At 55.8% G+C, this 53885-nt stretch carries 67 protein-coding genes and 1 tRNA gene (2 of these 68 cut by a window edge); 29 read left to right on the top strand and 39 right to left on the bottom strand.

Features of this window, described 5'->3' with window-relative positions; genetic code table 11:
* The 3 genes from cadA to WFN61_RS03275 form a co-directional block, all read right to left on the bottom strand.
* Positions 1-1264, bottom strand: partial view of a lysine decarboxylase gene (gene cadA / locus WFN61_RS03285; protein WP_144812692.1) — the 5' portion only. It extends 878 nt beyond the left edge of the window; 1264 of the gene's 2142 nt are visible here — the first part of the coding sequence; it begins with the start codon at positions 1262-1264; its stop codon lies beyond the left edge, outside the window.
* A gap of 10 nt (positions 1265-1274) precedes the next feature.
* Complete coding sequence (gene potE / locus WFN61_RS03280; RefSeq protein WP_257757175.1) at positions 1275-2594, bottom strand: putrescine-ornithine antiporter; 1320 nt, start codon at positions 2592-2594, stop codon at positions 1275-1277.
* 133 nt (positions 2595-2727) lie between these two features.
* Positions 2728-2967 (bottom strand): helix-turn-helix domain-containing protein, encoded by a 240-nt coding sequence (locus WFN61_RS03275; protein ID WP_144812699.1) that lies wholly within the window; start codon positions 2965-2967, stop codon positions 2728-2730.
* 119 nt (positions 2968-3086) lie between these two features.
* On the opposite strand from WFN61_RS03275, the gene WFN61_RS03270 reads away from it, so the two are divergent.
* The 4 genes from WFN61_RS03270 (at position 3087) to WFN61_RS03255 (ending at position 6620) form a co-directional block, all read left to right on the top strand.
* Positions 3087-3680, top strand: a complete 594-nt coding sequence (locus tag WFN61_RS03270; RefSeq protein WP_144812702.1) for a helix-turn-helix domain-containing protein — start codon at positions 3087-3089, stop codon at positions 3678-3680.
* A gap of 147 nt (positions 3681-3827) precedes the next feature.
* Positions 3828-5342: a lysine--tRNA ligase gene (gene lysS, locus WFN61_RS03265; RefSeq protein WP_337037627.1), complete on the top strand. Its 1515-nt coding sequence runs from the start codon at positions 3828-3830 to the stop codon at positions 5340-5342.
* A gap of 434 nt (positions 5343-5776) precedes the next feature.
* Positions 5777-6373, top strand: coding sequence for an NAD(P)H:quinone oxidoreductase (wrbA, locus tag WFN61_RS03260; protein ID WP_257757170.1), 597 nt, complete (start codon positions 5777-5779; stop codon positions 6371-6373).
* A gap of 19 nt (positions 6374-6392) precedes the next feature.
* A complete protein-coding gene (locus WFN61_RS03255; RefSeq protein WP_144812711.1) occupies positions 6393-6620 on the top strand; it encodes a YccJ family protein in 228 nt (75 codons plus the stop codon).
* 44 nt (positions 6621-6664) lie between these two features.
* Here the strand turns inward: WFN61_RS03255 and WFN61_RS03250 are convergent, their stop codons facing one another.
* A complete protein-coding gene (locus WFN61_RS03250) occupies positions 6665-7192 on the bottom strand; it encodes a hypothetical protein (RefSeq protein WP_337037623.1) in 528 nt (175 codons plus the stop codon).
* A 155-nt stretch (positions 7193-7347) separates the two neighbouring features.
* On the opposite strand from WFN61_RS03250, the gene WFN61_RS03245 reads away from it, so the two are divergent.
* The 8 genes from WFN61_RS03245 to WFN61_RS03210 all read left to right on the top strand — a co-directional run bounded on the left by WFN61_RS03245 (position 7348) and on the right by WFN61_RS03210 (position 13166).
* Positions 7348-7587 (top strand): DinI family protein, encoded by a 240-nt coding sequence (locus WFN61_RS03245; protein WP_042392580.1) that lies wholly within the window; start codon positions 7348-7350, stop codon positions 7585-7587.
* Positions 7588-7725: 138 nt separating this feature from the next.
* A complete protein-coding gene (locus WFN61_RS03240; protein WP_144812716.1) occupies positions 7726-8055 on the top strand; it encodes a lysozyme inhibitor LprI family protein in 330 nt (109 codons plus the stop codon).
* A gap of 185 nt (positions 8056-8240) precedes the next feature.
* Entirely contained in the window at positions 8241-8492 is a 252-nt protein-coding gene (locus WFN61_RS03235; protein ID WP_144812719.1) for a late histone H1, read from the top strand.
* Between the two features lie 63 nt (positions 8493-8555).
* The gene (locus tag WFN61_RS03230; RefSeq protein ID WP_257757168.1) at positions 8556-8816 is read left to right on the top strand and encodes a PerC family transcriptional regulator; all 261 of its coding nucleotides are present in this window, start codon (positions 8556-8558) and stop codon (positions 8814-8816) included.
* A 171-nt stretch (positions 8817-8987) separates the two neighbouring features.
* Complete coding sequence (locus WFN61_RS03225; RefSeq protein WP_337037619.1) at positions 8988-9929, top strand: D-ribose ABC transporter substrate-binding protein; 942 nt, start codon at positions 8988-8990, stop codon at positions 9927-9929.
* Positions 9930-9941: 12 nt separating this feature from the next.
* A complete protein-coding gene (locus tag WFN61_RS03220; RefSeq protein WP_257757167.1) occupies positions 9942-10550 on the top strand; it encodes a DUF2291 family protein in 609 nt (202 codons plus the stop codon).
* Positions 10550-12076, top strand: coding sequence for a sugar ABC transporter ATP-binding protein (locus WFN61_RS03215; protein WP_186370503.1), 1527 nt, complete (start codon positions 10550-10552; stop codon positions 12074-12076). Before WFN61_RS03220 ends, WFN61_RS03215 begins: the two co-directional genes overlap by 1 nt.
* A 1-nt stretch (position 12077) precedes the next feature.
* Positions 12078-13166, top strand: a complete 1089-nt coding sequence (locus WFN61_RS03210) for an ABC transporter permease (RefSeq protein WP_042392568.1) — start codon at positions 12078-12080, stop codon at positions 13164-13166.
* 43 nt (positions 13167-13209) lie between these two features.
* Here the strand turns inward: WFN61_RS03210 and WFN61_RS03205 are convergent, their stop codons facing one another.
* Positions 13210-14160 (bottom strand): sugar-binding transcriptional regulator, encoded by a 951-nt coding sequence (locus tag WFN61_RS03205; protein ID WP_144812730.1) that lies wholly within the window; start codon positions 14158-14160, stop codon positions 13210-13212.
* Between the two features lie 220 nt (positions 14161-14380).
* Here WFN61_RS03205 and WFN61_RS03200 point away from each other — a divergent pair, with 220 nt between their 5' ends.
* Positions 14381-15799, top strand: a complete 1419-nt coding sequence (locus WFN61_RS03200) for an L-fucose/L-arabinose isomerase family protein (protein ID WP_144812733.1) — start codon at positions 14381-14383, stop codon at positions 15797-15799.
* A gap of 46 nt (positions 15800-15845) precedes the next feature.
* Here the strand turns inward: WFN61_RS03200 and zigA are convergent, their stop codons facing one another.
* Entirely contained in the window at positions 15846-17087 is a 1242-nt protein-coding gene (gene zigA / locus WFN61_RS03195; RefSeq protein ID WP_337037615.1) for a zinc metallochaperone GTPase ZigA, read from the bottom strand.
* 166 nt (positions 17088-17253) lie between these two features.
* On the opposite strand from zigA, the gene WFN61_RS03190 reads away from it, so the two are divergent.
* On the top strand, positions 17254-17736 hold the full coding sequence (locus tag WFN61_RS03190; RefSeq protein ID WP_337037613.1) for a MarR family winged helix-turn-helix transcriptional regulator: 483 nt from the start codon (positions 17254-17256) through the stop codon (positions 17734-17736).
* A 21-nt stretch (positions 17737-17757) separates the two neighbouring features.
* Positions 17758-17961, top strand: a complete 204-nt coding sequence (locus WFN61_RS03185; protein ID WP_337037611.1) for a hypothetical protein — start codon at positions 17758-17760, stop codon at positions 17959-17961.
* A gap of 55 nt (positions 17962-18016) precedes the next feature.
* Here WFN61_RS03185 and WFN61_RS03180 read toward each other — a convergent pair whose 3' ends face one another.
* From WFN61_RS03180 to lysC, 17 genes are all read right to left on the bottom strand, one after another.
* On the bottom strand, positions 18017-18367 hold the full coding sequence (locus tag WFN61_RS03180) for a hypothetical protein (protein ID WP_337037607.1): 351 nt from the start codon (positions 18365-18367) through the stop codon (positions 18017-18019).
* A gap of 224 nt (positions 18368-18591) precedes the next feature.
* Positions 18592-19011, bottom strand: coding sequence for a tail fiber assembly protein (locus WFN61_RS03175; protein WP_144812749.1), 420 nt, complete (start codon positions 19009-19011; stop codon positions 18592-18594).
* Positions 19012-19013: 2 nt separating this feature from the next.
* Positions 19014-19646, bottom strand: coding sequence for a gp53-like domain-containing protein (locus WFN61_RS03170; protein ID WP_337037604.1), 633 nt, complete (start codon positions 19644-19646; stop codon positions 19014-19016).
* A complete protein-coding gene (locus WFN61_RS03165; RefSeq protein WP_312235135.1) occupies positions 19646-20326 on the bottom strand; it encodes a DUF2612 domain-containing protein in 681 nt (226 codons plus the stop codon). The genes WFN61_RS03170 and WFN61_RS03165 overlap by 1 nt, the downstream gene beginning before the upstream one ends.
* Positions 20323-21522 (bottom strand): baseplate J/gp47 family protein, encoded by a 1200-nt coding sequence (locus WFN61_RS03160; protein WP_337037601.1) that lies wholly within the window; start codon positions 21520-21522, stop codon positions 20323-20325. Before WFN61_RS03160 ends, WFN61_RS03165 begins: the two co-directional genes overlap by 4 nt.
* Positions 21522-21875 (bottom strand): hypothetical protein, encoded by a 354-nt coding sequence (locus tag WFN61_RS03155; protein WP_337037599.1) that lies wholly within the window; start codon positions 21873-21875, stop codon positions 21522-21524. Before WFN61_RS03155 ends, WFN61_RS03160 begins: the two co-directional genes overlap by 1 nt.
* On the bottom strand, positions 21875-22630 hold the full coding sequence (locus WFN61_RS03150) for a Gp138 family membrane-puncturing spike protein (protein WP_312235134.1): 756 nt from the start codon (positions 22628-22630) through the stop codon (positions 21875-21877). Before WFN61_RS03150 ends, WFN61_RS03155 begins: the two co-directional genes overlap by 1 nt.
* Before the next feature lie 65 nt (positions 22631-22695).
* Positions 22696-23655, bottom strand: coding sequence for a baseplate hub protein (locus WFN61_RS03145; protein ID WP_337037595.1), 960 nt, complete (start codon positions 23653-23655; stop codon positions 22696-22698).
* Between the two features lie 5 nt (positions 23656-23660).
* Complete coding sequence (locus WFN61_RS03140) at positions 23661-23963, bottom strand: phage baseplate plug family protein (protein WP_144814603.1); 303 nt, start codon at positions 23961-23963, stop codon at positions 23661-23663.
* Positions 23963-24523: a phage baseplate protein gene (locus tag WFN61_RS03135; RefSeq protein ID WP_337037592.1), complete on the bottom strand. Its 561-nt coding sequence runs from the start codon at positions 24521-24523 to the stop codon at positions 23963-23965. Before WFN61_RS03135 ends, WFN61_RS03140 begins: the two co-directional genes overlap by 1 nt.
* Positions 24523-26178, bottom strand: coding sequence for a lytic transglycosylase (locus WFN61_RS03130; RefSeq protein ID WP_337037589.1), 1656 nt, complete (start codon positions 26176-26178; stop codon positions 24523-24525). Before WFN61_RS03130 ends, WFN61_RS03135 begins: the two co-directional genes overlap by 1 nt.
* Positions 26168-26344: a DUF6889 family protein gene (locus WFN61_RS03125; protein ID WP_072015259.1), complete on the bottom strand. Its 177-nt coding sequence runs from the start codon at positions 26342-26344 to the stop codon at positions 26168-26170. Before WFN61_RS03125 ends, WFN61_RS03130 begins: the two co-directional genes overlap by 11 nt.
* Before the next feature lie 11 nt (positions 26345-26355).
* The gene (locus WFN61_RS03120) at positions 26356-26808 is read right to left on the bottom strand and encodes a phage tail assembly chaperone (RefSeq protein WP_144812778.1); all 453 of its coding nucleotides are present in this window, start codon (positions 26806-26808) and stop codon (positions 26356-26358) included.
* Positions 26809-26811: 3 nt separating this feature from the next.
* Positions 26812-27252 carry a DUF3277 family protein gene (locus WFN61_RS03115; protein WP_144812781.1) on the bottom strand — a complete coding sequence of 147 codons (441 nt, stop codon included), beginning with the start codon at positions 27250-27252 and terminating at the stop codon, positions 26812-26814.
* A gap of 11 nt (positions 27253-27263) precedes the next feature.
* Positions 27264-28409, bottom strand: coding sequence for a DUF3383 family protein (locus WFN61_RS03110; protein ID WP_312235130.1), 1146 nt, complete (start codon positions 28407-28409; stop codon positions 27264-27266).
* Positions 28410-28412: 3 nt separating this feature from the next.
* On the bottom strand, positions 28413-28958 hold the full coding sequence (locus WFN61_RS03105; RefSeq protein ID WP_313572839.1) for a phage neck terminator protein: 546 nt from the start codon (positions 28956-28958) through the stop codon (positions 28413-28415).
* 10 nt (positions 28959-28968) lie between these two features.
* A complete protein-coding gene (gene lysC, locus WFN61_RS20925) occupies positions 28969-29295 on the bottom strand; it encodes an Rz1-like lysis system protein LysC (protein WP_186370504.1) in 327 nt (108 codons plus the stop codon).
* Here lysC and WFN61_RS20920 point away from each other — a divergent pair.
* Positions 29294-29467, top strand: a complete 174-nt coding sequence (locus WFN61_RS20920) for a hypothetical protein (RefSeq protein ID WP_186370505.1) — start codon at positions 29294-29296, stop codon at positions 29465-29467. The genes lysC and WFN61_RS20920 overlap by 2 nt on opposite strands.
* Positions 29468-29499: 32 nt before the next feature.
* On the opposite strand, the gene WFN61_RS03095 is transcribed toward WFN61_RS20920, so the two are convergent.
* From WFN61_RS03095 to WFN61_RS03065, 7 genes are all read right to left on the bottom strand, one after another.
* A complete protein-coding gene (locus WFN61_RS03095) occupies positions 29500-30027 on the bottom strand; it encodes a lysozyme (RefSeq protein ID WP_257757151.1) in 528 nt (175 codons plus the stop codon).
* Positions 30011-30325, bottom strand: a complete 315-nt coding sequence (locus WFN61_RS03090) for a hypothetical protein (protein ID WP_257758263.1) — start codon at positions 30323-30325, stop codon at positions 30011-30013. Before WFN61_RS03090 ends, WFN61_RS03095 begins: the two co-directional genes overlap by 17 nt.
* Positions 30326-30544: 219 nt before the next feature.
* Positions 30545-31123, bottom strand: coding sequence for a DUF1133 family protein (locus WFN61_RS03085; RefSeq protein ID WP_257757149.1), 579 nt, complete (start codon positions 31121-31123; stop codon positions 30545-30547).
* Positions 31124-31333: 210 nt separating this feature from the next.
* Positions 31334-31525, bottom strand: a complete 192-nt coding sequence (locus WFN61_RS03080; RefSeq protein WP_144812803.1) for a hypothetical protein — start codon at positions 31523-31525, stop codon at positions 31334-31336.
* Positions 31526-31760: 235 nt separating this feature from the next.
* A complete protein-coding gene (locus tag WFN61_RS03075) occupies positions 31761-32246 on the bottom strand; it encodes a hypothetical protein (RefSeq protein WP_312177895.1) in 486 nt (161 codons plus the stop codon).
* Positions 32247-32285: 39 nt separating this feature from the next.
* Entirely contained in the window at positions 32286-33674 is a 1389-nt protein-coding gene (locus WFN61_RS03070) for a replicative DNA helicase (protein ID WP_337037576.1), read from the bottom strand.
* Positions 33671-34339 (bottom strand): helix-turn-helix domain-containing protein, encoded by a 669-nt coding sequence (locus tag WFN61_RS03065; RefSeq protein WP_337037574.1) that lies wholly within the window; start codon positions 34337-34339, stop codon positions 33671-33673. Before WFN61_RS03065 ends, WFN61_RS03070 begins: the two co-directional genes overlap by 4 nt.
* 209 nt (positions 34340-34548) lie before the next feature.
* On the opposite strand from WFN61_RS03065, the gene WFN61_RS03060 reads away from it, so the two are divergent.
* Complete coding sequence (locus tag WFN61_RS03060) at positions 34549-35004, top strand: helix-turn-helix domain-containing protein (protein ID WP_042392519.1); 456 nt, start codon at positions 34549-34551, stop codon at positions 35002-35004.
* A gap of 245 nt (positions 35005-35249) precedes the next feature.
* Here WFN61_RS03060 and WFN61_RS03055 read toward each other — a convergent pair whose 3' ends face one another.
* Together WFN61_RS03055 and WFN61_RS03050 are read right to left on the bottom strand one after the other, a co-directional pair.
* Entirely contained in the window at positions 35250-35843 is a 594-nt protein-coding gene (locus WFN61_RS03055; RefSeq protein WP_337037570.1) for a hypothetical protein, read from the bottom strand.
* Positions 35844-35947: 104 nt separating this feature from the next.
* Positions 35948-36808, bottom strand: a complete 861-nt coding sequence (locus WFN61_RS03050) for an aldo/keto reductase family oxidoreductase (protein WP_238084163.1) — start codon at positions 36806-36808, stop codon at positions 35948-35950.
* 65 nt (positions 36809-36873) lie between these two features.
* On the opposite strand from WFN61_RS03050, the gene WFN61_RS03045 reads away from it, so the two are divergent.
* Positions 36874-37386, top strand: coding sequence for a hypothetical protein (locus WFN61_RS03045; protein WP_238084161.1), 513 nt, complete (start codon positions 36874-36876; stop codon positions 37384-37386).
* Positions 37387-37448: 62 nt separating this feature from the next.
* Here WFN61_RS03045 and WFN61_RS03040 read toward each other — a convergent pair whose 3' ends face one another.
* Positions 37449-38279 (bottom strand): SDR family oxidoreductase, encoded by an 831-nt coding sequence (locus WFN61_RS03040; protein ID WP_312633771.1) that lies wholly within the window; start codon positions 38277-38279, stop codon positions 37449-37451.
* 100 nt (positions 38280-38379) lie between these two features.
* Between WFN61_RS03040 and WFN61_RS03035 the strand changes: the two genes are divergently transcribed.
* Positions 38380-39276 (top strand): LysR family transcriptional regulator, encoded by an 897-nt coding sequence (locus WFN61_RS03035; RefSeq protein ID WP_144812825.1) that lies wholly within the window; start codon positions 38380-38382, stop codon positions 39274-39276.
* 63 nt (positions 39277-39339) lie between these two features.
* Here WFN61_RS03035 and WFN61_RS03030 read toward each other — a convergent pair.
* Together WFN61_RS03030 and WFN61_RS03025 are read right to left on the bottom strand one after the other, a co-directional pair.
* Positions 39340-39427: transfer RNA gene (locus WFN61_RS03030), tRNA-Ser, on the bottom strand.
* Positions 39428-39558: 131 nt separating this feature from the next.
* On the bottom strand, positions 39559-41205 hold the full coding sequence (locus WFN61_RS03025; protein WP_337037564.1) for an ABC transporter substrate-binding protein: 1647 nt from the start codon (positions 41203-41205) through the stop codon (positions 39559-39561).
* 270 nt (positions 41206-41475) lie between these two features.
* Here WFN61_RS03025 and yccA point away from each other — a divergent pair, with 270 nt between their 5' ends.
* Positions 41476-42135 (top strand): FtsH protease modulator YccA, encoded by a 660-nt coding sequence (yccA, locus tag WFN61_RS03020; RefSeq protein WP_042392507.1) that lies wholly within the window; start codon positions 41476-41478, stop codon positions 42133-42135.
* A gap of 88 nt (positions 42136-42223) precedes the next feature.
* Complete coding sequence (tusE, locus tag WFN61_RS03015) at positions 42224-42553, top strand: sulfurtransferase TusE (protein ID WP_042392631.1); 330 nt, start codon at positions 42224-42226, stop codon at positions 42551-42553.
* Here tusE and yccX read toward each other — a convergent pair.
* Positions 42550-42858 carry an acylphosphatase gene (gene yccX / locus WFN61_RS03010; protein ID WP_222890077.1) on the bottom strand — a complete coding sequence of 103 codons (309 nt, stop codon included), beginning with the start codon at positions 42856-42858 and terminating at the stop codon, positions 42550-42552. The two genes, tusE and yccX, sit on opposite strands and share 4 nt — an antisense overlap.
* A gap of 242 nt (positions 42859-43100) precedes the next feature.
* Here yccX and rlmI point away from each other — a divergent pair, with 242 nt between their 5' ends.
* The gene (rlmI, locus tag WFN61_RS03005) at positions 43101-44291 is read left to right on the top strand and encodes a 23S rRNA (cytosine(1962)-C(5))-methyltransferase RlmI (protein WP_257757140.1); all 1191 of its coding nucleotides are present in this window, start codon (positions 43101-43103) and stop codon (positions 44289-44291) included.
* A 59-nt stretch (positions 44292-44350) separates the two neighbouring features.
* Complete coding sequence (hspQ, locus tag WFN61_RS03000; protein ID WP_238084152.1) at positions 44351-44668, top strand: heat shock protein HspQ; 318 nt, start codon at positions 44351-44353, stop codon at positions 44666-44668.
* Positions 44669-44696: 28 nt separating this feature from the next.
* Here hspQ and WFN61_RS02995 read toward each other — a convergent pair whose 3' ends face one another.
* On the bottom strand, positions 44697-45110 hold the full coding sequence (locus WFN61_RS02995) for a CoA-binding protein (protein WP_144812845.1): 414 nt from the start codon (positions 45108-45110) through the stop codon (positions 44697-44699).
* 166 nt (positions 45111-45276) lie between these two features.
* Here WFN61_RS02995 and csgI point away from each other — a divergent pair, with 166 nt between their 5' ends.
* Both csgI and mgsA read left to right on the top strand, forming a co-directional pair.
* Positions 45277-45933, top strand: coding sequence for a curli synthesis inhibitor (gene csgI, locus WFN61_RS02990; protein WP_257757138.1), 657 nt, complete (start codon positions 45277-45279; stop codon positions 45931-45933).
* Between the two features lie 110 nt (positions 45934-46043).
* Positions 46044-46502, top strand: a complete 459-nt coding sequence (gene mgsA / locus WFN61_RS02985; protein WP_144812851.1) for a methylglyoxal synthase — start codon at positions 46044-46046, stop codon at positions 46500-46502.
* Positions 46503-46581: 79 nt separating this feature from the next.
* On the opposite strand, the gene helD is transcribed toward mgsA, so the two are convergent.
* A complete protein-coding gene (gene helD, locus WFN61_RS02980) occupies positions 46582-48636 on the bottom strand; it encodes a DNA helicase IV (protein ID WP_313448055.1) in 2055 nt (684 codons plus the stop codon).
* 123 nt (positions 48637-48759) lie between these two features.
* Between helD and WFN61_RS02975 the strand changes: the two genes are divergently transcribed.
* The gene (locus WFN61_RS02975; protein ID WP_257757135.1) at positions 48760-49203 is read left to right on the top strand and encodes a YccF domain-containing protein; all 444 of its coding nucleotides are present in this window, start codon (positions 48760-48762) and stop codon (positions 49201-49203) included.
* 19 nt (positions 49204-49222) lie between these two features.
* Positions 49223-51355, top strand: coding sequence for a YccS family putative transporter (gene yccS, locus WFN61_RS02970; RefSeq protein WP_144812860.1), 2133 nt, complete (start codon positions 49223-49225; stop codon positions 51353-51355).
* Here yccS and WFN61_RS02965 read toward each other — a convergent pair.
* Positions 51340-51969, bottom strand: coding sequence for a TfoX/Sxy family DNA transformation protein (locus WFN61_RS02965; RefSeq protein WP_222890072.1), 630 nt, complete (start codon positions 51967-51969; stop codon positions 51340-51342). The two genes, yccS and WFN61_RS02965, sit on opposite strands and share 16 nt — an antisense overlap.
* Before the next feature lie 217 nt (positions 51970-52186).
* Between WFN61_RS02965 and sulA the strand changes: the two genes are divergently transcribed.
* Positions 52187-52696 (top strand): SOS-induced cell division inhibitor SulA, encoded by a 510-nt coding sequence (gene sulA / locus WFN61_RS02960; protein ID WP_144814610.1) that lies wholly within the window; start codon positions 52187-52189, stop codon positions 52694-52696.
* A 354-nt stretch (positions 52697-53050) separates the two neighbouring features.
* On the top strand, positions 53051-53885 hold the 5' portion of the coding sequence (gene ompA, locus WFN61_RS02955) for a porin OmpA (RefSeq protein ID WP_144812867.1). Its footprint extends 227 nt past the window's final position; only the first 835 of its 1062 coding nucleotides appear in the window; it begins with the start codon at positions 53051-53053; the stop codon falls past the right edge of the window.

The following is a 53885-nucleotide window of genomic DNA, read 5'->3' as shown; positions in this document are numbered from 1 at the left end:
TACCCGCGCTCCCCTCCATCATCGCCGCCGCGGTCTCAATGGAGGCGACGATACCGTAGTGAGGCGACGTGGAGGTGTGCATCATAAAGGATTCGTTAAACGTCTCCTCGTTAAAGTCGCCCTTAATATGGATCATGGACGCCTGGGAAAATGCCGCCAGCAGCTTATGGGTCGACTGCGTTTCATAGATCACCTTACCCTCTGTGCGCTCGCCGCTCATGCCGCACAGCCCTTTGTAGATAGGGTTGAAATTGGTATAGGGCACCCAGGCAGAATCAAAGTGGATCGAGTTCACCTCCAGGTTTTGCTTGATATAGTCGGTGTCATACAGCAGGCCGTCGTAGGTAGAGTTGGTGATCACCGCGTGCACCGGCCAGCTCGCTCCCGGCGTAGCGTTAACCTTCTGCTGGATCGCCCTGTGTGAAAACTCGCTCTGCGGAATGCCCCCTAAAATGCCGAAGGCGTTACGGGTAGGCCGCAGGTAGATCGGCGTGACGTCGCTCATCATCAGCAGATGCGTCAGGGATTTATGGCAGTTACGATCGATCAGCACCGTGCTTTTCACCGGCGCAGCGTACATGCCGACAATTTTATTGGCCGTAGAGGTGCCGTTGGTCACCATATAGCTACGTTCGGCGTTGAAGGTACGGGCGATATACTCCTCTGCTTCCTTGTGAGGACCAGAGTGATCCAGCAGCGAGCCTAGCTCCGTCACCGATACCGAGATGTCCGACTTCATGGTGTTGGCACCAAAGAAGTCGTAAAACAGGCTACCCACCGGGCTCTTCTGAAACGCGGTTCCCGACATATGGCCGGGCGTACAGAAGGTATATTTCCCAGCGTTCACATAGTTAAAAAGTGCCTTCGTCAGCGGCGGCAGAATTTTGTCGTAATAAGCTTCCGTTACCTGCTGGATTTTATTGGCAATATCGCAGGCAACGTCGAGGGCGTACTCAAAGAAGTGAATATTAGCTTCTAAGTCACGCAGCGTCAGATCGAGCGCGCTGTTCTTATTGGCAAACATATAGATCGGGAGCCGATCGTTAAGCGCGCCGATCTGCTGGGTCAGACTGAGATTATAGCTATCCCAATCAATCACCACGCCACAGATTTTGGCGTTATTGTTAATGAGCCCCAGCAGATCGTCAGTATTCTCGGGATAGAGAATACGGAAATCCATGGCACTTAAGCGCTGGCCCAGCTCCTGCAGTGCGGTCTCTTTAAAAATAACGCCAGGGTGATTCATTATTGCTATGGTCTTCATCTTAATATCCTTATTTATTTATCAGTGTGTGTTTGTCTTGCTTATCAATAAAAATTCCCCAGAACGACCAGCCCGCAAAGGTGGTAAGTGCGCCGAGCATCATCGCCTCTTCGCCAGATGCGTAGAGGGCATAGAAGCTGTAGACAGTGCCAATCACGGCGGTACAGGTATTGATGCGGAACTGGGACTTGGTGACCCCGGCCAGGCGCTGCATGGGAATAAGCGCTGCCATTGAGAGCACATAGGGGATGAGGTTGGTTATAACGGCCAGATTAACCAAACTGTTAAACTGTTTATTCAGGGATGGGCTAATGGTCATTAGCGCCAGCAGGGTCTGGATAATGCCGAGAACGATCATGCCAACCACGGGTGCGTCGGCTTTCGTGACGCGGGAGAAAATCCGCGGGAAATAGCCGATATCCGCCGATGATTTAAAAACGCGGCCCACGGTAAACTGCCACCCCAACAGGGAACCAATACAGGCCAGGGTCATCAGCAACATCACGACTTTACCCACGAAGGGGGTAAACATGCTGGCGTAAGCGAGGCCAAAAGGCGCTGTGGAGTTCAGCAGGTCGGCATTAGGCACAATGCCGGAGATAACATTAGTCGACAGGATATAAACGACGGCACAGGCCAGGGTTCCGCCGAACACGGCAATAGGGACATTCTTTTGCGGGTTCTCAACCGCGTCCATGTTGGCGCAGGCTGACTCCAGACCGAGAAATGCCCACAGCGTCATGGAAATAGAGGTAGAGACCGCAGAGAAGAAGCTGCTGTGGTTAGGGTTCCAGGCGCTGATATAGAGCGAGGGCTTGAACCAGAACCAGCCAAAAATGCTCAGGCCGACTACCGGGATAATCACGCCCCAGACGGTCACGGAGCCAATACGCCCGGTGATTTTTGCCCCGCCAAAGTTACAGATGGTGGTCACCCATATCACGCCGATGGTCGCCACGCACGCGCCCACCGGCGAGAGGACGACGCCGAGAAGATCGCTGCCGTAACCCACTGCGGAAATAGCGATGGCAATATTGGCAATTAACAGGCTAATAGCATAGGTATAGTTGGAAATAAAGTTTCCTGACTTACCAAATGCATATTCTGCGTAGCCCCCCATGCCGCCGCTCTTTTGACTAAACAGGCCACACTTAGAGAAAGCGAAGGCCAGCGCCAGCGAGCCTAATGCCGTGACCAACCATGACAGAATAGATATTGTCCCGACCTCGGCTAATTTCGTCGGCAGCATAATAATCCCTGAGCCCATCATATTAACCGCAGTTAATACGGTGAGCTGGAGTACACCCATTTTATTTCCAGGCTGACTCATAACACCCTCTTACAGATATAAAAATAGATTGCCAGTAATGGTTAATTACTGTCCTGTTGATAAAGCGTCTGTTCTATTACGCGGAATAGTTAACGGCACGGCGGAGTTTATTTTTCGCCAGCGAGTGCCTCTGTTAGTGCGTATCCTTCTGCTTGGCATAACGGCTTGGCCAGATCTGTGCAGGCTCTACGCCAATGGCGTCGGCAATGATGCGCTCTGCTTTCGGATAGGCTCGTGAGAGCACGTTTTTTAAGGTGTCCGGTTTGAGACCGGCCTGGATCGACAGTTCACGTATCGAGTACCCGCGCTTGTGAAGCGCGGCGACAATGTCGATACGACACCAGTCCATCTGCGTGGCTTCAACTTTACTCATAATTCATCTAACCTCTTCTTCAACCCTATGGGATAATCCCGAACGCTAATCACCTGGTGATAACGTGGTAGTATCATTGATCTCTTTTGAGATGAATAAAAGCGTTATCTGAAGAATTTGTGATTCTAAACTCGTTTTGTGATCTCTATGAAGATCAGACTACCTACACCGTCGCGGATGGACTAAAAATGGAAGGCGAAGAGACAATTTCATACCGTACAGCCGGGCAGGAGACGCTGGCGGACAGGCTAAGGCTACTGATTGGTAACCGCAGTACCCGGGCGGCGGCCGAAGAGTGGCAGCTTCCCTACTCCACGCTAAATAACTACATCAGCCGGGGAACCGACCCTTCGTTTAACGTGGCAATAAAAATTGCTGAGCGGGAGAACGTCTCTCTGGAGTGGCTGGCCTACGGCGGCAGCGAGCGTAACCCACGCGAGCTTAAAGAGACCGAGGCGAAATGGCATACCACGCCTAAGCCGGTAGACGATCCGCTGCAGTTTGCCTGGTCAATGGTCTACTCGTCGCTGGATGACAGCGAACGTGAGGCGCTGCTGCGCGTTATTCATAAAGAGGGTGTGCAGGGGATAATGAACCATGCCGAAGTATTTGGTCCGCTGGCCCGACATATCGCCTCACTCTCTACCAGCGAAAAAGCCCGGTTTATGCAGGAAGCGATGGCCATTATCAGTAAGATTAAGCGCGACGCCTGAACAGGGCGTTTGTTAGCGGTTCACGTAACCCCAATTAAGATCAACATGATCTCATTTTAGAGAAAAACACTTGCTTTTGCTGGCTGCCTGGTCGTAGATTGTTGTGAAAACGATTGTTGTGAAAACAGCGATACACAAGGAGCGGCTATGAGCGAAGAGAGAGCAGTGTTTGAGCAAGCGTTAACGGGTGAGCGGGAAGTACGTCGCGAGAAGCTGGCGCAGCTACGCGAAGAGGGGATCGCTTTCCCAAACGATTTTCGCCGGAACAGAACCGCTGACGCGCTTTATGCGCGCTATGCAGAGTGTGATACCGCGACGCTACAGGCCGAAAATGTTCAGGTCGCTATTGCCGGGCGCGTCATGTCACGCCGCATTATGGGCAAAGCAGCCTTCCTGGTTTTACAGGACTGCGGCGGTAAGATCCAAATCTATGCCGCCCAATCCTCTCTGGGGGAGGTGCAGTATCAGCAGCACATCAGACGCTGCGATCTGGGCGATATCATCGGCGTTGAGGGCACGCTGTTTAAAACCCAGACCGGCGAGCTCACCCTGCACGCCAGCCGGATCGCCCCTCTAACCAAAGCGCTACGGCCGCTCCCCGATAAGTTTCATGGCCTGGCGGATCGCGAGATGCGCTATCGCCAGCGCTACGTGGACCTGATCGTCAACGATAGCACGCGACGCACCTTTGTTACGCGTTCACACATTCTCAGCGCCATTCGCGCCTTCATGCAGGCCCGTGGCTTTCTGGAGGTAGAGACGCCAATGATGCAGGCCATTCCCGGCGGCGCATCAGCAAGGCCGTTTATGACCCACCATAATGCCCTTGACCAGCAGATGTATCTGCGTATTTCGCCAGAGCTCTATCTTAAAAGGCTGGTGGTTGGCGGCTTCGAGAGAGTATTCGAAATCAACCGCAATTTTCGCAACGAAGGCATCTCCGTCCGTCATAACCCTGAGTTCACTATGATGGAGATGTACGAGGCCTATGCCGACTACAACGACCTGATTACCTTTACCGAATCGCTCTTCCGGCACGTTGCCCAGACGGTGCTGGGCAAAACGACCGTTCAGTACGGCGACTGGACGTTTGATTTTGGCCGCTCCTTTGACCGCCTGACCATGACAGAGGCGATCCTCCGCCACGGGGAGGGCATTGTCGCTGAGGATTTAGCAACCCCAGGGTCGGCGCTGCGTCTTGCCGAGCGCCTGGATATTAAGATTGAGGCGGGCTGGGGGTATGGCCGTATTATTACCGAACTCTTCGATGCGGTTGCCGAAAAGCACCTTATCCAGCCTACGTTCATTACCGAGTATCCGGCAGAGGTCTCGCCGCTGGCGCGCAGAAACGACGCCAATCCGGACATCACCGATCGCTTTGAGTTTTTCATTGGCGGCAGAGAGATTGGCAACGGCTTCTCTGAGCTTAATGATGCCGAAGATCAGGCCGAGCGCTTTAGAGAGCAGGTGATGGCGAAAGAGGCCGGGGATGACGAAGCGATGTTTTATGATGAGGACTACGTGACGGCGCTTGAGTACGGGTTACCCCCTACCGCCGGGTTAGGTATTGGTATCGATCGCATGGTGATGCTGTTTACTAATGCTCCCTCTATTCGCGATGTGATCCTTTTCCCGGCGTTGCGTCCGGTTAAACAGCCATGAATCAGCAAAAATACGCCTTACAGGAGGAGTGAATTGTGCAGCATTATTATCCACTACAATGTCAATACCGGCTGCCTGTGTACCCTTAATGAAAAAGGAGAGTTTACGCTTGCTACCACGTTAACGGGTTGCAAAGTATTATCTGGCGATCTCCTGAACAGTAATATGGAGTGTTATGGCCAGACGACAGTGTTTAATGTCACAGCAAACCTCTCACTGGATATCGATATTAAATATCGCACCCGCTCAGAAGCGCACGCGGTAAATTTGTTACAGAAAATGACATAATAAATTACCCGTTTTCTCTGCCTTCCGGGATTAGTTTGCCCCTGTGGCATGCTAATCCCGCTGTAAAATAAGCGCGATCCGATTTGCACTCTCAGCCTGACGGCATATCTTTAACTATACCCTGATGGCAACCGAGGAGTGAAAAGATGGCAAAGGTTCTGGTTCTTTATTATTCCATGTACGGGCACATTGAAACCCTGGCGCACGCCGTGGCTGAAGGCGCAGGAAAGGTGGAAGGCGTTGAGGTAGTGATTAAGCGCGTACCAGAAACGATGCCGCAGGAGCTGTTTGAGAAATCAGGCGGTAAGGCACAGTCCGCCCCGGTCGCTACCCCGCAGGAGCTGGCTGAGTACGACGCCATTATCGTGGGTACGCCGACGCGTTTCGGCAACATGTCTGGGCAGATGCGCACCTTCTTTGATCAGACGGGCGGCCTGTGGGCGTCCGGTGCCCTCTATGGCAAGGTTGCCAGCGTATTCAGCTCCACCGGTACGGGTGGCGGGCAGGAGCACACAATCACCTCGACATGGACTACGCTTGCACATCATGGGATGGTGATTGTGCCGATTGGCTATGGCACAAAAGAGCTGTTCGATATCTCTGAAGTTCGCGGCGGTACGCCATACGGCGCGACGACCATTGCGGGTGGCGACGGTTCCCGCCAGCCCAGCGAGGAAGAGCTGGCTATTGCCCGCTATCAGGGCGAATACGTGGCCGGCCTGGCCGTTAAGTTAAAAGGTTAACCCTAACAGGAGAAGTAAGATGCCAAATCAGGAAGCAAAAGCTCATCACGTCGGCGAATGGGCAAGTATCCGTAATACTTCGCCAGAAATTGCCGAAGCCATTTTTGAAGTTGCCAACTACGACGAGAAGCTGGCAGAAAAGATCTGGGAAGAGGGAAATGACGAAGTGCTGATTCGTGCCTTCAAGAAAACCGATGCAGATTCACTGTTCTGGGGTGAACAAACCATCGAGCGTAAAAACGTTTAACTCCCTCGCCTCCCCCGCCTGTGCGGGGGAGTGTTAGTCATGTCTTACCAGCCTAATGCCGCTCTGATTTCTCGCCGATAGCGCGTATCAATCTGTTCCGGTACCTGTTGAATATAGCTTTTGGCATGTTCCCCCTCCTCTCCCGTCAGGCCCCGCAGATAAGCGATCGCCGCTTCCGGCGTGGGGACTTTGCCCTCAATGTCATCAATGCGTGCCGGCAGTGCCGTCCAAATAATTGCCTCGATGCCGCGCCCGCGGGCCCAGTCGGCGAGCAGCCCTGTGGTCTGAGAAGAGAGCGTTAACGACCCTACGCCGTCCACCCGCTCCTCGGGGATCCCCTCCCGCTCGCGAAGCGCCTGACACGCTTCGTGAAGAGAGTGGGTTGCCAACGTTGCCCAGAGCACCGGGACAGGCGTAGCGTTAATGCAGATGGCGGTAGCCAGTTCACCGCCGTCGCTGACGCGCGTAAACTCTATGGGCAGCTCAGGACCATCAGCGTGCCACTCACTTGCCACTGGCAGAGCGCCAGACTTCCAGACCAGCGATCCCCACCCCAGACAAACAATTTTCATCGGTATTACTCCTGTATATGCTTACACCCCACACTAAAGCTTTAACTATGAATATGATAAAGCGCAACCCGGCAGCGACGTATTTTGCTTTACCTTGGCTGGCAAGCCTTCTATAGTAACGCCTGTATATATAACCAGGCTTCGAGGGTAGATGTGTGTTTGTTGAATTAGTGTATGACAAGCGAAACGTGGCCGGGCTGCCGGGCGCCCGTGAAATTATCCTGGACGAGCTAACGCGTCGGGTTCACCGCATCTTCCCGGACGCCGAGGTACGCGTCAAACCCATGCAGGCCAATGGGCTAAACAGCGACGCCAGTAAAAGCGACAGAGAGAAATTGAACCGCATGCTGGAAGAGATGTTTGACGAAGCCGATATGTGGCTAGTCGCAGAATAAAAACCGCTTCGGCGGTTTTTTTATATATGCCATACTTATCCGCACCACGCTGATTTAAATATTCACCAACCAAATAACATTAACTCAACTTATTAATCAGACACCATATATCATTTTAAAAATGAGAAAGGACCCGAGATGAAAAAAGCAGTTCTGAGCTGTGCTCTTTTTATTTCTTTTACCACCAGCGCTGCCAGCTTCGACTGCACAAAAGCCAGATCAGCAGATGAAAAGGCAATTTGCACTAACCTGATGCTCAACGACAAAGATGTAGAAATGACAACGACATACCGACTCCTGCGCGGCCTGTTTGCCATGGGTACACAGGGTGATATGCAGGATGCCCAGCAGGCGTGGCTTAACCATCGACGGCAGTGTGGCGGCAATATTACCTGTTTAACTAACGCCTATAATAGCCGTTTACAGCAGCTCAACGCGATGTACCTCACTATTAACAAGCCCCTCTAGCGATCCTTTCAGTTAATAGCTGCCAAAAAAGTAACATTATTAAAAAGTGCTGGCACATTGTTACGCGTTGAAATTAATTAGCAAGACTATGGGATGCCATATCCCTGTATTATCGCTGGCGCAAGGAAATGCAGCGCAGCCTGGCTGTGCTTTACCGAAAAAATCTTTTAACAAAAGGTATTACGATGAAAAAGTTAGCCATGATGCTGGGTGTCTGTACATTACTGGTCTGCGGCGCGGCCAGCGCTGCGAACGGTCAGGTTGCGGCAAATGCCAAAACCGCCTGCCAGGATAACCCAACCCAGTGCACTCAGGCAAAATCAACCGCTAAAGCCACTGCACAAAAACAGGCCCAGGCGGCGAAAGATGCCTGCGCTAACAATCAGGCCGCTTGCGATAACGCGAAAGCTGACGTCAAAAATGCGGCTAAACGCTAAGCCCCTCTCTACGCGGCGGATTTTATCTGCCGCGCTTTCTCACTGATTTAACGGCTATTAACTATGTCCGAAACAGAATCATCGACCCTAACCGAAGCTATGCTGCTGAACGACGCTATTGCTGAAGCGCTTGAGCGTGCAGGGCTCTGGCGTCGGGCCGCCACCCGCTGGCTGCATATTTTTGATTGCGTTGAGACTGACCGTGCGCGGGAGCGGATTGCCCTGCGCCGTGAAGCCTGCCTGCGAATGGCAAGCAGTAGCGCAGGCAGTGAAGGCGGCCAAAAATGCCATAAGCGCCTCCGCATGCTGCTGGCGACAAAATAGCAGCCTGCATGTACCTCCTCTCCGGCTTCATGCCTTTCATGCTATAGACCGTGATCCTTTTCTCCTTTTAAGAAATTACCTGCGCAAACCGTAGACAGTTTTACAACTCGGCTTTATCGTTAACATGAATAATAAATCATTATTGAATAAATATTCAATGTGGAGAAAACGATGAACGCTACCTTTGTTAAATCCGTACTGCTCGCTTCTATGATCGCCGCTTCCGGTTCGCTGTTTGCTGCTGATAACGGACTGATTGCTATCATTACCCCTTCCCACGACAACCCCTTCTTTAAAGCAGAGGCCGATGGCGCGGCGGCGAAAGCCAAAGAGCTAGGTTACACCACCCTTGTCGCCTCGCATGACGATGATGTAAACAAACAAAACCAGCTGATCGAGACCGCCATCGCCCGTAAGGCGAAAGCGATTATTCTCGATAATGCCGGCGCAGATGCCACCGTCGGGCCGCTGGAGAAAGCCAAGGCCGCAGGCGTTCCGACCTTCCTGATCGATCGCGAGATTAACAAAACCGGCATCGCCGTGGCGCAGATCGTCTCTAACAACTACCAGGGCGCGCAGCTGGGTGCCGAGAAGTTTGCCAAGCTGCTGGCTGGCAAAGGTACCTATGTAGAGCTGCTGGGTCGCCAGTCGGACACCAACGCCAGCGTCCGCTCTCAGGGGTATCACGACATTCTGGACGACTACCCAGACATGAAGATGGTGGCACAGCAGACCGCCAACTGGAGCCAGACCGAAGCCTTTAACCGTATGGAAGCCATTCTGCAGACGAATCCAGACATCGTTGGTGTGATCTCTGGCAACGACACCATGGCATTAGGTGCCGAGGCCGCACTGAAGGCCGCCGGTAAGACCAATGTTATCGTCGTTGGCTTCGACGGCAGCGACTATACCCGCGACTCCATTGTTAACAAAGGCAATATCAAAGCCACCGTTTTGCAGCCGGGCTGGGAGCAGGCGCAGATGGCCGTTGAACAGGCGGACTACTTCCTGAAAAACGGCAAAGCGCAGAAAGACGAAAAACAGCTGATGGATTGCGTCCTGATCGATGAGTCAAACGCTAAAAAACTCAACATGTTCAAACTCAGCGAGTAAGGCGGAGGCGCTATGGGCGTAAAACAATGGGGTGTCGCGCTGATAGGGTGCACCACCCTGTTGCTGACGGCCTGCACGGTGGTGGATCTGGATGAAAACGGCAAGCCAATCATGCCTGTCGATCCAAATGCGAAACAGAATTTCGACAATCTGACCCCGCAGCAGATCGCGCAACAGACCTGGCAATCCCGTGTTATGGATGCCGCTAACCAACATGCGCTGGATGCCAGCGCGTTTGCCAGCCAGCTGAAAGCCGCCAGCGGCGCACCCAGGAGCGTTTTTGTTCGCCTGACTAGCCAGGTGACCGCCGTCGATATCAGCAACGCGCGCGAGCAGAAGCTGACGTTCACGGTCGACAACCAGCCGCTGACGATCCAGCTTGGGCCGGTGATGCGTGGCAACGCCATTCGCGATGCCACCGGCTTTAAGTTTGAAGACTTTACTAACCAGGTTCAGTTCGCCCAGCTCTCTCGCGCCTATAACCGCGAGGCCGCGAAGCATCTGCCGAAAATCGACGCCAGCTGGAACGGTAAGCCTGCAACCGTGCTGTTTGCCGTCACGCTGGCCAACGGCAAAGCCCAGGATGCTGCCGCTCTGGATGTCAAACAGGAGGCCCCATAATGAGCGTTACTCCGGTGGATGACATTATCCTGCGCACCCGCGGTATCTCGATGCTCTTTCCCGGCACCGTGGCGCTGGATAACATTGATTACAACGTCTGGCGCGGCAAGGTTAACGTCATTATTGGCGAGAACGGGGCCGGTAAATCGACGCTGATGAAGATCCTGGCCGGTGTCCAGCAGCCCAGCCTTGGCGAGATCCTGCTGAACGGCGAGCCGGTGCACTTCCCAAGCACTCGCGCAGCGGCGGCCCACGGGATCGGCATGGTGCATCAGGAGCTAAATCTGTTTGAAAACCTTAACGTGGCCGAGAATATTTTTCTTGGCCGCGAACTGCAAAAAGGCGTTGCCCCCATCAATGAAGGCGAGCAGGAGCGTCGCGCCGCCGAGCTGTTGCTGCGCCTTGACCAGCCCATCTCCCCGCGTGAGCTGGTCGGTAACCTCAAGGTCGGCCAGCAGCAGCTGATAGAGATCGCCAAAGCGCTGGCGGAGGATGCGGATATTCTGATCCTCGACGAACCCACCTCGGCGCTGAGTAAAACCGAAGTGGAGATCCTGTTTCGTGTGATCCGCGAGCTGACTCGCCAGGGGGTGACGATCATTTACATTTCGCACCGCCTGGAGGAGCTGATGGCCATCGGCGACGTCATTACTATCCTGCGCGACGGCAAGTTCCAGGCGGAAGCGAAGGTAAAAGATATCGACGTGCCGTGGATCGTCCGCGAGATGCTCGGTAGCGATCCGGTGAGTAACTTTCTCGAACCGGGACGCACCTTTGGGCCGCCGCTGCTGGAGGCTGAGCACATTACCTGCGTTAACGCCGCGGGCAACACGGTGGTTAACGACGTTAGCTTTAAGGTCCATGCCGGAGAGATCGTTGGTATTTACGGCCTGATGGGGGCCGGACGCACCGAGCTGTTCGAGTGCCTGCTGGGCACCGAGCGCAACTACTTCGGCAAGCTCTGGCTCGACAGCAAGCCGGTGCCCCAGCGTCTGGCGACCGCCGATCGCATCCGGATGGGCATGAGCCTGGTGCCGGAAGACCGCAAGCGGACCGGGATCTTCCCTATTTCCTCAGTGGCAAGCAACCTGACCATCGCCAGCCTGTGGCGACGCCTGCAGCGTGGGCTCACCATTGCCAGCAAAGAGGAGGATGCCGTCGTGGCAGGCACCATCGGCGATCTGTCGATCAAGGTCTCCTCCCCGCAGGTAGAGATCCAGGCCCTGAGCGGCGGCAACCAGCAGAAGGTGGTGATTGGCCGCTCGCTGCTGACCAATCCCAGGGTGCTGTTTCTTGATGAGCCGACGCGGGGCATTGACGTCGGCGCGAAAGCGGATGTGTTTCGCATGATGGTCCAGCTCTCGCAGCAGGGTATCGCGGTGGTCTTCTCCACCTCGGATTTAAAAGAAATTATGGCGGTTTCCGACCGTATTCTGGTGATGTCCGGCGGCAAACTCACCGCCGATATCGTTCGCGATCGGGCCGAAGAATCAGCGCTGGTCACAGCAAGTGCTCAGGGGTTTTAAGATGAAAACAGTCCAGTCGGCTACGTTAACACCGCGCGGCGCGGCCTCGCTGTCCCGCGAAAATATCCTGCTTATTCTGCTGAAGCTACGTACCTTTATCGCCCTTTTTCTTATTGTCGGCTTCTTTACGGTGATGGTGCCGGGATTCCTGTCGGCAGGCAGCATGGTGATCATGATCAAGCATATCGCTATCAACGCCTTCCTGGCGCTCGGGATCACCTTTGTGATTATCACCGCCGGGATCGACCTCTCTATCGGCGCGACGCTGGGCCTATGCGGGATGATTGCCGGGTGGATGATCACTAAAGGCATCGTGCTGCCGATGTTTGGTATTGCCATCTTCCCCAGCGTCTGGGTGATCGTACCCGTGGTGCTGCTGATCGGCGCCCTGATCGGCGCGGCCAACGGCTGGATCATCACCCGCTACAACGTCGCGCCCTTTATCTGTACCCTTGGCACAATGTACGTCCTGCGCGGGGCGGCAATGTTGACCTCCGATGGACAGACCTTCCCCGGTCTGTCCGGAAACCCGCTGCTGGGCAATACCGGCTTTGATGAGATCGGAGCCGGAACGCTGTTCGGCATTCCGTGGGCGATCTGGATGATGATCGTGCTGGCGCTGATTATCGCCTACGTTGCACGCCGTCTGCCCTTTGGTCGCCACGTCTATGCCATTGGCGATAACGAGCGCGCCGCCGAGCTCTCCGGCGTCAAGGTCAAGCAGGTTAAGATCCTGGTCTATATGCTCTCCGGCCTGTGTGCGGCGATTGCCGGGATCGTGGTCTCCGCGCAGCTGGTGGCCAGCCATCCGGCTAACGGCACCGCCTTTGAGATGAACGCTATCGCGGCGGTGGTGCTTGGCGGAACCTCGCTGGCAGGCGGGCGCGGCACCATTCTCGGCACGCTGATCGGCGCTTTCGTGATCGGTTTCCTTGCCGATGGGCTGGTCATGATGGGCGTCAGCGAGTTCTGGCAGATGGTGATTAAAGGCATCGTGATTATCGTGGCGGTTATCATCGACCAGATGCAAAACCGCATGCAGCAGAAGGCCGCGGTGGTGGCGCAGAAAGCGGTAATGGAAGGGAAGTAGCCCCTGCACCTCTTCCCGGGCGTGTCTGCCCGGGAGAGGCGGATTACTTCTTCATCAGGCTGCGAGCGGTGGCGAAGTCAGTAATTAACACATCGATATAGTTTCCCTCCAGCGCGCCGCGAATGGCGTTGCTTTTTTCCAGGCCACCCGCCAGGGCGATCACGTGCTGGCAGGCGCGCATCTGCGCCAGCTCCATGCCAATAACCGGATCCTCCTCCTGGCTCAGCACCGGGTTACCGGCGGCATCGTAGTAGTGGAGGCAGATATCCCCCACCGCCCCGCGCTCTGCCAGCAGCGTCAGCATCTCTTCGTTGTAGTAGTTACCGGAATTTTTTAGCAGCTGAGACGGCTCAAGCTCGCCAATGCCGACGATGGCGACATCCACCTCGTCAAATTTGGCTACCGCCGCCGCCACGTCCGGGCTGTTAACCAGCCGGGCGCGCTCCTCCACCGAGTGTTCAATGCTCTGAGAGGGCAGCAGCCACGCCGGACAGCCGAGGTGCGCCGCCAGCTGCTGGGTGAGGATCGTCGCCTGCACGTTGCCGTTGGGGCCAACGCCGCCCAGCAGTTGGATCACCCCTGCCGCCCGGATATTCTGCGGGTGCATCTCGTCCACCATGCAACGAATGGTACTGCTCCAGGAGGAGATACCCACCAGATCCTCCGGCCGCAGGCGCGTTTCAACATAGTGCGCCGCCGCGCTGCCGATGGCGTGTTTGAGCTGCCCGTTGCTGGCGTTCTCGCCGATATCCACCACGATGGCCTGGCGAATGCCAAAGCGCTCCTCAATCGCCTTCTCCAGTTCGACAAAAATATTGGTCGGTTGGACAACGGTGATCTTAACCAGGCCCTCTTTCTGGCAGCGCGTCAGCGCGCGTGAGACAAAAGATTGTGACAGGTGCAGCAGCGAGGCAATTTCAGACTGCTTTTTGTTTTCGCTGTAATAGAGCGTGGCGATCTTCACCAGCAAGCGTTGTTCATCCTGCTTCGACATAGCGTTCCCCTTGATTTTCTGTCTGTTATTTTTATGCATACCTGAATAGATAACAAGCACGCCTTGCTTTCGCTTGCTGAACCAACTGTGATCGTTTTCTCCTTTCTCAGAAAATAGGCTATGCGCGTGGTGACAAAGGGAAAAGTAGCGCATATCTTACTCTAATGAATAATAAATCATAAATGAATATATATTCAAGTCGATGACTGGAGAGAGAGCAATGTCCCGAATTCCGCAGAACCTGACCATGGGCGTTATTATTGGTAACCGGGGATTCTTCCCCAGCTATCTGGTGGCCGAAGCGCGCGAGCAGGCCACCGCGCTCTTTGCCCGCCTGGGCATTAACACCATTATGCTGGATGAGACGCAGACCGAGCTGGGCGGGGTTGAAACCCGCCAGGATGCGAAGATCTGCGCCGAGCTGTTTCGCGCCCACCGGGATGACATTCACGGTGTGGTGGTGCTGCTGCCTAACTTTGGTGATGAGAAGGCGGTGGCGGAGACCCTGCGTCTTTCGGGCCTCAACGTGCCGGTGCTGATCCAGGCCGAAGAGGACAACCTCGATAAAATGGGGCTCGCCACCCGCCGGGACAGCTTCTGCGGCAAGATCTCCCTTTGCAACAACATGCGCCAGTACGGCATCCCTTTTACGTTAACTACTCAGCACGTCTGTGCCCTCAGCGGCGAGGTGTTTGAAAAAGATCTCCGTCGCTTCGAGCAGATTTGCCGCGTGGTGAGCAGCATGCGCGGCGTGCGCGTTGGGGCCATCGGCGCGCGCCCGGCGGGGTTCAACACCGTGCGCTACAGCGAGAAGCTGCTTGAGCGGCTGGGCATCGCCGTAGAGACGCTGGATCTTTCCGAGGTCTTTACCCGGGTTAAGCAGCTGCGCGATGACGATATCCGCGTCGATGAGAAGCGCCGCCTGCTGCTCGACAACGCCGACGCCAGCGGCATCCCGGCAGATAAAATTGTTACTATGGCGAAGCTGTTTGTGGTGATCAGCGAGTGGGTGATTGCTAATGATATCGATACTACCGCTATCCAGTGCTGGACCTCGCTACAGGAGAACCTGGGCATCAACGTCTGCTCGATCATGAGCATTATGTCCGGACAGCTGATGCCCAGCGCCTGCGAGGTGGATGTGATGGGGGCGCTGTCGATGTACGCCCTCGCCAGCAGCAACATGAGCCCCGCCTCAATTGCCGACTGGAACAACAACTTTGGCGACGATCGCGACAAATGCGTCCTGTTCCACTGCGGTAACTTCGCCGCGGCCAGCCTTGAGGATCCGCATATGGGCACCGCCGACATCATCGGTACCACCGTTGGGAAGGAGAACACCTGCGGGGCGGTGCATGGTCGGCTGAAGAGTGGCAATCTGACCTACTTCCGCCTGAGCACGGACGATCTCACCGGCGAGATCAAAGCCTACGTCGGCGAGGGCCAGTCGGTGGACGATCCGCTGGATACCGTCGGCTGCCGGGCAGTGATTCAGGTTCCGCACCTGGAGAACCTGCTGGCGTGGATCTGCCGCAACGGTTTCGAGCATCACGTCGCCATGAACCACTCCGCCAGCGCCGAGATTCTGCAGGAGGCCTTCACCCGCTACCTTGGGGTCAGCACCTATCTGCACCGTTAGGAGTCAGGGTTATGCCGGGCGCTTGCCCGGCATAAAACGTTAATCCTCATTTTTCATCTTCATCTTCATCTCCAAACCACGGGTCGATAGGATCCTCGTAATGAGTCCACCGCTGCGGGCCTTCGGCCATCTCCCGATCCGTCAGCAGGGCCGCATTCAGCTGCGCCCGCAGCCGCGCCTCGTCCATCTCCATGCCGATAAACACCAGCTCCTGGCGGGCATCGCCGACGCCCTCAAGCCAGTTAGCCATAATAAACTGCAACGACTCCTCGTCTTGCGGCCAGCGCTCCCGGGGTATGCTTGTCCACCAGCTGCCAGCCAACCCCTGACGCGCTACGCCTCCCGCATGCGACCATGAGCCAGCAAACTCTGGTCGGCTAGCCAGCCAGAAGTAGCCTTTCGAGCGCACTACGCCCGTGAGTTCGTTTTCCATAACCTGTGCGAAGCGGGCCGGGTGAAAAGGCCGGCGGGCGCGATAGGCAAAGCTGGTGATACCATACTCTTCCGTCTCCGGGGTATGCTCCCCGCGTAGCTCTTTGAGCCAGCCCGGTGACTGGGCGGCTTTGGCGAAATCAAACAGGCCGGTGTTCAATACCTCGCTGAGTGGCACCTGACCGAACTGCGCCCTCACTACTTTCGCTCCCGGGTTGAGGGAGCGCAGAATAGCCAGCAGCCTACGCTGCTGCTCGTCGCCGATCAGATCGATCTTGTTAATCACCAGCACATCGCAAAACTCCACCTGCTCGATCAGCAGATCTACCACGCTACGGGTATCGTCCTCTCCTAATGACTCTCCCCGCGAGTGGATGCTCTCCTCAGAGCCGTAGTCATTGAGAAAGTTAAAGGCATCAATAACGGTAACCATGGTGTCGAGGCGGGCGACGTCCGCGAGGCTTCGCCCCTCATCGTCGGCAAAAGTAAAGGTTTCCGCCACCGGCAGCGGCTCAGCGATACCGGTGGACTCGATCACCAGCTGGTCAAACCGCCCTTCTCGTGCCAGCCGGTTCACCTCAATCAGCAGATCTTCCCGCAGCGTGCAGCAGATACAGCCGTTACTCATCTCTACCAGTTTCTCATCGGTGCGCGACAGCTCGGCTCCTCCGCCTCTGACCAACGCGGCATCGATATTGACCTCCGACATATCATTAACGATAACAGCGACGCGCCTGCTCTCCCGGTTGTTCAGGATATGGTTAAGCAGCGTGGTTTTCCCTGCGCCCAAAAAACCGGACAGTACGGTGACCGGTAATCTTTTTACTTCGCCTGTTGTTATCCGTGCTTCTGCCATTTTACTCACCCTTCGTTATTTTGTTGATGTTATAACATAACAATTCAGGGTGGAAAAGAGGATATTAAATTGACATCAATTGTATTTAGATCAATATTTACATCCATGTAACGAGACGGTTAGCTTGCTGTTTCTAAACCGAACGCTGACTGAACATAGTGACGATATGGAACACGATAAAATCGAGGCCTGTGGCGTTCCGCCGCAGAGCGAAGCACCTGTAACAGTGGATCAGTTCCTCTGTTTCGCCCTCTATTCCGCTTCTCTGGCCATGACCAAGCTCTACCAGTCGCGGCTGAAACCTCTGGGGCTGACCTACCCGCAGTATTTAGTTCTGCTGGCGCTATGGGAAAAGGATAACGTGATGGTTTCTGAGATTGGTGCGCGCGTGCAGCTCGACTCCGGTACCCTCAGCCAACTGCTGAAGCGGCTTGAAGAGTCGGGGTTGATTAGCAGACGGCGTGACGTGGGCCGCGATGAGCGCAAGGTACTGATCTCGCTCACCGGGCAGGGAGAGGCGTTAAAGGTTCGCGCCGCCGGCGTTCCGGCAGACATGATTTCCGTGATGGATACGCCAATTGAAGAGCTGTCCGATCTAACGGTTAGGGTAGCCGCACTGCGGCAGAAATTGATTAACGCTATCCCTTAAGGGCCGGTCGGAGTAAACGCTTTGGAAAACTTACAGCTTGAGAGCAGTGACGATATTCACGCGCTGATAGGACAGATGGCGTCACGGATGCTGAACACCGGTAAGCCGCTGGAGGCGCAAAACATGATGGCGTTTCTGCAGGAACAGTCACAGCAGATCGCTGACGGCATGCGTAAGCAGGACTACGTTATGGCCATGCGCGCAATCGCCGACAGGGTACGATGATCCCTGCGGCGGACTTCCTGTGGAAGTGAGTGCGGATTGAAGTAACGTCAGACTATCAGTGGATCATCTTACTGCTGGGAGGATATTCACTGCCTGCCTGAACGCTGCCGTACTCCGAGGATTGCGCCATAAGGCTGCTTTGCACTTCAACGACGGCGTTGGTACACGCCTGCTTTCTGAACGCCATTTTCTCTGAAATGGCCATAAGCTGAAGTTTTTCCATCAGGCTGTATGGCGTTATGGGATCGCCTTCGCTCAAAAGAGCAAGAATGGCTTCTCCCAGCACAATATCAGTCAATCTTTTATCATTAAATCTATTCATATCTGTGCCAGTTGCTTCTTTTGCCGGAAATCTAAAACGGTACGACGCTAAACAATCTAGCCCGCAATGTACAGGGGGTTTCATCTATAACACCCTGATTTCATCATCGTACACCCCACAGCGATCGTGCGGCTTTCGTTATGGCGATACCGTGAAACAGATATGCGGGTAAAAAAGGTATCCTCGACAGTGTAGCCTCCCTCCCCGTTTCTGCCAGCCTTAAGAATCATTCTCAGGTAAAGACTGCCCTCGCCAGGGCAGTCACCGCGTCATGCTCCGACCCGCAGGCCCTATCACCCGGGCGGCCTTTAACTGGCTGGAAGAGCTGGCCAGGCGATCTCAGGAGCCGTAGCAATATCCACAGCTTTGACTGCCCTTTTATAGGCCATCCATGCGGAGAGCTTTTCTCTGTCCACCGCGCTGATTTCATCCAGTAACAGCTCTGTTCGCCAGTCGGCGGTCATATCATCTGCCTGTTTTAACAGTGCTTGCCGATACAGTTCCGCCTGCTCAATACGCTGTGCGTCAGTGGGCGGCGGTAAGTCGAGCCAGGCAGGCTTACCGTTATTCAACCCAATAATTTTATCGTTTGGTACAGGAAAGAGCGCATCGTGTTCACTCTCCGTAATGTCGATGCCGTCTGACGGCCAGAGATTGGCCGCAATAAAAATGTCTTTATCCGACAGTGGAAAAAATCCGCCCGCTGACGGGCTATATAAATAATTCATACTTAGTACCCCACCGCAATATAATCAACGTTGTATCCGCCGCTTCCGTCCTGCCAGGCGCGGAACCCTGTGGTTGTCTTGGTGGTTGCCACAGTAGCCACAGCCGCTGGTTCAGTTTTGGTTGTCAGATTGCCGTAATTTCGATCGCTCCATGTCATTACCACAATGTATCCATTAGTGGTGAACGCACGCGGTAGCGTTACGTTGGTTTCAGTCGTGCCGACGCTATAACCAAAGGTTCCGCGCTGAACGATTAGGCCACCGGGCGTTTTTGACCAGTTAGTGCCTTCCTGGAGACCAAGGTATGAGAGAAGCCCCGCCACTGACTTACCGCTAAGATTGGTCAGCGTGGCGTCCGCGGACTGGAAATCTTTCCCAAGGCCGCTCACCAGCTTGGCGATGAAACCTGCCATGTCGCCGTCGTCCAGCACGTTCTGCCCGGTTTTATTAGTGACGTACTGCGCCAGAGCGGCCGAAATAAAGCTGGCCTGGCGAATCGCTTTATTCACCTGGGCGCTGGAGGCTTTGCCAGATTGAAAACCGGTAAACAGCGTCGGGAGCGATGCCCACTCTGCCTGCGCCGTTACGTTAGCACCTGCCCCTGTTGCGAAGGGCTTGAAGTCATTTGTTGCCATTAGAGTTTTACTCCCCATGCGCCGCTATCAAAGCCGACGATATAGTCGTTATCCATGTCGAAGCCGAAAAATGTCGGGCCAACGGATGGAGTGAGAATGGATGGTGTCAAAATATCGCCAGCCCAGACGCCGGCGGCCTTTACGGTTAAATATCCCTGTTTGATGGCGGCAATAAGCTCCAGCGAGACGTTTGCTATATCGCTCTCTGGAAAAACCCATACCGCGATGGTCATATCCTGGTTATCAACAATCTGCATACGCAGCCCGGAGCCAGCGGTGGCCGCATCAAGAATGGCGGGCAGTGTGTCGTTCTGCCCACTCCAGCTGTTGATGGCAATTTTGGCCTTCAGGATGATGCGGTAGGTCTCATCGCTAAGGGTGGTGTAGCCCGCGTCGGGATCGAAGGGGCCCTGCCATACGCCCTGCTCATACCCTAAGCCATCGGTATCCCAGCAGAAGTAGACCCCGGATATCGGCTCGCTAACCTGCCGCGACCTGCCGATCCACAGCCCCAAAATATCGAGCTGTGCGCCGGTCGCCTGATCTATGTCAAACGCCTCAATCAGGCCTTCAACCGCAGCTGACGTGTCAATCAGCGGCCGCGTACTGAGGTCGATATGGTTTACAAACCGAGGTCGGGTGGCGTGATAGTTGGTGATGAGTTCGGTGTATTTACTCATGACACCACCGTTATCGCGATATTGGCCGTGCTACAGGAGGCCGATTCGTTATAGGCAATGGCAATGTTGGTTGCCGCCGCGCTGGTGGGCGATCTGCCAATCCGCAGCGAATTGATGTCGTAAAATCGGCTGCTCCCCCCGCTGACGACGCCGAGGTTAGCTGGTGAGTAGACGCGGCTCAGCAGCACGTCATCGCCAATGCTCAGGCTGTTAACGTAGTCGGCGATAGCCTGTTTAATCTGCTCCCCTACCTGGGTGGTATAGCCCGGAAAGACACTTAGCGTTATTGCGGCGTAAATGGGCACGTTGGTTGAACGCGAGAAGCGAATAACGTGCGGGTTGCCGTAGAGATCGGCAACGGTAACGGAAGTCGACCCAAACGTGCTGACGCCCTGCCCTTTTTTGCCGCGCAGGGTCTGAGCGATCGCCGTCACGTCTCCTCCGTCAACGATCGCCGACAGAGAGTGTGCCGGTAGCCCGTTGCCATCCGTCACGCCCGTATCGTTTTCATACAGCTTATGGCGAGTTACCCCGGCCACGTTAGCAATCGCCCCCTCCAGCGCCTCGAAGGGAGTAATGGATGAAATGGCCACGCTCTGCGCCTGGCGGATGCGGATCTGCACGTCCCGCTCTGCCTCTACGCCCGGCGTGGCCGACATGGCGTTCGATACCGCCACCCAGCCCAGGGTGGGAGTAGCGATGCGGGTAATGCTGCCCGCTAGCGCCTCGACAGCCCCGGCGGTTGCACAGGTGGCGGTGACGGTGACGGCTCCGCCGCTGCCAATGGTTACGCTGGCGGGTAGAGACCAGGCAACGCCCCGGGTATCCTTTACGGAACCGTGAGTAATGGTGGTTCCCGTCTGACCCGTGAGCGTAACGTCCACCGTCGAGTGGGTAGCCGCCTTACGCACGATCCCATTGATTTTAACGTTACGCGTCAGGGCATCGCTCATGGCGGTGGCTGGTGAGAAAGAGTTATAGACCTGAATAGCCGTGTTGTTGGCATCGTGTACCGCCAGCGCAACGAGCGCCACCATCTGCCCATCTTTGCTGTCCGGTGCCAGGTAAGCATCCGTACCGTAAATCTGCTGAAAGTAGCCAGTAATGCCAGCGAGAATTGCCTGATAATCAGGCGCGCTGATCCCCTGGCCAGTTACCCTTGCGGATAACCCCAGCGTGTCGAGATTAAGTGCCATTATGCCTCGCTTGTGACGGTAGTGATCCCGTAGCGGGTGTCAATTGTCGCGGTGAATATCACGCGGCGGGATGAGGTGTTGAGGGTGGTATCGAACGCCTGAATGGCGTTTACGCCCTGGGTTTCCAGAATGCGCTGGCGAATGGCCAGGCTGTAGACGTCCGGGCTCTGCTTGCCCAGCACGGACTGGATCCACGGCGTTCCCTCGGTGGCATCAAGAAACCACTGCCCATACCAGAGCATAAAGCGGGTTTTAACCGCCTGGGCCACCGTTTCCGGTGAATCAACGAGCCAGCTGTCGTCACCGTTGCCGAAGGTGTAGTCACCGTCAGCCTCTTCCTGTCGGTACTGCATTAGTTAGGTCCTCCCGTATTGCCGCCGCCGGTCTGCACCCCGCTGTGGGTGTGCGTCATCAGGCTTTTCCCTCCCGCCTTCACATCGTTAGATACCGTGACCGGGCCCAGCAGCGTTGCCGTACCGCCTGCGGCCCCCATTCCCTGGGAGAGGCTACCGTTGATTGTCACATTGCCGTTAAGGGTGATCGTAGGCGAGGTCACGACGGTGCCCCCCTGCGCGGTAGCGGTAAGCTTCCCGGGCGTGGTGAGGGTGATGTCATGACCCGCCGCCACCTCAACGAACGCCGCGCCATCGTCGGTGCGCAGCTGTGCGGCGCGGGTGCTGATATTGCCGATCTTTTGCGCCTGCGACATCGGGCCAACAAAGCAGATCGCATCAGAAAGATCGTGCATGCGATCGTCCACCGGCTCCTGTACGCCGCCGCTCTGCCACCAGAAATCGATGCAGCGATCGTTAAAAATCAGCTCGCACTCATCGCCAGGTCTGACCGGAAAAGTCAGGGTACAGCCGCCGCCGCGGGGAAACGCTACCGGCACGTCCACCAGCAGAGGATAGTTTTGCGTTGTCCGCTTGCCGTCGATGTCGATATGCACATAGCGAATTGCTGGCTGCACTACCGCGGTGACGGCGTCAGGATTAAAAGAGTGAATAATGCCTGGCATGGCGACGCGGAGCTGGTTTTTGAGGCTCTCCCGCTCGGATTTAAAGACGTCGGAGAGGTCGCCGCTGCGGGTCTGATCTGATATGGACATAGGATAGGCTCCAGAAAGCAAAAACCCGCCGGATGGCGGGCTGTTTATCACAGGTAAGCGCTACTCTAAGCGCTCTCTTGCGGTGTTTTTTTCGCAGCCGGATCCGCTACGCCAGGCGGCCTGCAGACCATCTCCATGTACCACTGCTGGCCTCGGGTATCGCCGGTATAGATAATCTCGCGCACGCTGTAGACGCCGTTCGACACAGCGGGGAGAGGTATGCGCTGCTCAAGCTGCACCAACCCTAACAGACGGATGTTGGGGTTAATCAGCACCTTTACCTTTATGCCATCGTCAATCGCCGTCGGGGAGCCAATCAGCCCGGTAGCGCTGCTCAGCAGGATAGCCTCATGCACGTACTCATGTTCGGCAACCATCTGCCGCTTGCCATCCACGAATTGCCATGTGGCGTTGCACTGGGCAGCCAGGTTATCCATCAGGTGCCGAGTCATGCCAAACAGCACCCGACCACGGGGATAGACCGTATCGGGCATTTTTGGCGTCAGCCCCTCTGTGATACCCTCGAGGGAAAAATCTCTCATTAACAGCCGGTTGAAATCCGCAGGCGTGTAGCCCGCTGACAGTGTCTGCGCGCTAGTGGTAGTGATAAACGCTTTGATACTGTCCGCTGCCTTAATCTGGACCCAGGTGGCGAGCTTATCCTCCTCCCTTCCGGTCTGCGTTGAGTCGATTTGACCGCTAAAGATCATACCGTAGTTGCGGCCGTCGCTCTGCTCTACCGCTGTTGGGTCAACCTCGCGCACTTTACCCACGCTGCTGGCCGCTACGTCCGGGGCGATGCCGTCGTAGCCAGCAATAAGCCGAAGGTGAGTAAATTCCTTCCGGGCGATCCGGCTTACCGTTGGCGCCGACAGGTTAAAAATTTTTATCTCTGCCGACCGGGACGCGCTGCTGGTGTTGTACCAGCTGATGGTGAAATAAACTTTAAACTCGCTAAAGTCGATCCACCTCCCTTTGTCGTCCTTGAGCTGCAGTTCGAAGTGACGCATCCAGTTCTGTGCCATGCTGCTTACTCCGTGATAACCAGTAGGTGGCTGCTGCTGCCCAGATCGGTTTGCGTGGGATAGTCCTGACCGTTGGCATCACAGACAACGATCAGCTTAACGCCGGGCTGTAGCCAGGCATACTGCGCCAGCAGATCCACCCCGGTGACCAGAGGCAGGCCGGAAACTAACGCTTCTCCCCTCTCATCCTGCAGATCCATAATCCAGCAACTGCCCCGCCAGATGATACGCACCTGCCAGGCCGTGCCAGCAAGGGTGATGCTGAACTGCTGGTTATCTGCGGTAAGGGGGATCTCTTCAATTGTCATCATTGTCCTCCCGACGTTAACGCAATGCCGCCTGCCGGTTTCGTGGTTTTGGTGCCGGTATTGCGCACCTCGGCGGTATTGACGCCCATCTTCATCTCACTTTTCTCTGCCACGTAGACCTCTTTGGTCTGGACGAGAATGACCTCTTTCAGCGTCAGTTCAGCAAAGAGGACGTTTTCGCTCTCGCTTTCCGTAGTCACGCTCAGCGTAGCGATCAGCATATTGTTGTACTGTCGCTTTCCGGTGGTGACGCTGAAGGGTATTCGACGTGCCTGCAGATCCAGCAGCTGCTGGTAGGTCTCCTGTGGGCTCAGCCCTAACAGACTGGTGGCAGTAAGGCTGCCGGCAAAGTCCAGCAGCGTGCCGCCGCCGGCAAAACCAACTTTCATCTTCAGCTCTGCCGGATCTTTGTAGGCGTGATCGGCAATTACCGCACCATCCTCAATAGGATGCTCGGTAATCGTCAGCGTATCGGTGTGAATTTCAGAGGTGACGACGCTGGGAATAATCACGCCGATTTGTCGCGTATGCTGGTGAAACAGCGTGGAAAGATAATCCATTAGCCCACCTTTACCTGGTTGACGCGCATAAACTGGGCGTTGGCGGAGTGCTGGCGAAGCTCTACCTGGGCCCCGATCTCCTGCGCGTTGTTGCCATAGATGTGGTAGCTGTTGTGCTGATCAAGCTGCGGTCCTGCCACGTTCGACGCGACGGTTGTGTTCCGTTCCCGCTCGATCAGATCGCGAGAATAGATACTCTGGCTATTCTCCGGGTGGAGAACGTTGACAGTGTCACCCCAACTCAGATTTTTGAAGTATTTACCGACGTTTCGAGGATCAACGCGTAAATGCTCTTTAATCCAATCAGCAACTTCGTTCGCACTCTTTGTGACCCAAGGCAGCGCATCAGGCTTATCGTTACCCTGCTTAAACAGGCTTTTACCGATTTCAACGGCATCGGACCAGCGGTTTTCACCCACGGCTTTCAGCAGTTCGGCGAGCATTTTAAGCATCTGGTTGAACTCACCCAGCTGCGCAATGGCATTGCTGAAGTCCCACTTCAGTGACCACGTGCCCAGATCAATGTTAAGCAGCCCGGCGACGGCGTGTACGAGACTGCTGATGGCGGTTTTAAAATCGCTGATAAGCGCTATCGCATTATCAATCATGGGCTGCCATTCACCCCAGTTGATAAAGCTCTGACCGCCTTCGGTCCATTTTTTATAGTCGTCCCACAGCAGCGCAATGGCCGCCGCCAGGGCGAGGATAAGCCCGACAGGAGAGAGCAGAAACGCGCTGTTCAGCGCGCTGAGGGCAAGGGCCAGCCCGCTCAGCAGCGTAATGAGATCCTGGGTCTGCCCATCAAGCGCCCCCCACCACTCAGCAAGATCTAATGCGCCCTCGAGGATCCCCAGCAACAGCGGTATGAGGGTATCACCCAGCGCCACGATCCCGTCGACAATCCCGAGCAGCGCCTGCTCAATACGCGGATAGTTATCGAGAATGAAGTGACTCAGGGTGTCGAGCCAGCCCGCCATCCCCCCGGCAAGGCGGGAGCCGATTTTCTCCTGCACCATGTCAACCACGGCGCTGACTTCCCGGAGGGAGGTCATGAACCGATTCGCGTCTGCGGCAGCGTCATCAGCGTTAAAGCCGATGGTCTTCGCCATGACGCTATGCTGCGTTGAGAAGCTGCCCGCCCCGCCGCGCATCGCCGCCAGGGTATCATCACTGATACCCAACGTTTTTGCGCTCTGGCTGGCGAGGGGCAGCGGCATCGCGCTGAGCTTCTGGCCCACTTCGGTAAAGATAACCGCCGTATCCCGTGGGTGACCAGACGCATCGCGCACCTGAATATCGAGCTGGCTGAGGAAACGCTCTGCGCCAGGCGCCTGCTGCACAAAGCGTGACAGGTTCTCAAGCGAGCCGCGTGCGTCATCGACGTTGCCGCCTACCTGCGATACCCCATAGCCGATGGACTCGATCCCCTCTACGCTAGCCCCCGTGCGCTGGGAGAGGGCATAGAGATGATCCAGCCCGGTTGCGGTGGTGAGCGTAAAATCGTAGATCGACAGCGCGGCATCTTTTACCGCCAGCCCTAGCTTAAGCGCGCCCTCTGCCGCCCCGGCCAGCATGGCCCCCAGGTTTTGCCCGCCGCCCTCCCCGGACGGCACGCCGAGAGAGCCGAGGAGGGCCACAATCATATTAGGATTCATTACTCTCTCTCCATTTCTCAATGCGATAGTGGTTATCCGCTTTGACGGCCAGATGGTCATTCATCAGCGCGACGTCACACAGATCGATCGATCCATCTTTCAACGCGCTGTAGGGAATTAACCCGGCGTCAACCGGGTCAAGAAGATATGAAAGCCCATCCGGCAGGCTATTGAGCGTCAGGCTTGATGCGGGCCCGGCGTCGCGCTGGTAGGGAGTGCGGGCAAAAAATTTCCCAGCGAGTCGGCGACCACCCGCGCCACCAGCTGGAGCATGGTAAAGAGGTCGATATCGTCAAACATCAGCTCGCCGCCGGTAAACACCGCCGTCCAGCTCTTGCCGTTCTGGCGCGCAACGACGCCAAGGCAGGGATGGATAATGGCACTGGTATCCTCTTCGCTCAGCGAGGAGAGCGCATCGGCAAGGCGCGGCAGCACCTTTTCAAACACCGGTGCCAGCGCATCCACCTGTGCACCGTCCATTTTTCCCTCAGCGGGCAGCAGCGCGCGCAGGCTGCCCACATCTGTCATCATGCCAGCCAGCACCGGCAGCAGTTTACGGGTAACCTTCAACTGATCGAAGACGGTGAGTTTTGCCACGCGATACGCGTGGCCTTTGATTTCAAACTCCATCGATTAAAACTCCCCAAGCAGCTGATCGATTTTGCCGCAGTTAAACTCCCACTTCACCACGCCAATATCTTTGCTATTGGACACGTCCGGCTGTTTCGAGAACGCCACGCTGCGGGCCGTCACCGTTTCGCCGCTGGCCTTATTGCGGATCACGATGACGTTTTTGCCCCAGGCCGCCGTGGAGAGGCTTTGGGCGTTATACATCAGCGACAGCTTTCTATTAACCGGGGAGGTTTTCAGCAGGCTGACGGCAATGGTGCCGCTCTTATTGGCATGCAGGCTGTGCATCACTTCGCCATCCAGACCCACGGTCATGGTGTTTTTTGATTCACCCATCGACACAACGATCCCCTCGTCGGCGTTAGCTGAGCCGTAGCCGAAATCGATTTCGCCGGTAGGTCCAACGAGAGAGGCGGTAACATCCATAAAAGAGTAAGTAGCCATTGAATTTTTCCTTATCGAACAACGTTAATTTGCACATCGGCGTAGTGCACGGCACCCGCCAGTTTGCACGCAACCTGAATGAGTGGCGCTTTGCGCGCCTCGCGATCGGCCTGTGCCTGTTCGGCCAGCGGCTGGGCGTACACGTAATAGCCTTTGGTCAGCGTCTCCCCGGACGCCAGCTGGCCGACCGGGCCGCCGCTCCAGATGCCCGGTGCAACCAAACCGTTGGTCACCGCCTGATCCATCGACTGTTCGACATTGGCGAGCAGGCGCGTTACGCCCGCATCGGTCTGGGGTACTTTGCTGGTGCTGGTGTAGAGCATGTTGAACAGGTTGGTCTGGACATAGTTCTGCATCCAGTCCAGCCCGTGGCGTTCATCAAAGAAGTCGCCGTTGGCCATCACGCCCTGCTGCAGAATGGCCGTGTCGTTCTGGTAGTAGACGAAGACGTTGCAGTTTTTGGCGTCCAGCGCCGCCGCCTGGTTCACGGTCAGCGCCTCATAGGTAACGCCCGGCTCCTGCTTGAACTTCAGGGTGATGGTGGTGTTGCTGCCGTTGAAGTTAACGGTAAACGCCCGGCTAAAGGCCGAGAGCGCCGCATAATTGCTGCTGGCAGAGAACTGTACAAAGGTACGGGCATACTTCGCCGCTTTCAGCCGTGAAGCGAGATCGGCAGTCGACGCAGCATCGAGGGTTTGCGGGTCGCTAACGGTGATCGCCAGAATACGGCTCAGACTGGCGGACTCAATCGCTGATGCGACAGCCAGCCACTCGGCGTCGTCGATAGCCTCACTGTCTGCCACACCCAGGCCGTACCAGTTGGTATACTGCAGCACGGCGTTAACGGCCTCGGTGAGCGTCTCCGTCTCTCCGCTCTCGGTGGTGGCAAGGGTTTTCGCCCAGCGGCCGACGTAGACCTCCTGGGGGGTCGGCGACTGCGAGAAGTAGACGGTCGCCGCCTGATATTCCGGGCTGTCCAGGCCAAAATCTTTGCCGATATCCTCAGCCGAGGCGTAGAGGCGGATACGCTCGCTGACCGGGATGATCGTCGAGGAGCCGAGGATCAGCAGCGCACCAAAGTTGCGACCAGCGGCCGCGCGCGGCGACATGATCACGTCGACGTTAACAACGTTAGATACAGGTAATCCCTGTGGCATAATTTACTCTCCGAAGTAGTGTGTAGATGCAGATTTAAGTGTCCGGATGTTGTAGGTCCGGGTGTTTTTGCGGGAGAGCGTTACGCTAAGGTCGTAACACCGCACCCGCTGATTATCGATAAGCTCAGGCAGGCTCTTAATGGCACCGGCATCAACCAGCGACAGCCCGGACAGGTTCAGTTCGGCATTGTTCTGCTCGATAAACATTCCGGCGCGAAAGTTTGCGGAGGTGGTGGCGCTAAGCGGGCCATAGAAGCTGCAGCTCACCGCGATCTCTTCCCATGTCCACTGCTCAGACTGTTCGTCTGAAACCTGGACATCAGACTGGCTTAAGGGCCGCGGTACGGCAGCGATGCTGAATTCACACCAGGTCGTGCCGTCGGGTTGGGCGGGTGGCTGCGGCGCATTCCAGAGCGGCAGAACCTGCTCGGCTGGCAGACCGGCAACGCCGCTTATCCACCGGCCAATCTCTTGCTCTAAGGCTTCGTCATACGCAGGGCCGTCTCCCACCGGTGTCAGGTAGCCACGCGTGGTGCTGTCATTACTCAAAGTAAGTTCCTCACTTCTGGCTGGTTTGCCGTTGAATTTCGATATCTCTGATATCGGCTTTATCCCGGTTGCACTGGCCTAACGCGGCAAGCAGAGAGAGGTTCAGATCGAGGCTCTGGCCCCAGCGCAATCTACCGGGTGGGATGATGGGCTGAGGCGTTTCAGCGGTCAGGCTTGCCGGGAGCGGCGGTGCGGGTACCCAGGCGGGTTGCGTAGTGCCGCAGCCGACTATCTGCATCAGCAGGAATAGCGCGCTGAGCACACTCATCGTTCGCCATAGCCGAGTGGACATCACGCGCCGCGTTTTGGACGTCCAGGGTAATCTGGTTTTTCGCATGCTGATTGGCCTCGGTGACGGTGTTGATAAGCGCTACGGTACGCTGGAGATGGGTGACTACCGCAGCGGCGCTGCTTGCAAGGCGTTCGGCGTTATCGGCCCGATTTTTCTCCCTGGCATACTGGCCGCTGTAATAAACAATGGCGAAGAGTGCCGCAGCCAGCAGCGCTAACGCTGCGCCAGAGAACAGGACGACAAAGCGGCTCATGGCACCCCCTCCAGACAGAGCGCCTGCTCATTGCTGCGACGCGTTTTCAACCCCGCCAGCGGCACGCCGTCGGCATAGATCCAGCGCGTAAACTGCGCGCAGGCCTCGGACACGCTCTCCTGACGCAGCAGCCTGAACAGCGTGGAACGCTGCATTGCGCCGCAGCCAACGTTAAAGGTGAGAGAGGTAACGGCGGAGAAGGTGTTATCGCTCAGGCGCTTTCCAGCGGCCCAGGCATTGACGCACCGCTCTGCCGCCAGGATGTTTTTCTCCCAGTCAGCGGCAATCTGCGCATCTGTTTTCTGCACACCAGCGCTGACGTTATGGGTGTTGCCGATGCCGTCAGTGAGTACGCCTGCCGGACAGAGATAGGGATCCCGGCGGCAGGACTCGGCGTTACCGATCAGCCTCAATCCACGCTCATTGGTTCGGACATGCCCGGCGTTGAGCACCATCGTGATAATCATCCCGACAGAGCAAACAATACCGGCCGCACCGCCTGCTTTTTTAATCAGCTGGGTCATGGCCTATCCTCCTCATTGCTTCGGTAATCACTTCGGCCGTTGCCGGTCGCTCATGGGCTGGTCTGGTTGTCATCTCGCTAAGATAGGCTGCCAACAGCCGGGTACGTTTCTGTTCCTCTGCCAGTCGATTACGCTCGTCGCGCCGCTTCGCGTAATACGTTTTAATCGTGAACCAGGCCGAGATCGCTGCCCCGACGATAAAAACGTAATCCTGCAAAGAGAGAAGCGAAAAAACACCGAGCATCGACGACCACCAATAAGGCAGGTGGTGACCATCTGTAGGGTTCATACGCTGTATTTCCACGCCCGCATAAAAGAGGGCGTTGTAGGGGTAAGAGAGGGGTCAGGCCCGCGGGCTCTGTTGATAACGAGATCGTCTGATAGTGATCCCCAGGGCCTGAAATAAAAAAACCCGCACGATGGCGGGTTATTTTAGGCGGAGACGAGAGAGGCATCTGCCTTAATTATGCTGTCGCTGTTTGTCGCAGCGGGTAAAACTTCACAAGCTTATCTGAATTCAACCAACACCCGCGCAACTTTGCAAACGAAATCTTTGCGGATTTTTATCAAATTGAATGCACATAGGAGAATAGAGCATAAATTCAGCGACTTGCAGATAGACATCAATGCGATTTTCGCAGGTGCGCAGGCTCCATTCAGGGTGTTTTGCCTGCAGCTGGCGAGCCATCTCTTTTTTACTCAGCCGGTGACGATAGCGATCGTTAATCACTTTAAACAGGCCGTCGTGGCCGCCACGCACCAGCACCTCGGCGATAACGTTATCTATTATTAACCCTTCGCTATCCGTACAGAACGCCAGGCTGGATTTATGCTTGCCGCTCAGCAGATCGAGAAAATAGGTTTTTAGCTCCTGCTCATCCATGCCGGAGGCTTTTAAATGTGATAATACCTGCTGAATAGCTGTTTTAGATATTTTTGTCGAGGCCAGCAGAGCATTAAACATATTGCCGGTCCGACCGTGGCCAATAACAGACCAACGCCCCCACATACGCAGCTTGCCCTGGATCCAGACCGATTCCAGAGTTAACAGGCGCGCTGACTCAGCGGTTTTTCCGGTGGTATTTGGATAGATCATCGTAATATCTCCTCTTGCAGATGTGCGGTATACAAAACACGCCCGGTGCGGTACGGCGCGGGCGTGTCAGAATTAACCAAGGGGATAAGATGTCGCGGGATAAATATGCCCTGCGGGCAAAGTGATAATAAAAAGCGCAACATACATTATCCTTATTAGCGCCGCAGTTGCTCAGAAATAGCGCGTCGGGGTGTTCACGCCCGCCGCGGTTTACATCTCAGGATCGTCTTCCAGTTCCACGGTATAGCCAGCCATTTTTACCAGCTCGATCAGCGCCTTAAGTGAGGCGACGTGCTCGTCGTCGTAGATGACTCTGGCTGACGTGATCTTACCGTTTTTGCAGGTGAACAGTACGCGGCCGTCCTCAGGAAGATATCTTCCGGCCTCCGTCTTATCGAGCATGTTCACCTCCAGGTAATAATACTGTACAAATCTACAGTAGTTATACCCTCACCTCCCAATAAGTGCAAACTTTTAGATAAAAGAAATAAAAAAACGTCCTCTATTTTCCCTTGGTATCCATGGAGTTAACAAAAAATAAGCAGTGCTGGTTATTTTATTGGCAGGCGGGCGATGAGCGATGGTGGAAGAGGCGTGCTGTTACCGGGCAGAGGGAGATCCCCTGCCCGGTGAAGATTTAGGCTCTGGCGTTTTTATCTGAGAGAGCGTAAAAACGCGGATCGACGTTAATAAGCGTGAAGTGCGTCACGGGCATATCGTCGTGGCGGTGAATTTCCACCAGGTTGGACTGCAGCAGCGCAAACACCCGCTTCTGTAGCTGCGGCAGCGTGATGGTTATTTCACCGTGCTCCCTGACAATGGCGGCGAGTATCGCCTGATACGACAGCGTTCGGCCCAGCATAATGGCCACCAGCGCCTGCGCCGACAGCGTAGTTTTTGCCGTCTCAGCTTCTGGCTCTACCACCCTCCTGGCAGGCGCAGGACATTTTTTAGGCGTAGCTGAAATGCGCGGCTGCACCACCTGTACCCGGTGCGGCGCGGGTACAAACACGGAGCGACTGCAGGCCCGGGCCCCGGCGTTCATCCGCCAGAGGATGGTTTCAGTCCAGTCGCAGCCGTCATCAGCATACGCTGAATTAGGGGTTAAGATTGTTTCGGTCATGGGTCTTTCCTCGGTCTGTTTAGCGCTGGTCAGGCGCATTTAAAATTTCTCACTGCTGTAAAGCTCGGAATACTTCCGCGGTGGCCTGCGCGGCCGTTCTGCGTCCAACCGCAGGCGCGTTTTCTCCTTGGCAATATGCCGATCGATAGGCACAAAGTGGCCATGGGTAAACTGTTGATAGATAATGGTTCCGGCAGCGGCAAAGCGGCATTTGCCAAGGATAATCTCGGCCACGCCTGCGGCTGGTGTTTCTGGGTTGTAGACTTCATCCCGATAAAGAAAAAGAATGCTGTCCGCGTCCTGCTCAATTGCGCCAGAATCCCGCAGATCGGACATCACGGGCCGCCGCTGTGCCGCCGGGCGGGAGTCCACCGCGCGCGATAGCTGGCTTAACGCGAACGTGGGCGTATGCAGGCGCATCGCCATGGTTTTCAGGTTGCGGGAGATATGGGCCACGGCAAGATCGTTGCGTTCCGCCTGTGGTTTTTTTATAAGTCCAAGGTAATCCACCACAATGGTGGCCAGCTGCGGATAGCGCCGCTTATGGGTTTCCGCAATGGCTCTGATCTGCTCAATGGTCAGATCCGTCGCGTCTACTATCCAGATATCCCGGCTCGCCAGCCTGCTGATTGCTGCCGTCAAACCAGCCCACTCGTTGTCATGCATCTCTTTTGGATTGCGTAAACGAGAGACCGGCATCGCCTGCGACCCCGCCAGAGCACGCTCGGCGATCTGCAGTGCGGCCATCTCCATGCTGAAGATCAACGCCCCGCCGCCGGCTGCGGTGACGCCCTCGACGATTTTAAGCGCCAGCTCGGTTTTCCCCATGCCGGGACGCCCGGCCACCACGATCAGGTCCTGCGGGTTAATCCCTCCCATGGCATCGTCCAGTGCGCTAATACCGGTCAGCAAATTAGACGATGAAGCGCTGCCATCCAGACGTTTGAGCAGCGTATCCTGGTAACGCGGCAGGAGATCGGCGATATGCAGAGGCAGGACGTTCCCGGTATCAGCGGTCATATCCAGCAGCTGGGCGACGGCTTTATCGATGAACAGATCCCGTTGCGCCTGGTTGACGGCAGTGCGGATAGCCTCGGCGCTCTCCTGTAGCAGGCGGGCTACCTTGCGGCTGCGCCACGCTTTGACCATTTTTCCCGCATACCCCTTCAGGTTCGGAACCGTGGCGGGAAGCCGGGCTATCTCTGATAAATCGGCCAGGCTGGTGCCGCCCAGCGCTTCGCTGATAAACAGTATGTCGATCAGTCCGCTGCCCAGCGCCTGCTTTTTGATTTCACGAAAGGTACGGCGATAAAAGAGCGTGCAGAAGGCCTCCTCCGGGGTGCCCGCCAGCACGTCAAACGCATCTGGCGTCGCACCGCCGTTAAGCAGCCCCGCCAGCACGCAGGCTTCCAGCTCTTGCGGCGTCATAACGCCCCCTCACGCGTTTTGCGCAGCGTTTCAGGCTTCATCAGGTAGTCAAAGCTGGCGTGCCAGCCGGTGCCGTTTTCGCCACCAAAATAGAAATCCGAGGCGGTATTGCGGAATTTTTCAAAATAGCCCAGAAACGCGCCGGTACTTTTACTCATCATGTGGGTAGCCAGGCGGTTAATCATGCTGCGGCGATCGGCATCGAGCGTAGCGACAGGCAGCAGATCGGCAAAAATGTCGTTATAGCCCTCAATCACCGCCTTAGGATCAATGATCGGATCAAAAGAGTGACTGGTTCTGGTGCCGTCACCTGATACAGGGGGTGTGCTTTCTGCTGGCATAGCGCTCGTTTGTGCCGATACAGGGGGTGTGTTTTTTGACGACACAGGGGCATCAAGGTTTAGGGTATAGACATTCGATGCGTTCCCTTTGCCATTGTTGGTCCCGATGCGGTTAACCTTCGCCAGCAGTCCCAGCGCGATTAACGCGCCGACGTGCTCGCGAACCGCGCTTCTGCTGCATTCACAGTGATCGGCTATGTGGCGGTAAGATGGCCAGCATTCACCGCTATCGTTAGCGTTATCGGCTAATTTAATCAGGACCAGCTTACGCAGCGGGTTGCCTGTTTTGATCGCCATTGCTCTGGCCATAAGCGTCATGCTCATAATCACAGCCTCTGAGCAGTAGCCATTAACGGGTATTCAGCGTGCATTACGATATCTCCTCTGTACCAATGAAGTGCCAGTTGGGCAAAAACAGGTCATGAGGAGCTATTCTTTGCACTACCCCTCGCCAATAATATTAGTTATGCTAATATTATTGGTCAATAACGTTGACCTTAGAACTTCATTAATTTTGCGAATAATATGCACTCATGAGAAAGAAAACCCTTGATGCAGCTGAGGCTGACGCAGCCAAACGTCTTCGTGACATTTGGAACGAGAAGAAAGTGACTTTGCGCCTGACGCAAGAGAGGGCCGCAGAGGCGCTTGGCTTTAGCACGCAGGCGTCAATAAGCCACTACCTCAACGGAACGACGCCGCTTAACACCGATGCGACGCTGAAGTTTGCTGCGCTACTGGGGGTCAAGCCGGAAGAGATCCGTCCGGATCTGGCAGAAGCCATGAACTACGTGAGAAAGTCAGGGGAGTATGTTGAGGACCGCACCGGGCCAGGCTGGACGCTGCTGGGCGCTGAGCACACGGAGCTGGTTAACCTGTACGACAGGCTGCCGCAAAGTGAAAAAGAGAGGCATTTGGCTGATTTAAAAGAAAAAGTAGCTGGCTTCGACAGGCTGTTTAAAGAGCTGCTGGCGACCCGGAAACAGTAATCTGACCTCCCTGCCGCCTGTTCCGGCGCTGAGATTTATTTGCTCTTATTAATCAACAGAATACAACAAATATTGCCATTGTTAATATATTAGCGTTGACTTATAATATTATCAATACTAATATTCATCATATCAACCCTGCACTCACCCTGCGGCAGTTGCTCAGATAACACGTTCTGACAGCCTGGAAAGACAGGCAACAGTGAGGCGTAAAAAAGTTGCCGCATTGCCTCTCCGCTGACTGATTAACGGCTACTCAAGCGCATTTTACGCGTAAGGGCGACAAGACGCTGAGTGCGGCAATAAATTGTAAACAGCACAAATCCCCGGCTATTAAACACGTTCCGGCAAGCATAAAGAGCAAGAATAACAGCAACAAGTGTCCACCCGCTTCCGCTTCCGCTTCCGGTCAGCAAATGATGCAGCCCCTGCAAAACCGCCAGCCCTAGCAGGATGAGGTACAGTGATAAGAACCCCGTCATTCCGGCAGTAAAGCCCTTGGCCAGAAGCACGCATGTACGTATTAGCGCAACTATCATTACCAGCGACGGCGCAAAAAAACTCAGCGCATGTAGCGGCGGTGATAAACCAGGCAGAGCATGCAGAAAGGGCAGCAAGTTTAAGGCAAAGGCCACCAGGAAAAGTGGAAATAGCGTTGCCACCGTGTAGGGGTTCTGCCGGGGAAGTTCACTAGGCGGGCGCGAAAAATAACGCTCCAGCGCGGGTGTGGTATGGTTCAGTAAACTGGCATCATGACGCGCGATAGCGCTTTCGATCTCTCGTCCATGCTGTAGAAGATCGTAAAAGATGCTGCCCGCTACCCATGGTAATAATCGCATTAGTATTTAATCCCTCAGGGCAAATGTCGTTTCGCCATTATAAAACACGCCTCCCGCCACGCGATGCGGTCAGGAGGAGCATTTCTGGTGAAGCCTGCGGTGGCTTAAATACTCAGCCCATTCAGCCTGTTCATTACCTCGTCCGACAGGATCAACTGCTCGCTGGCCAGATTCTCCTGCAAATGCTGCGGCGATGACGTACCGGGGATTAACAGAATGTTGGGTGACCGTTTCAGTAGCCAGGCGAGTGCAACCTGCATCGGCGTTGCCTGTAACTCGCTGGCGATGTCATTGAGTTGTTCCGACTGTAACGGCGAGAAACCGCCGAGCGGGAAGAACGGAACGTAGGCAATGCCCTGGGCGGCTAACTCATCGATAAGCGCATCGTCCTGCCGGTTGGCAAGGTTGTACATGTTCTGAACGCAGACAATCGGCGTCATTTTTTGTGCATCAACGACCTGTTTGGCAGTAACATGGCTGAGACCAATATGCTGGATCAGCCCGCGCTCCTTCAGTTTGATCAACGTTTCCAGCTCTCTCTCCAGCGACCCCTCCTCCGGATGATGCACGTTGAACATGCTGCGCAGATTGACCACCGGTATCACGTCCAGCCCCAGGTTATGTAAGTTATCTTCTACCGCCTGGGTCAGCTCTTCCGGGCTGAATGCTGGAAGCCATCCGCCCTTTTCATCACGCCGTGCGCCCACTTTCGTCACGATGCACAGATCGTCAGGATAAGGATGTAGCGCTTTTTTAATCAGCCGGTTGGTTTCATGTGGGCCGTAAAAATCGCTGGTATCAATGTGATTAACGCCAGAGGCAACGGCGTCACGCAGAACCTCAATCGCCCGCGCTTCATCTTTAACCGGCCCAAAAACACCCGGCCCTGCCAACTGCATGGCACCATAGCCCAGGCGGTTTACTTCGCGGTCGCCCAGGCGGTAACGCATAATGGGTTTTGACATGGTGATCTCCTGTGTGAGTGTGCCTTGATTGTACGACCAAACCTTCTGTGCGACTATTCGGGCAAATGAAAACGTACCCCTACCCCAAATTACTTTTAGCAACAGTCTGTGGATTGGGCTGCATCTTTGCCTGCTTCGCATGGCGAGCCACGGTTGATGAAAGCACCTTTCTGGCCAAGAAAACGCTCTACACGCTGGCTGCAATGACGTTTATAGTGGGTTCCGCACTCTTTTTTAGCATCAAAAAATGGGGGAAAGGCCCGCCATTTTACGGCATCAAAAATAACCTCAAGGTCTTTGCCGGATCGCTACTAATGGCGATTTTTTTTAGCTATATCCTGGTTATTACGGTGGTCTGGTTGATACCGGGGACAATAACGACTTACTCGGCTCCCTATGTGTTTTCAGGGAGCGGCCGTCATAGCTGTAGTGGCGCTGACGTTGACGATCCGGATCTAAATAGACGCATTAAAGTGTGCGAACCCGTAGGCAATTACTTTGGTAGAGGAACCATGGTCGTCACTAAGCGTAGTAATGCTTTAGGTATGACCGTGATTTATGCCGCGACAAAATCGTGAACCGACACGAATTAGATTAACCGAGCGGCAATTTAGTGTTTAACTCATAGATCGGTACCTGCTTACGGCGTCTTGCGATCGGCGCTATAGGCCACGGCTTTCATCGCGTGCAGCGCCTCCAGACGGGCGTTGAGTGCTGCTTCAATATTGTCATAGGCGGTGCTGCCTAAGGGTAGACGCAGGGGTGGGCTGTCCAGATCAGCCGCGGCAATCATCGCCGTCACGCATTTCTCCGCATCGCCTTTGATGACAAACTCACCAGAGAGGAGTGCCTCCCGCATTTTCCCCGCCGCCGTATCCCGGTACTCAGGCAAAGCATCAGCCACATCCAGCCCGGTGCCAAACTGGGTTGCCGTAGGCCCCGGCTCTACCAACAAAAAGTCGATGCCAAACGCGGCAACTTCCTGGCGAACCGCTTCGACAAAGCCCTCAATTCCCCATTTACTGGCGTGATACAAACTGAAGTTGGGATAGGCAATTTGGCCACCTTCCGAAGAGACCTGCACGATGCGCCCGCCTCCCTGCTGGCGCAAAAAGGAGATTGCCGCACGAATCAGCTGAATTGAGCCCATAAGATTGGTGGTTAACTGCCGGTCAATTTGCCCATCGCTCAGCTCTTCCGCTGCGCCAAACAGCCCGTAAGCCGCATTACTGACCACAATATCAATCTGCCCCGCCTGAGCAAACGCAGCGTCAACAGCGGGCCTGATGGTGGACGTCATGCTGAGATCGAGCACCACTACCTGCAAACGATCGCCGTACTGCGTGCGTATATCATCTAATGCAGCCTCACGGCGAACGGTTGCCACTACCCTGTCGCCACGGGCCAGTAATTTTTCACTCATCAAACGCCCCAGGCCGCTGGACGCACCGGTAATTAGCCAGGTTTTCATGATTGTCTTCTCCGTTTAGTGAACCGACGTTCATCATAAACCCAATGATTGGTGGCATAATCTCCACAAACTGGCATGGGATAGTGGGAAATATTCAACAATGAAACGCCCTTCCTGGAACGAACTGCAGGCCGTAAAAACCATTGCCGAGCAGCGTAGCTTTCGTCGCGCCGCTGAGGTGCTCGGGCTTAAACGTTCATCGCTCAGCCATACCATCAAAGGGCTGGAGGCTACGCTTGGCGTACGCCTTTTCCATCGAACAACACGGAGCGTGGCGCTAACCGAAGCAGGTGAAATGCTCATTGCACGCCTGACGCCGCTGCTGGCAGAGATGGATGAGCTGCTTAATGACGTGACGGCGAGCGGTCATCAACCCTATGGCACTCTGCGTATCAGCGCCAGCGATGCCGCGATCCGCCTTCTACTGGAAAAGGTATTGCCGACGTTTATTCAGCAGAAGCCGGGGATTGAAATTGACTTAGTCGCACAGGGTCAGCTGGTGGATATTGTCGCGCTAGGGTTTGATGCGGGCATTCGGCTGATTGAAGATGTACCCAAAGACATGGTCGCCATTCCCCTGAGCGGCCCCCTGCGCTTTGTCACCGTGGCATCGCCCGATTACCTGGCATGGCGGCCGAAAATCCAACATCCTCAGGATATGATGCAGCACATCTGTTTGCGGCAGCGCTTGCCTGGCGGCAAACGCTATCACTGGGAATATCAGCAGCATGAGCAGCAGCTTGCGCTGGATGTCCCGGGCAGTCTGACTCTCGACAGCAGCGCGCTCATGGTAGAGGCTGCGGTCGCCGGATTAGGCATAGCCTATGTGCCAGAGCTCTATGCGCAGCCGTGGCTGGCTAGCCAGCAACTGGTGACGCTACTGGACGACTGGGCAATTGCATCGCAAGGAATTGCGCTCTACTTTCCGCAAAATCGTCATATGCCCGTTGCGTTACGGCTGTTTGTCGATGCGGTAAAAGCAGCGCCGCGCGTCTGAAGGAAGGGAGACGCCCAAAGAAAAAAGCCCCGCGATATTGCTATCGCAGGGCTGTTCCGCATTTGGCGGAAGCGCAGAGATTCGAACTCTGGAACCCTTTCGGGTCGCCGGTTTTCAAGACCGGTGCCTTCAACCGCTCGGCCACACTTCCGGAATGAGGCGCACTATAAACACCTCGATGCGTCGTGTAAACCCCTGTGATATCTGTTTGCCTGAAAAACAAGCAATATGCTGCTAATCGGCTGAAAGAACAGCATATTGACCATTAAATCAGCACAATACTCAGTGTTTGGTGATGTAGAGATCTTTTGTATAGACGTAACCGAGGTTGCTGGGATCGAACCCACCTACCCATGGTTTTACCAAACGCGCTCTGACATAGTGGTAAACCGGGATCGCCGGCACGTCCTGGGCCAGAATCGCTTCCGCCTGCTGATAGTCCTTGCCGCGCTCGTTAGCGTCCTTCGCCTTTGCCGCGCTGTGCATCAGCTCATCATAGGCCGGATTGCTGTAGAGAGTGGTATTCTCGCTGTCACCGGTGCGGAACGTATTCAGGAAGGTCGCCGCATCGTCGTAGTCTGCTATCCACGCATAGCGCACGGCGTCGAAGTTGCCGGTGTGCATGGTATCAAGCATGGTTTTCCACTCCTGGTTTTGCAGCTTCGCCGTCACGCCAAGATTTTTCTGCCACATCGAGCTGGCGGCAATGGCGATGCGCTGGTGAGTTTCCATGGTGTTATAGAGCAGGTTAAAGGTGAGCGGATGCGCCGCGTCGAACCCGGCCTCGGCCAGCAGCTTTTTCGCCTCGGCAATGCGTTTATCTCGCGGCCAGGCGGCGTAGTCCGGCGAGGCGATCTTCACGCCGCCAATCTCCGGCTGGCTGATGACCCATGCCGGGCGCTGCCCCTGCCCCATCACCTTGTCGGCAATGATATCTTTATCCAGCGCCATATTCAGCGCCCGGCGTACCCGCGCATCGTTAAAAGGCGGCTTAGTGGTATTGAACTGGTAGTAGTACGTCGCCAGCTGCGGCGTGATATGCACTTCTGCGCCCAGGGTTTTCTTCAGTTGGGCAAACTGGTTTACCGGAATGGTGTTGGTCATATCGATTTCACCCGCCTTATAGCGGTTGACGTCGGCAGTCTCAGAGCTGATAGGCAGATAAGTGACGGTGTTAATCACGGTGTGCTTATCGTCCCAGTAGCGCGGATTGCGCACCGCAACAATCTTCTCGTTCACCACCCAGTCGGTGATTTTGTACGGCCCGCTGCCGACAAAGTGCTCCGGCTTGGTCCACTTATCGGCAAAGCGACCAATCAGTACCTTATCAACCGGCACCAGCGACGGGTGTGCCAGCATGGGCAGGAACGACGCCGTGGGCTGGTTGAGGGTAACCTGCAGCGTGGTATCGTCCAGCGCCTTCACGCCTAGCGTATCCGGGGCCTTTTTACCCTGCGTAATATCCGCTGCGTTAACGATATGCATATTGCCTGGATAGGTGGCGTACGGGGAGCCGGTAGCTGGATCCACCAGACGCTGCCAGCTCCAGACCACGTCCTGAGCGGTGATGGCCGTCCCGTCCGACCAGGTGATACCCGCACGCAGGTGGAAGGTCCAGACGGTGTTATCCTGATTCTCCCACTTCTCTGCTAATCGTGGCTGTGCGCTGCCATCTTTTCCGATCGCGATCAGCCCCTCGAATAAGTCGCTGATAATATCGAATTCGACGTTGCTTTCTACCTTATGCGGATCGAGGGAGGCCGGCTCGCTGCCGTTATTGCGCACCAGCGTTTGCTGCTCCGCCAGCGTTTGCTGCTCCGCCAGCGTGGTTCCAGCTGGAACCTGAGCTGCCAGGGCAGCGGTACTTATGCTTATAATGCCCGTTGCCAGTAGCGAGAGGGCAAAACGGGGACCTGTCTGTGGTTTCATATCATGCCTTAATTGTGTACTGATTAACGTTATCCCTGACACTCTTAGCGCTCGTCTGACAAGAAGGCAATACTTTTCAGGCACCTATAAGAGGTTGATCTGTTTAGTTCCGGCGAAAATGCGATCGCACTTCCAAAAGTGAAATTTAAAGCAGCCTCTGCTGAGGGTAAGTTATTGTTGTTTGGGTAAAGATGGGTAAAACCGCTTTAAGCTACCGTTCTGTTTACCTATCCTTCATCCTTAATTACATCTGTCATAAGAGAGTGACTCATGGATCGTATTGTTAGCGCTTCACGCGGGCGTACATCGCTGCTCAGCACGCACAAAGTGCTGCGAAACACCTATTTTATGCTCAGCCTGACGCTGGCGTTCTCCGCGATTACCGCGACCGCCAGTACGGTGTTGGGCCTGCCGTCACCGGGGCTGATCCTGACCCTGGTAGGCATGTACGGCTTAATGTTCCTGACCTATAAGCTGGCGGATAAGCCTGCCGGCATTCTGGCCGCCTTTGCCTTTACCGGTTTCCTGGGTTACATCCTCGGGCCGATGCTTAACGCCTACCTCTCGGCGGGCATGGGCGATTTGATTGGTCTGGCGCTGGGCGGTACCGCCCTGACCTTCTTCTGCTGTTCGGCCTACGTGCTCACCACCCGCAAGGATATGTCTTTCCTCGGCGGAATGCTGATGGCGGGCATCGTGGTGGTGCTGATCGGGATGGTTGCCAACATTTTCCTGCAGCTGCCGGCCCTGCATCTGGCGATTAGCGCGGTGTTTATCCTGATCTCTACCGGCGCAATCCTGTATGAAACCAGCAACATTATTCACGGCGGCGAAACCAACTACATTCGCGCCACCGTCAGCCTCTACGTCTCGCTGTACAACATCTTTGTCAGCCTGCTGAGCATCCTGGGCTTCTCCAGCCGGGACTAACCGCTTAAGCATCACGTCAAGGCCCCGCTTATGCGGGGCTTTGTTTTTTGCTACACTGCAGCGGTTTTTAGCTGACCCGTGAATAATTATGTTGAGCTTTGAAGGTAAAGAGATAGAGACCGATAACGACGGCTATCTGAAAGAGAGCAGCCAGTGGAGCGAAGGTCTGGCAGAAGTGATTGCGGCGCAGGAGTCTATTACCCTCTCGCCTGAGCATTGGGAAGTGGTGCGCTTCGTGCGCGACTTTTATCTGGAATTTAACACCTCACCGGCGATCCGCATGCTGGTAAAGGCGATGGCAAACAAGTTTGGCGAGGAGAAAGGCAACAGCCGTTACCTCTACCGCCTCTTTCCGAAAGGCCCGGCCAAACAGGCCACCAAGATTGCTGGCCTGCCTAAACCGGTGAAGTGCATCTAGTAGCGGATACCAAAGTTGGTCCACTCTCGGGTGGGCTGATGCGGCTCGGTTAAGACGTTGTCGACCCGAGCGCTGCGCGGCCCCCCTGCTTTCAGCCACTCAATCAGCTCGGCTAACTTCTCTTCGTCACCGCAGGCAAGAACCTCAACGCTGCCGTCATCCATGTTGCGCGCGTAGCCGGTCAAGCCAAGGCGATGCGCCTCGCGCTGCGTACTGTAGCGAAACCCAACCCCCTGCACGCTGCCGTGAACCCAGCATTTAATGCAGGCGGACGCTTTTTCATTAGTTCTGTTCTCGTCAGTCATGGTGCCCCTCCTTCTCTGATTCACTAAGGGTAGCGTATGCCGCCGCCACTATCAGACTTTTCCCTACATACCGCTTCGCTTCTGTATACCAGACTAAAAGTATTAACTCTCATTGCCTGTCTGTCTTGCCAGTACCTTGATGGTACTGGCATTTTTTTATCTTCCCATCTGCCGAATTGCTTTTCCTGCGCTAACCCAGGAAAATGGCGGCCATTTTCTTCATAAAGACGATCAAATTTATTATGAGCGTACGTTTAGTGTTAGCCAAAGGGCGCGAGAAGTCTCTGCTGCGCCGTCATCCCTGGGTCTTCTCCGGTGCGGTTGCCCGCATGGAAGGCAAAGCCAACCTCGGTGAAACCGTTGATATCGTTGACCATCAGGGAAAATGGTTAGCTCGCGGCGCGTACTCCCCTGCTTCGCAGATCCGCGCCCGCGTCTGGACGTTCGATAAAAACGAAAGCGTAGATATCGCCTTCTTTAGCCGCCGCCTGGCGCAGGCCCAGCAGTGGCGCGACTGGTTGGCGAAGCGTGATGGTCTGGATAGCTATCGCCTGATCGCCGGTGAGTCTGACGGTATGCCCGGCATTACCATCGACCGCTTCGGCAACTTCCTGGTGCTGCAGCTACTGAGCGCAGGCGCAGAGTATCAGCGCCCGGCGCTGGTGGCGGCCCTGCAGGAGCGCTACCCCGAGTGCGCCATTTACGACCGCAGCGACGTGGCGGTACGTAAGAAAGAGGGGCTAGAGTTGACTCAGGGCCCGGTGAGCGGTGAGCTGCCGCCGCCGTTGCTGCCGATCGAAGAGCACGGCATGAAGCTGCTGGTGGATATCCAGGCCGGACACAAAACCGGTTACTACCTTGACCAGCGCGACAGCCGACTGGCGACCCGCCAGTACGTAGCGGATAAGCGCGTGCTGAACTGCTTCTCCTACACGGGTGGCTTTGCGGTCTCTGCGCTAATGGGCGGCTGTGCCCAGGTGGTGAGCGTCGATACCTCCCAGGAGGCGCTGGACGTGGCCCGGCAAAACGTAGAACTCAACAAGCTCGACCTGAGCAAAGCAGAATTTGTGCGCGATGACGTTTTCAAGCTGCTGCGTAAGTATCGTGACAACGGCGAGAAGTTTGACGTTATCGTGATGGATCCGCCGAAGTTCGTTGAGAACAAAAGCCAGCTGATGGGTGCGTGCCGTGGCTATAAGGATATCAACATGCTGGCGATCCAGCTGCTGAATCCCGGCGGCGTGCTGCTGACCTTCTCCTGTTCCGGCCTGATGACCACCGATTTATTTCAGAAAATCATCGCTGATGCCGCAATAGATGCGGGTCGTGATGTACAATTTATAGAGCAGTTCCGTCAGGCCGCAGATCACCCGGTGATCGCTCCCTACCCGGAAGGACTGTATCTTAAAGGGTTTGCCTGTCGCGTCATGTAGCTTGAGTTCTGGAAACTTATCCCCATATCGGGGATAAGTACTGTTTCCTGGAGGTGACTATGATTGCCAGCAAATACGGCATTGGCCAGCAGGTGCGCCACTCTCTGCTGGGATTTTTGGGCGTAGTGGTGGATATCGATCCGCAATACTCTCTTGATGAACCCTCAGCTGACGAGCTGGCCGTTAACCCGGATCTGCGTGTCGCCCCGTGGTATCACGTGGTGATGGAAGATGATGACGGACAGCCGGTGCACACTTACCTGGCCGAAGCTCAGCTCAGCGGCGAAGTGCAGGATGAACATCCGGAACAACCCTCTATGGATGAGCTCGCACGCTCCATCCGTAAGCAGCTCCAGGCGCCCCGGCTGCGCAACTGACAGGACCCCGCCAGCGCGGGGTCTTTTTTTAGCGGGTAAGCCCCAGGCGTGGAATTTCAATCGCCGGGCAGCGATCCATCACCACGTTTAACCCCGCCTCGCGAGCCAGCACCGCTGCCTGCTCGTTGATCACGCCCAGCTGTAACCACAGGGTTTTCGCCCCGATGGCAATCGCCTCCTGCGCCACGCCCCAGGCCGCCTCCGACTGGCGGAACACGTCCACCATATCGACCTTCTCAGGGATTTCCGCCAGCGTCGCGTAGCCCTGTTGACCCAGCAGCGTCTTTCCCGCCACCTTCGGCGAGACCGGGATGACATGGTAGCCCTGATCGAGCAGGTATTTCATGACCCGGTAGCTAGGACGGTCAGGTTTGTCGCTTGCGCCTACCAGCGCAATGGTGTGGGTTGATTTCAGAATGCCAGCAATATCGGTCTCTTTCATAATCATCTCCAGGCTATTTTCTCAAGTGTATGCCAAACCCGGCTCCCCGACCATCTATCCCATACCTCTGCATGAGGGTAATCAGAAGCATAACTCTATATGTTACTAAACATACCGTTAGACATGTTCAGACACGATTTTAACCCTTAAAAACAGCGGAGATTTTATGAGAGCCGGCTTTGCCACCGCACTGATTGTCTGCTTAATGCCGGTTACCGCTTTCGCAACGACCCTGCGCCTGGCAACGGAGATCGATCTCCTGATCCTTGACGGCAAAAAGGTTTCCAGCTCCCTGCTGCGTGGTGCGGGCAGTATTGAACTGGAGAACGGCCCGCATCAGCTGGTATTTCGGGTGGAGAAAAGTATCCGCATGACCAATCGCGAGCAGCGGATGTGGATCTCTCCGCCACTGATCGTCAGTTTTAATACCCGCGATATCAATCTCGTCAACGTGACGCTGCCCCGACTGGAGACGCAGAGAGAATCAGAGATGTTTGATGCCTCGCCGCAGATTTCGCTGCTGGATGGTCACGCGGTCGCTATCCCTGCCATGATAGATATTCTGCCGATAACCGAGACGTCAGAGGGGATCGACTATGAGCGTGATACCGAACGCTATAACAAACAGGGACAGCACGCCTCGCTATCCCAGTTCGCCACGCAAATGGCGGATGACAGAACGTTGCTCTCCAGCGTATCGGAGTTGGACGTCCCGCCGTCGCAGGATCTGACCGAGCAGCGGTTAAAGTACTGGTATCAACAGGCCGATAAGCAAACCCGCAGCCGCTTTATGGAGTGGGTGAAACAGCAGCCTCCCTCCTGAGGGTGCGTTAAATCACATTCCCTTTTCCAGTCGCGCTTTTTTTACGCCTTTCTCTTGCAGCATCAAACGCTTCCAGTAATCTGTAGCAAATTTAATAATGGAATCGGATTATGGAACTGACGACACGTACGCTTCCGGCACGAAAACACATTGCGCTAGTGGCTCACGATCACTGCAAGACCATGCTGATGAACTGGGTAGAGCGCCATCACGCGCTACTGGCCCAGCATGAGCTGTATGCCACCGGCACCACAGGCAACCTGATCCAGCGCGCCACCGGCCTGCCGGTAAACGCAATGCTGAGCGGGCCGATGGGCGGCGATCAGCAGGTAGGGGCGTTAATCTCTGAAAGCAAAATCGACGTGCTGATCTTCTTCTGGGATCCGCTCAACGCCGTGCCACACGATCCGGACGTCAAGGCCCTGCTACGCCTGGCAACGGTGTGGAATATCCCGGTCGCCACCAACGTCTCTACCGCCGACTTTATTATTGAGTCAGCGCACTTCGGCGACAGCTTTGATATTCAGATCCCGGACTATCAGCGCTACCTCGCCGATCGTCTTAAATAATGCATCGCCGGGTGGCGCTTACGCTTACCAGGCCTACGCGTTTTGTAGGCCCGTGCAAGCGCAGCGCCGCCGGGCAAAATCACGGTTTGCGAACGACCGTCACACCCAGCTGCTTTAAATCCTCTACAAACGGCGACGGTGCCTCTTTGCTAAACAGCAGCCAGACGCGCTTGCGGGCGCGGGTCATGGCCACGTACAGCAGACGACGCTCCTCGGCGTCCGGATAATCCTCCGGCGCAGGCAGCAGCGCCTGCTCCATCACCGACTCCCGCGCCGGGGCCGGAAAGCCCTCTTTGCCCTCCTGCAGCCCCAACACAATGACATAGTCCGCCTGCTGTCCTTTGCTGGCGTGGATGGTCATAAAGTCCAGCGTCAGCTGCGGCCAGCGAGTTGCGGCCTTCTCCAGCACGGCGGGCTTGAGATAGTGATAGCGCGCCAGCAGCAGGATCCGCTCGTCCGGCTTCGCGTAGCCGCTGAGCTTATCCAGCAGGGCATCGAGCCGATCCTCAGCCAGCAGCGTCACGGCGTTCTTCTCGCCTGCCGCCAGGCTGTTAAGCGGCTTTCTGAGCTGGTGCGGGTTCTGCTGGATAAAGCGGTTGGCCACGTCGCCAATACGATGGGTAAAGCGATAGGTGGTATCCAGCACGCAGCTTTCCCCCTCGCCAAAATAGTGATGAAACGCGGTGGTCAGAGAGAGCTGCGCCCCGCTAAAGCGGTAGATCGCCTGCCAGTCATCGCCGACGGCAAAGAGCGTAGTGTTTGAGTTCTGCTTGCGCAGCGCCGCCAGCAGCGCCGCACGCTGGGGAGAGATGTCCTGGAACTCATCCACCAGAATATGCTTCCACGGGCTGATAAAGCGCCCTTTCTCCAGAATATTGATTGCCTGGTGGATTAAACCAGAGAAGTCGACGGCATTTTCCGCCTTCAGCGCCGTTTTCCACGCCTTGAGCAGCGGGGCCATCAGCTTCACCCGCTTTGAAAACAGGTTACGCACCTCTTCTGGCGCAGAGGCGATCATCTCGGCCTGCGCGCCGCCGTGCATGCGCATCAGACTCACCCAGCGGTCGAGCCGACCGGCAAGGCGGCGCTGTAGGGCTTTATCGTCCCAGAAATTCCCTTCCGGTATCTCCCACTCCAGCTCCTCTTCCAGCCACAGCCGCCAGCCCTTCGCCTGGGCTTTTTTCTCACTGCACTGCTGCTGCCAGGCCTCGATAAACAGCGCCTGCCGGGCGTCGGTATCGTTCTCCAGCGCGCTGATGGTGGGAACCTTTTTACTGCCGTGCTGAATAATGGCGAGCGCCAGAGCGTGGAAGGTCTGGGCAGCGATCTCATCGGTATTGAGCCGCTCGCGAATACGCGCGTCCATCTCCTGGGCCGCTTTCCGGCCAAAGGCCAGAAGCAGGATCTGATCCGCTGCCGCTTCACCGCGCATCAGCAGCCAGCCCGCGCGGGCCACCAGCACCGATGTCTTGCCGCTGCCCGCTCCGGCCAGCACCAGCAGCGACTGCTCGCCATTCACCACCGCTTCTGCCTGGGCTGGGTTAAGCGGGGAGGATTCAACGCTGGCAAAGAAAGGCGCGTACTGCACCAGCATTTTGCGGGTGTACTCGCGATTATGTGCTGCCCGGCTGGCTTCAACGTCTACCAGCCAGCGCTGGCATTGCTGCCACGCTTCGCGGCAGTTATCGAACTCATCAAGACGGGCCTGCGGCAGCGGCAGCGCCGCAAAGGCGTGACGGATCCGATCCTGCAGGCCCGTGGTCTGCTGGCGGGTGAGCCACCTGTTGGCCTTCATGCCGCTGGAGAGGGTCTCTACCGTCTCCTGCAGCACCCCTGCGGCCACCTCGCTCATTTGGCTGCTCCATGCCTGCCAGTGGGCGTTGAGATGTTGATAGAACTGCTGGGTTTGCGCCCACTCGGTACCGTGCAGGCGCACCACTTTGGCATCGGATAGCACGAACTCCAGCTCGCCCCAGACCAGCCCGCGCTTGCAGACAATCGCCAAAAGTTGATTATAGGGAATAAGATACTCATGGCGATCGCCGGAAACTTTCACGCCCGCGTGGAGCATGACCGCCCGGTCATAGGGGTGCTGGGCCAGACGTTTTCCGAGTGAAGTCGCTTTCAGTTCCATGATGTGCCGTTTCTCTGGTCATAACGTTGCCCGTCAGTGTACCCGTCAGAGAATTTACGCTCCAGCGTAAAAAGACGTTACACTTAGCAAGCCTTTTCCTATGGCAAATAACTTTGAGGATGTATGCGTACTGTACTGAATATTCTTAACTTCTTTCTGGGCGGCTTCATGACGACGCTGGCCTGGATCCTGGCAACGATGATGAGCGTTGTCTTTGTCATCACGTTGCCGCTGACCCGCTCATGCTGGGAGATCGCGAAGCTGTCGCTGGTGCCGTATGGCAACGAGGCGATCCATGTGGATGAGCTCGATCCCTCCCGCCGTAACGTCATAATGAACACCGGCGGCACGCTGCTGAATATTATCTGGCTGGTGCTGTTCGGCTGGTGGCTATGCATAATGCATATCCTCGCGGGTATCACCCAGTGCCTGACCATCATCTGTATTCCGGTGGGTATCGCCAACTTTAAAATCGCAGCCATTGCTCTGTGGCCGGTTGGACGGCGGGTCGTGTCGGTGGAAACGGCGCAGGCCGCCCGCGAAGCCAACGCCCGGGCCCGTTTCTAATCTGAAGGACGCGTCACTCATGCTAAGCCCCCTGCTTCGCCGTTACACATGGAACAGTGCCTGGCTCTATAACGTCAGGATTTTTATCGCCCTGAGCGGTACGGTTGCCCTGCCCTGGTGGTTGGGCGAGGTGAAGCTCACCATCCCGCTGACCCTGGGCGTGGTAGCCGCCGCGCTGGCGGATTTAGATGACCGCCTTACCGGGCGGCTGCGCAACCTGGTTATCACCCTGGTCTCGTTCTTTATTGCCTCGGCCTCGGTGGAGCTACTCTTTCCCTGGCCGTGGCTGTTTGCCCTCGGGCTTATCGTCTCTACCTGCGGGTTTATCCTGCTGGGCGGTCTCGGTCAGCGCTACGCCACCATCGCCTTTGGTGCGCTGCTGATTGCCATCTATACCATGCTGGGTATCTCGCTTTTCGACCAGTGGTACCAGCAGCCGCTGCTGCTGCTGGCGGGCGCGGTGTGGTTTAGCCTGCTGACGCTAGTGGGGCACCTGGTGTTTCCGGTGCGCCCGCTGCAGGACAACCTCTCACGCTGCTATGCGCAGCTGGCGAACTACCTGGAGCAGAAATCACGCCTCTTCGACCCCGACTATGATGATGAGAGTGAAAGTGAAGCGCCGCTCTACGATCTGGCCCAGGCTAACGGCCAGTTGGTCACTACCCTCAACCAGACCAAGGCCTCGCTGCTGACAAGGCTACGGGGAGATCGTGGCCAGCGCGGTACCCGACGCACGCTGCACTACTATTTTGTTGCCCAGGATATTCACGAGCGCGCCAGCTCGTCGCATATCCAGTACCACGCCCTGCGCGAGCGCTTTCGCCACAGCTCCCTGATGTTTCGCTTTCAGCGGATGCTCTCTATGCAGGCCCAGGCCTGCGCCCGACTCTCACGGGCTATTCTGCTGCGCGAACCCTATCAGCACGATCCTCAGTTTGAGCGTGCCTTTGCCCATCTTGACACGGCCCTTGAGCACGCCCGCGCCCTGGGCACCTCTATGGACTATATTGAGTCGCTGGGCTTTGTGCGCGATAACCTGCGGGCTATCGACGCTCAGCTGGCGACGATAGAGTCTGAGCAGGCGCTGATGCAGCAGCCGCAGAGTACCGAGAATGAGCTTGCCGATGACAGCCTGACCGGGCTGGACGATATCTGGCAGCGCCTGAAGCGCAACCTGACGCCAGAGTCGGCCCTGTTTCGCCATGCGGTAAGAATGTCGGTGGTGCTCTGCCTGGGCTATGCCTTTATACAGGTCACCGGGCTCCAGCATGGCTACTGGATCCTGCTGACCAGCCTGTTTGTCTGCCAGCCAAACTATAACGCCACCCGCCACCGCTTAACGCTGCGTATCATTGGCACGCTGGTGGGCGTGGCGGTGGGTCTACCGATACTGCTTTTTGTCCCGTCGCTGGAGGGGCAGCTGGTGCTGATCGTCATTGCCGGGGTGCTCTTTTTTGCCTTTCGCAACGTGCAGTATGCTCATGCCACGATGTTTATCACCCTGCTGGTGCTGCTCTGCTTCAACCTGCTCGGGGAGGGTTTTGAGGTGGCGATCCCGCGTATTATCGATACGCTGATCGGCTGCGCCATCGCCTGGGCAGCGGTGAGCTTTATCTGGCCGGACTGGCGTTTTCGTAACCTCCCACGCGTGCTGGAGCGGGCGCTTGACGCTAACTGCCGCTATCTGGATGCCATTCTGGAGCAGTATCATCAGGGACGCGATAACCGACTGGCATATCGCATTGCCCGGCGCTACGCCCACAATGGCGATGCAGAGTTCGCATCAGTGGTCTCAAACATGTCCACCGAGCCGAACGCCACGCCGCAGACGCGCGACGTCGCGTTCCGCCTGCTCTGCCTGAACCACACCTTTACTAGCTACATCTCTACGCTGGGGGCACACCGGGAACAGCTCCAGCAGCCGGAGATACTGCAACTGCTGGATGATGCCGTCTGCTATGTCGATGATGCCCTGCACCACCAGCCTGCTGATGAGGTGCGGGTTGGGCAGCAGCTTGCGGCACTCTCAGAGCGAATTCGCCAGCTTGAACCCGATCCTAAAAGCAAGGCCCCGCTGGTTCTGCAGCAGGTAGGCCTGCTAATTGGGCTGCTGCCGGAGATCTGCCAGCTGCAGCATCAGGTTCCCCGCTGATTTACACGGCTCTCTGCCTCCAGCTCTTTATACCAGACGGTCAGCTCCCGGCGTATTTCTGCCGGGAGCGCGGCCTCATGCAGGCCAGCGATGGCCCCTTCCAGCGCAAACAGCACCCGGATACTCAGCAGCGGGCTGCGCTCCTTTAACCTGAGCCAGCATGCCTTCGCTCCCAGCAGCTTCAGGCTGTGTTCATCCTTAACGCCCGCTTCCCACAGCAGCGTCTCCAGCTGAAAATTCAGGTTGGGCAGATCTCTGAGCCGCTTTTGCGCATACCTTGCGACCTTTTCGCGCCGCGCTGCCGCCAGAGAGTAGTTGCCCAGCGTGAGCAGCGTTTCGCGATCCTGCCACAGGCTATCATCGACCCGGTAGTAGTTAAGCAGCACCGGCCTGCCCCGCTTCACAAAGGTCAGGAACGGGGCCTGCGTGTTGACACAGTAGGAGGCACTCTCTTCACAAGCACGCAGGTAGAGCGCCCCTTCGGCAACCATGGCAAAGACGGTATCTTCTATGGCGAGGCTGTAACCACCAAACAGTGCGCGGTGGCGAATATGTCCCAGCGACGAAAGATATTCCCGAGATTGATAGATCCTTTGATACGATACGTTTTTCATACTTATCCCTTTGAAATCAAGGCGTAATATATCTTCTGTTTATTAAGCCATCCGTTAAAAAGGAACATAGGGAAGTTACCCGGCATCAGCAAGATGATTTTTTCTCTCACCGCACGATCGGGTCATATTTGCGAGACGCTTTCAGAAAATGAGGTTGATCTTTAAACGCGCCGGAGGTACTGTATAGATATACAGTAACTCTCAGGGTTGGATGACTATGTACGCTTCAGGCTTTGCTAACCGCTCATCTCAATATACTTCTTTTGCAGGCAACCGCACGCAGGTTAATGCACCTGCTGCGGCCACCGGCCTCATCAGTGAGGTAGTCTACCGTGAAGACCAGCCGATGATGACGCAGCTGCTGCTGCTGCCTCTGCTACAGCAGCTTAGCCAGCAGTCTCGCTGGCAGCTCTGGCTGACGCCGCAGCAGAAGTTGAGCCGGGCGTGGGTACGGTCCGCAGGTCTGCCTTTAAGCAAACTGATGCACATCAGCCAGCTCTCCCCAGAGAGTACGTTAGATTCCATGATTAAAGCATTACAGACGGGGAACTACAGCGTGGTGATTGGCTGGCATGCGCAGGAGCTGTCGGCAGATGAGCATCGCCGCCTCGTTGATGCAGCCCAGGAAGGGAATGCAATGGGGTTTATTATGCGACCGGTTCGCTTCGACCCTCAGGCTTCAGGACAGTCATCGGGCCTAAAAATTCACTCGAATTTGTTTCATTAAGTAAATTTAAGATAATTCCTGGGATCTTTTTTGCGCCGGTTCCAGGCTATTGGTCATTAAGCTAAATTCGCTCGCGAAGCCTGTCTGGCGGGGCAACCACGATATTTTGACGGCGATTTTATCGTCATAAATGTTAAATATTGTGTCTACAACTCTTTTTTTTTCATATGCCTGACGGAGTTCACACTTGTAAGTTTCCAACTACGTTGTAGACTTTACATCGCCAGGGGTGCTCGGCATAAGCCGAAGATATCGGTAGAGTTAATATTGAGCAATGCCCCCGGTGAAGGATTTAACCGTGTTTTCTCTGGCGAGAAGTTCATGGCGATTTTTGGATGATAACGAGGCGCAAAAATGAAAAAGACAGCTATCGCGATTGCAGTGGCACTGGCTGGCTTCGCTACCGTAGCGCAGGCCGCTCCGAAAGATAATACCTGGTACACTGGTGCTAAACTGGGCTGGTCCCAGTACCACGACAACGGTTTCATTGACAACAATGGCCCGACCCGTGAAGACCAGCTCGGCGCTGGCGCATACGGCGGCTATCAGGTTAACCCGTACGTTGGTTTTGAGCTGGGTTACGACTGGTTAGGTCGTGAGCCGTACAAAGGCGACAACGTAAACGGTGCTTTCAAATCTCAGGGCGTTCAGCTGACCGCTAAACTGGGCTACCCAATCACTGACGACGTTGATATCTACACTCGTCTGGGTGGTATGGTATGGCGTGCAGATGCTAAAGCTCAGGTTCCTGGCGTTGCTGGTGCGAACTTCAAAGACCACGATACCGGTGTTTCCCCAGTATTCGCTGGTGGCGTAGAGTGGGCAATGACCCGTGACATCGCTACCCGTCTGGAATACCAGTGGGTTAACAACATTGGCGATGCTAAAACTCTGGGCACCCGTCAAGACAACGGTATGCTGAGCGTAGGTGTTTCCTACCGCTTCGGCCAGCAGGAAGACGTAGCTCCGGTTGTTGCACCGGCTCCGGCTCCGGCTCCGCAGGTTTCTACCAAGCACTTCACTCTGAAGTCTGACGTACTGTTCAACTTCAACAAAGCGACTCTGAAACCAGAAGGCCAGCAGGCTCTGGATCAGATGTACAGCCAGCTGAGCAACCTGGATCCGAAAGACGGTTCCGTTGTTGTTCTGGGCTTCACCGACCGTATCGGTTCTGACGCCTACAACCAGG

Origin of the sequence: Pseudescherichia sp. AS216 (assembly GCF_037152055.1) — a bacterium.
Classification (GTDB): Bacteria; Pseudomonadota; Gammaproteobacteria; order Enterobacterales; family Enterobacteriaceae; genus Pseudescherichia.
The sequence above is the reverse complement of the archived record's forward strand: the minus strand, read 5'-3'. Positions and strand labels throughout refer to the sequence as shown.

Excerpts from the sequence above, each read along its gene's own strand:
- yccX (WP_222890077.1), bottom strand. The coding sequence starts at position 42,858 with ATGACTGACGAGAACAGAACTAATGAAAAAGCGTCCGCCTGCATTAAA.
- WFN61_RS03165 (WP_312235135.1), bottom strand. The coding sequence starts at position 20,326 with ATGAGTAAATACACCGAACTCATCACCAACTATCACGCCACCCGACCT.
- WFN61_RS03210 (WP_042392568.1), top strand. The coding sequence starts at position 12,078 with ATGAAAACAGTCCAGTCGGCTACGTTAACACCGCGCGGCGCGGCCTCG.
- WFN61_RS03180 (WP_337037607.1), bottom strand. The coding sequence starts at position 18,367 with ATGAAACCCCCTGTACATTGCGGGCTAGATTGTTTAGCGTCGTACCGT.
- WFN61_RS03215 (WP_186370503.1), top strand. The coding sequence starts at position 10,550 with ATGAGCGTTACTCCGGTGGATGACATTATCCTGCGCACCCGCGGTATC.
- WFN61_RS03025 (WP_337037564.1), bottom strand. The coding sequence starts at position 41,205 with ATGAAACCACAGACAGGTCCCCGTTTTGCCCTCTCGCTACTGGCAACG.
- WFN61_RS03255 (WP_144812711.1), top strand. The coding sequence starts at position 6,393 with ATGCCAAATCAGGAAGCAAAAGCTCATCACGTCGGCGAATGGGCAAGT.
- potE (WP_257757175.1), bottom strand. The coding sequence starts at position 2,594 with ATGAGTCAGCCTGGAAATAAAATGGGTGTACTCCAGCTCACCGTATTA.
- WFN61_RS03070 (WP_337037576.1), bottom strand. The coding sequence starts at position 33,674 with ATGACGCCGCAAGAGCTGGAAGCCTGCGTGCTGGCGGGGCTGCTTAAC.
- WFN61_RS03200 (WP_144812733.1), top strand. The coding sequence starts at position 14,381 with ATGTCCCGAATTCCGCAGAACCTGACCATGGGCGTTATTATTGGTAAC.
- WFN61_RS02995 (WP_144812845.1), bottom strand. The coding sequence starts at position 45,110 with ATGAAAGAGACCGATATTGCTGGCATTCTGAAATCAACCCACACCATT.
- WFN61_RS03170 (WP_337037604.1), bottom strand. The coding sequence starts at position 19,646 with ATGGCAACAAATGACTTCAAGCCCTTCGCAACAGGGGCAGGTGCTAAC.
- WFN61_RS03045 (WP_238084161.1), top strand. The coding sequence starts at position 36,874 with ATGAAAACGTACCCCTACCCCAAATTACTTTTAGCAACAGTCTGTGGA.
- lysS (WP_337037627.1), top strand. The coding sequence starts at position 3,828 with ATGAGCGAAGAGAGAGCAGTGTTTGAGCAAGCGTTAACGGGTGAGCGG.
- WFN61_RS03160 (WP_337037601.1), bottom strand. The coding sequence starts at position 21,522 with ATGGCACTTAATCTCGACACGCTGGGGTTATCCGCAAGGGTAACTGGC.
- WFN61_RS03035 (WP_144812825.1), top strand. The coding sequence starts at position 38,380 with ATGAAACGCCCTTCCTGGAACGAACTGCAGGCCGTAAAAACCATTGCC.
- WFN61_RS03110 (WP_312235130.1), bottom strand. The coding sequence starts at position 28,409 with ATGCCACAGGGATTACCTGTATCTAACGTTGTTAACGTCGACGTGATC.
- WFN61_RS03230 (WP_257757168.1), top strand. The coding sequence starts at position 8,556 with ATGTCCGAAACAGAATCATCGACCCTAACCGAAGCTATGCTGCTGAAC.
- yccA (WP_042392507.1), top strand. The coding sequence starts at position 41,476 with ATGGATCGTATTGTTAGCGCTTCACGCGGGCGTACATCGCTGCTCAGC.
- lysC (WP_186370504.1), bottom strand. The coding sequence starts at position 29,295 with ATGCGAAAAACCAGATTACCCTGGACGTCCAAAACGCGGCGCGTGATG.
- WFN61_RS03155 (WP_337037599.1), bottom strand. The coding sequence starts at position 21,875 with ATGCAGTACCGACAGGAAGAGGCTGACGGTGACTACACCTTCGGCAAC.
- WFN61_RS03075 (WP_312177895.1), bottom strand. The coding sequence starts at position 32,246 with ATGACCGAAACAATCTTAACCCCTAATTCAGCGTATGCTGATGACGGC.
- WFN61_RS03130 (WP_337037589.1), bottom strand. The coding sequence starts at position 26,178 with ATGAATCCTAATATGATTGTGGCCCTCCTCGGCTCTCTCGGCGTGCCG.
- hspQ (WP_238084152.1), top strand. The coding sequence starts at position 44,351 with ATGATTGCCAGCAAATACGGCATTGGCCAGCAGGTGCGCCACTCTCTG.
- WFN61_RS03115 (WP_144812781.1), bottom strand. The coding sequence starts at position 27,252 with ATGGCTACTTACTCTTTTATGGATGTTACCGCCTCTCTCGTTGGACCT.
- WFN61_RS03120 (WP_144812778.1), bottom strand. The coding sequence starts at position 26,808 with ATGGAGTTTGAAATCAAAGGCCACGCGTATCGCGTGGCAAAACTCACC.
- WFN61_RS03085 (WP_257757149.1), bottom strand. The coding sequence starts at position 31,123 with ATGATCTATCCAAATACCACCGGAAAAACCGCTGAGTCAGCGCGCCTG.
- WFN61_RS02965 (WP_222890072.1), bottom strand. The coding sequence starts at position 51,969 with ATGAAAAACGTATCGTATCAAAGGATCTATCAATCTCGGGAATATCTT.
- WFN61_RS02975 (WP_257757135.1), top strand. The coding sequence starts at position 48,760 with ATGCGTACTGTACTGAATATTCTTAACTTCTTTCTGGGCGGCTTCATG.
- zigA (WP_337037615.1), bottom strand. The coding sequence starts at position 17,087 with ATGGCAGAAGCACGGATAACAACAGGCGAAGTAAAAAGATTACCGGTC.
- WFN61_RS03040 (WP_312633771.1), bottom strand. The coding sequence starts at position 38,279 with ATGAAAACCTGGCTAATTACCGGTGCGTCCAGCGGCCTGGGGCGTTTG.
- wrbA (WP_257757170.1), top strand. The coding sequence starts at position 5,777 with ATGGCAAAGGTTCTGGTTCTTTATTATTCCATGTACGGGCACATTGAA.
- WFN61_RS03250 (WP_337037623.1), bottom strand. The coding sequence starts at position 7,192 with ATGAAAATTGTTTGTCTGGGGTGGGGATCGCTGGTCTGGAAGTCTGGC.
- sulA (WP_144814610.1), top strand. The coding sequence starts at position 52,187 with ATGTACGCTTCAGGCTTTGCTAACCGCTCATCTCAATATACTTCTTTT.
- WFN61_RS03055 (WP_337037570.1), bottom strand. The coding sequence starts at position 35,843 with ATGCGATTATTACCATGGGTAGCGGGCAGCATCTTTTACGATCTTCTA.
- WFN61_RS03140 (WP_144814603.1), bottom strand. The coding sequence starts at position 23,963 with ATGACAATTGAAGAGATCCCCCTTACCGCAGATAACCAGCAGTTCAGC.
- WFN61_RS03145 (WP_337037595.1), bottom strand. The coding sequence starts at position 23,655 with ATGGCACAGAACTGGATGCGTCACTTCGAACTGCAGCTCAAGGACGAC.
- WFN61_RS03190 (WP_337037613.1), top strand. The coding sequence starts at position 17,254 with ATGGAACACGATAAAATCGAGGCCTGTGGCGTTCCGCCGCAGAGCGAA.
- WFN61_RS03275 (WP_144812699.1), bottom strand. The coding sequence starts at position 2,967 with ATGAGTAAAGTTGAAGCCACGCAGATGGACTGGTGTCGTATCGACATT.
- tusE (WP_042392631.1), top strand. The coding sequence starts at position 42,224 with ATGTTGAGCTTTGAAGGTAAAGAGATAGAGACCGATAACGACGGCTAT.
- yccS (WP_144812860.1), top strand. The coding sequence starts at position 49,223 with ATGCTAAGCCCCCTGCTTCGCCGTTACACATGGAACAGTGCCTGGCTC.
- helD (WP_313448055.1), bottom strand. The coding sequence starts at position 48,636 with ATGGAACTGAAAGCGACTTCACTCGGAAAACGTCTGGCCCAGCACCCC.
- WFN61_RS03205 (WP_144812730.1), bottom strand. The coding sequence starts at position 14,160 with ATGTCGAAGCAGGATGAACAACGCTTGCTGGTGAAGATCGCCACGCTC.
- WFN61_RS20920 (WP_186370505.1), top strand. The coding sequence starts at position 29,294 with ATGCTGATTGGCCTCGGTGACGGTGTTGATAAGCGCTACGGTACGCTG.
- WFN61_RS03240 (WP_144812716.1), top strand. The coding sequence starts at position 7,726 with ATGAAAAAAGCAGTTCTGAGCTGTGCTCTTTTTATTTCTTTTACCACC.
- WFN61_RS03095 (WP_257757151.1), bottom strand. The coding sequence starts at position 30,027 with ATGACCCAGCTGATTAAAAAAGCAGGCGGTGCGGCCGGTATTGTTTGC.
- mgsA (WP_144812851.1), top strand. The coding sequence starts at position 46,044 with ATGGAACTGACGACACGTACGCTTCCGGCACGAAAACACATTGCGCTA.
- WFN61_RS03135 (WP_337037592.1), bottom strand. The coding sequence starts at position 24,523 with ATGGATTATCTTTCCACGCTGTTTCACCAGCATACGCGACAAATCGGC.
- WFN61_RS03065 (WP_337037574.1), bottom strand. The coding sequence starts at position 34,339 with ATGAGCATGACGCTTATGGCCAGAGCAATGGCGATCAAAACAGGCAAC.
- WFN61_RS03050 (WP_238084163.1), bottom strand. The coding sequence starts at position 36,808 with ATGTCAAAACCCATTATGCGTTACCGCCTGGGCGACCGCGAAGTAAAC.
- rlmI (WP_257757140.1), top strand. The coding sequence starts at position 43,101 with ATGAGCGTACGTTTAGTGTTAGCCAAAGGGCGCGAGAAGTCTCTGCTG.
- WFN61_RS03225 (WP_337037619.1), top strand. The coding sequence starts at position 8,988 with ATGAACGCTACCTTTGTTAAATCCGTACTGCTCGCTTCTATGATCGCC.
- csgI (WP_257757138.1), top strand. The coding sequence starts at position 45,277 with ATGAGAGCCGGCTTTGCCACCGCACTGATTGTCTGCTTAATGCCGGTT.
- WFN61_RS03060 (WP_042392519.1), top strand. The coding sequence starts at position 34,549 with ATGAGAAAGAAAACCCTTGATGCAGCTGAGGCTGACGCAGCCAAACGT.
- WFN61_RS03080 (WP_144812803.1), bottom strand. The coding sequence starts at position 31,525 with ATGCTCGATAAGACGGAGGCCGGAAGATATCTTCCTGAGGACGGCCGC.
- WFN61_RS03150 (WP_312235134.1), bottom strand. The coding sequence starts at position 22,630 with ATGTCCATATCAGATCAGACCCGCAGCGGCGACCTCTCCGACGTCTTT.
- WFN61_RS03220 (WP_257757167.1), top strand. The coding sequence starts at position 9,942 with ATGGGCGTAAAACAATGGGGTGTCGCGCTGATAGGGTGCACCACCCTG.
- WFN61_RS03235 (WP_144812719.1), top strand. The coding sequence starts at position 8,241 with ATGAAAAAGTTAGCCATGATGCTGGGTGTCTGTACATTACTGGTCTGC.
- WFN61_RS03175 (WP_144812749.1), bottom strand. The coding sequence starts at position 19,011 with ATGAATTATTTATATAGCCCGTCAGCGGGCGGATTTTTTCCACTGTCG.